The organism is Micromonospora sp. NPDC047730, from assembly GCF_043204765.1.
In the GTDB taxonomy this organism is placed as follows: Bacteria; Actinomycetota; Actinomycetes; order Mycobacteriales; family Micromonosporaceae; genus Micromonospora.
Genome location: NZ_JBIDCU010000005.1, coordinates 1 through 56,938, shown reverse-complemented (window position 1 = coordinate 56,938; position 56,938 = coordinate 1). Strand labels below are relative to the sequence as shown.

The following is a 56,938-nucleotide window of genomic DNA, read 5'->3' as shown; positions in this document are numbered from 1 at the left end:
CCACTACGACACGGTGGAGGCGTTCCCGGCGGCGAGCCTGGTCGACGTCCGGCTGGAGACCGGCCGCACCCACCAGATCCGGGTGCACTTCTCCACCCTGCGGCACCCGTGCGTGGGCGACCTCACCTACGGGGCGGACCCCACCCTCTCCGCCCGGTTGGGTCTGGCCCGGCAGTGGCTGCACGCCCGCTCGTTGAGCTTCCTGCACCCCCGCACGGGGGACGAGGTGCGCTTCGTCAGCGACTACCCTGACGACCTGGGCCGGGCGCTCGAGATCCTCCGCGACTGAGCGTCGCCCCACCGCCAGACGATCCGACGAGGGGGATCCGCACCCGTGCGCGCCGGCGACCCGCTGCGGCGATGGGACCAGCCACCGCTGTCCCGGCTGGCCGGCGCCGTGACCCGGCCCGGCGACGGCCCGGCCCGGCCGCGGGTGCTCACCGTGATCGCGCTGCTCTCCTGCGCCGCCGTGCTGCTCGCCGCCGGGTGGGCCGGCGACGACCGCCCGACCGGTGACCGCACCGGCGGCGAGGTGACCCGGGTCGGGGTGGCCCACGGCGACTCGATCCCCGGCTACGTCCGCGCCGCCGCCGCCGACCTGGCCGCGCTGCCGCCCGCCGCCCCGGCGGCCGGCGACGGGACGTACGCCCTGGTCTCCCTCTCGTCCTACCTGACCCCGCAGGGGGCGGCGGCGGTCCTCGGCGACGTGCCGGTCGCCGCCGTCCTCGGGCGGGTGCCGCTCGCCGACCGGCAGACCGAGATCGTCCGCATCCCCGCGCAGCGGGTGCCCGACGACGTGGTCGCCGGGATGGTCGACGTCGCCGCCCGCAAGGAGCGGGAGGCCGCCGACTACCGCGCCCGGTCCGGCGCGCTGACCGACGGCGGGCAGGCAGAGCGCGAGCTGCGGCAGGTGTACGACAGCGGCGCCGAGGTGTCGGCGGCGGAGGCGGCCGCGTACCGCTCCGGCTGCGCCTGCCTCTACGCCGCGGTGGTCCGCGCCGAGCCGGTGGCCCTGCGCCGCCTGGCCGCCCGGCCCGGGGTGCGGGCGGTCGACCCGGCGCCCGAGGTCACCCGGCTCGACCGGACCGTCTTCACGCCGCCGCTGCCCGAGCAACGAGAGGTCGCGCACCCGCCGGCCGACGCCGGCCTCGTCGCGCGAGCTGCCACGGGGAAAGGCGACCGGGGCACGCCCCCGACCCCGCCGGTGGGCGAAACGTCGGAACCCGCACCCGAGGTGACGGATTCGTCACCGGTCCGGACCGGCCCGGCATCCGGCGGAATCCCACCGCCGACCCCGCCCACCTCGGCAGACGCCGCCGCCGGCGGCACCGGGGCACCGGCCGGGTGACGGTGGGCAGGACCGAAGGTGCGCGGACGGGTGTGGTCCGAATAGGGTTTCGTTCGTAGCCTGTCAGGCGGACGTCGATGGTGCTGGGAGGGCGAGCCGTGGAGGGCAGCGAGACCGGCTGGGCACGGCCGGCCGAACCAGCACCGCGGTGGCGGGCGCTGCTCGACCGGGCCCGGCACGGCGGTCGACCGGCCGAGCCGGCCGAGACCGACCGGCGCGAGGCGCCGCCGGCCCCGCCCGAGCCGCTGCCGCGCCGGTCGTCGGGGAACGGCTACGCCGCGCGGGTGCCGGCCATCGGGCGGGCCCCCGAGCCGCCGCACGGCGCGGAGCCCGGCCCGCCGGGGTACGGCACGGAGTACGGCCACCCGGCCGACGCCGGATACGGCCGCCCGGCCGACGCGGGGTACGGCCACTCGGCCGACGCCGGGTACGGCCACTCGGCCGACGCGGGGTATGGCCGCCCCGCCGAGGCGGGGTACGGCCACTCGGCCGACGCGGGGTACCGGGCCGAGGCCACCTACCGGGTCGAGCCGGCCTACCGGGTAGACCCGGCCGAGCCGGCCTACCGGGTGGACCCGGGCTATCCGGCCGAGCCGGACCACCGCGAGCCGCCGGCCCACCGGCCCGAGCCCTCCCACGTCGTGCCGACGCAGCGGCGCGGGCACGAGCCGGTCGAGTCGCGCTACGCGCTGCTGGACAACGGCTACCGGCACGAACCGCCCCCGGCCGAGTCCCGGTACGCCCCCCTGCTCGACGGCGGCTACCGCCCCGAGCCCACCTACCAGCCGCCGCCCCCGGCAGCGCCGCCCGCCCCGCCCCCGGTCGCCGAGCGGGGCTACCCGGCCCGCGTCGAGTGGCGCCCGCGCGGGGCGGAGAGCGAGCTGGAGCGCGCCGCCGGGGTGCTCCGCCGGGACCTGGGCACCCCGCGGGTGCTCGCGTTCGCCAACCCCAAGGGCGGCGTGCACAAGACCACCGCCACCGTGCTGGCCGCGGCGACCGTCGGCAGCGTACGCGGCCGGGGCGTGCTGGCCTGGGACGACAACGAGCTGCGCGGCACCCTCGGGCTGCGCGCCGGCAGCGCCCGGCACGCCCGCACCATCCGGCACCTGGTCGGCGACCTCGCGCACATCGAGATCAAGGAGGGCGCGGAGCTGCTGGCGCACCTGGACGACTACCTGCGGCACGCCTCCGACGGCTCGTACGACGTGCTGGCCGGCGAGGAGAGCCCCCGGTTCGCCCAGCGGCTCGACCAGTTCACCGTCCGGCGGGTGCTGGAGCTGCTGCGGCGCACCCACGACGTGATCTGCGTGGACACCGGCAACAACGTGGAGAGCGCCAACTGGCGTACGGTCATGCAGGCGGCCGACCAACTCGTGGTGACCACGGTGCCGCGCGAGGACGCCGCGTTCAGCGCCGACTGGATGCTGGACCTGCTGCACGAGGTGGGCATGGGCGAGCTGGCCGACAACGCGGTCACCCTGATCTCCTGCCCCACGCCGGGCCGCTCCCCGTTGCAGGACGACCTGGAGCGCCACTTCGCCACCCGCACCCGCGCCGTCGCCGTCGTGCCGTACGACCCGGCGCTGGAGACCGGCTCCTCGATCGAGTACCAGCAGCTCCAGCAGGAGACCCGGCAGGCGTGGCTGAAGGCCGCCGCGGTGATGCTGGAACCGTTCGCCCGGTGAGCGGGTGTGCCGCCACCGGCCACCCGCGCCGCAGCCCGGCCTGAGAGGATCACGGGGTGAGCGCGGACACCCCCGAACCCGACCGGCCCGGCCGCCGGCCCGACGAGCCGGGCGCCCCGGCACCGGCAGCCCCGGCGGAGCGCGCCGCCCCGGCCGGGGATGCCCCCGCCGGCCCGTACGGCGCCCGGGAGGTCGACCAGCAGGTCGCGTGGGAGGCCGGCCCGTACGCCCCGCCGACGGCGGGCGCCGTGAGCCCGTACGACGGCCCCGGCGCGTTTCCCTACGGCGACCCGGGCGCCGCCTACGGAGTCGGCCAACCGGTCCCGCCCGCCGAGCCCGAACTGCCGCGTCGCCGGGCGGTGCGGCTCGCGGCGGGCGCGGGGCTCGCGCTGACCGTCCTGGGGGTGCCGCTCGGGCTGCTCTGGGCCGCGCTCGCCCCGGACACCCCGGTGCTCAAGGTCCCCGACGGCGCGATCTACGCCGAGCCGCAGCCGGAGCAGCCGGTCGCCGCCGACGGCTGGTTCAGCCTGCTCGGGCTGGGCTTCGGGGTGCTCGCCGCGCTCGCGCTGTGGTTCGTGCTGCGCCGCGTGCGGGGGCCCGTCGGCCTGCTCGCCGCCGTGCTCGGCGCGTTCGGCGCGGCGCTGGTCGCCTGGCAGGTGGGCCGGCGGATCGGGCTGGCCGGCTACCAGCGGCTGCTGGAGACCGCCCCGGACGGCCGGGCCTTCAGCAAGCCGGCGGACCTGCGAGCCGGCGGGATCGACCTGATCTTCGGCGTGCTGCCGGTGCCGCACGGCAACCTGCTGCTGCCCGCCTTCGGCGCGGCCGTGACGTACACCCTGCTGGCGGGCTGGTCCCGCTGGCCGTCGCTGCGCCCGGAGCCCGAGCCCGGCGCGCCCGGGGTCAGTTGGGAGTCGGCGGGGAGGCCAGCTCCGCCAGCGGCACCGGAACCGCCCGCACCTGGCGCAGCAGCGCCGCCTCACGGTTGAGCAGCCGCAGCTCGGCGCGGAGCCGGGCGGCGGTGTCGTCGATGGCGAGCAGCCGCTGGCGGTCGGCCACCGTCAGCGCCGCCGTCGCGGCGACCAGGTGGGAGAGCACCGTCGGGTCCTCCGGCAACTGCTCGGACAGCTCCTCCGGGTCGGCCCGGATCAGCCCCAGGTACTGCCGGAAGACCGAGATCACCCGGGCGGCGAGCAGGTCGGCGACCTCGTCCGGCCCGTCCGGCTCCGGCAGCCACTGCACCTCCGCGGTGAGGTAGGGCGCGGCCTCGCGGTCGACGTCGGTGACGCGGAACCTGCGCCGGCCCACCGTGACGATGTCGAAGCCCCCGTCGGGGCGCTCGGTGACCTGCCGCAGCTCGGCCGTGCAGCCCACCTCGTGCAGGGTGACGTCGCCGCCGCCGGGCACCGGCCGGCCGTCCGGGGCGGTGGGGGCGACCTCCCAACCGGCCTGGATGGCCACCACGCCGAACTCGCGTGGGGCGCCCTCGGGGAGCCCGACCAGGTGCCGGACCAGGGCGCGGTAACGCTCCTCGAATATGTGCAGTGGCAGCACCAGACCGGGGAAGAGGACCGTCCCGAGCGGAAATACCGGCAGCCGCGCAGTCACGCGTCGAGGGTAGCCCGATCCCGGCGCGGCGGCGTGTCCCGGCTCACCGTCCCGGCGTACGGGCGGCAGCGGTCGGTGTCCGGGCCGGCCGCCTAGACTCGCAAGGGTGTTGAACCGGATCGACCTGCGCGGCGGCGTCCGCGACCCGCGCCGCCTGCTGCCCCGTGCCCAGCTCGACGTCTCCGTGGCCGTCGAGAGGATCCGCCCGCTCGTGGAGGCGGTCCGGGAGCATGGCTACCCGGCGATCCGGGAGGCCAGCGAGCGCTTCGACGGGGTCTCGCCCGAGGTGCTGCGGGTGCCCGTCGAGGCGATCGCCGAGGCGGAGGGGACCCTCGACCCCGGGGTGCGTGCCGCGCTCCTGGAGTCGATCACGCGGGCCCGCAAGGTGCACGCCGACCAGCGGCGCACCGACCACACCACCCAGGTGGTGCCGGGCGGCACGGTGACCGAGCGCTGGGTGCCGGTCGAACGGGTCGGCCTCTACGTCCCCGGCGGCCTGGCGATGTACCCGTCGACCGTGGTGATGAACGTGGTGCCGGCCCAGGCGGCCGGGGTCCGCTCCCTGGTCGTGGTCAGCCCGCCGCAGAAGGACAACGGCGGCCTGCCCGATCCCCGGGTGCTCGCCGCGTGCGCCCTGCTCGGCGTCGACGAGGTCTACGCCGTCGGCGGCGCCCAGGCCGTCGCGATGCTCGCGTACGGGGCGGCCGTCGACGCCGGGGGCAGCGCGCACTGCGACCCCGTCGACATGATCACCGGCCCGGGCAACATCTGGGTGACCGCCGCCAAGCGGCTGCTGCGCGGCGTCGTCGGCATCGACGCCGAGGCCGGCCCGACCGAGATCGCCATCCTGGCCGACGACACCGCCGACCCGGCGCACGTCGCGGCCGACCTGATCAGCCAGGCCGAGCACGACCCCCTCGCCGCCAGCGTGCTGGTCACCCCGTCGGTCGCGCTGGTCGACGCGGTCGAGCGGGAGCTGGCCCGGCAGGTGCCGGCCACCAAGCACGCCGAGCGGGTCACCACCGCGCTGACCGGCGAGCAGAGCGGCGTCGTCCTGGTCGACGACCTCGACGCCGGGCTGCGGGTGGTCGACGCGTACGCGGCCGAGCACCTGGAGATCCAGACTCGGGACGCCCGCGAGTGGGCGCTGCGCGTGCGCAACGCCGGGGCGATCTTCGTCGGCGCCTGGTCGCCGGTGTCGCTCGGCGACTACTGCGCCGGCTCCAACCACGTGCTGCCCACCGGCGGCTGCGCCCGGCACTCCTCCGGGCTCTCCGTGCAGTCCTTCCTGCGCGGCGTCCACCTCGTGGAGTATTCGCAGGAGGCGCTGCGCGAGGTGGCCCCGCACGTGGTCACCCTCGCCGGAGTGGAGGACCTGCCCGCGCACGGGCAGGCGGTCAGCGTGCGCTTCCCGGGGACGGCGTCGTGAGCGGGCTCGACGACCTGCCGATCCGGGACGACCTGCGCGGGCTCACGCCGTACGGGGCGCCGCAGCTCGACGTCGCGGTGCGGCTGAACACCAACGAGAACTCCTACCCGGTGCCCGAGCCGGTGGTGGACGCCATCGGCAAGGCCCTCGCGGCGGAGCTGCGCGACCTCAACCGCTACCCGGACCGCGACGCCGTGGCGCTGCGCGCCGACCTCGCCGGCTACCTGGGCCACGGGCTCACCGTCGAGCAGGTGTGGGCGGCCAACGGCTCCAACGAGATCCAGCAGCAGCTGCTCCAGGCGTTCGGCGGGCCGGGGCGCACCGCGCTCGGCTTCACCCCGGCGTACTCGATGCACCCGCTGCTGGCGCTCGGCACCGGCACGCGGTGGGTGCCGGCCCGGCGCGGCGTCGACTTCGGGCTGACCGCCGACGAGGCGGTCGCCCAGGTCCGCGCGCACGCCCCGGACGTGGTCTTCCTCTGCTCGCCGAACAACCCGACCGGCACGGCGCTCGACCCGGCCGTGGTCGCCGCCGTGCTGGACGTCGCGCCCGGCATGGTCGTCGTCGACGAGGCGTACGCCGAGTTCGCCCGCCCCGGCACGGTCAGCGCGCTGGCGGTGCTGCCCGGGCACCCGCGGCTGGTGGTGACCCGGACGATGAGCAAGGCGTTCGGGTTCGCCGGCGGCCGGCTGGGCTACCTGGCCGCCGACCCGGCGGTGGTGGCGGCGGTGCAGCTGGTCCGGCTGCCGTACCACCTCTCGGCGCTGACCCAGGCCGCGGCCCGGGCGGCGCTGGCACACCGCGACGCCCTGCTCGGCACGGTGGCCGCGATCATGCAGCAGCGCGACCGGATCGTGGCGGAGCTGCGCGGCCGGGGGCTGCGGGTCGCGGACAGCGACGCCAACTTCGTGCTGTTCGAGGTCGGGGGCGACCAGGCCGTCGCCTGGCGCACCCTGCTCGACGCCGGCGTGCTGGTCCGCGACGTCGGCCTGCCCGGCTGGCTGCGGGTCACCGCCGGCACCCCCGCCGAGACCGACGCCTTCCTCGCCGCCATGGAGAAGATCTAGTGGGAGCGCGAGGAACGAGCTCGCCAGCCCCGCAGTCGCGACCGAAAGGCAAGCAATGAGCCGGACCGCCCGGGTGGAGCGGATCACCAAGGAGACCAAGGTCCTCGTCGAGATCGACCTCGACGGCACCGGCCGGGCCGAGATCGGCACCGGGGTCGGCTTCTACGACCACATGCTGCACCAGATCGCCCGGCACGGCGGCTTCGACCTGACGGTGCGCACCGTCGGCGACCTGGAGATCGACGCCCACCACACGATGGAGGACACCGCGCTCGCCCTGGGCGCCGCGTTCGACCAGGCGCTGGGCGACAAGGCCGGCATCCGGCGGTACGGCTCCGCCACCGTCCCGATGGACGAGGTCCTCGTCCGGGCCGCGGTCGACCTCTCCGGCCGCCCGTACGTGGTGCACGACGAGCCGGCGCTCGCGCCGTACATCGGGCCGGTCTACCCGACCAGCATGACCCGGCACATCTGGGAGTCCTTCGGCCAGGCGGCCCGGATCACCCTGCACGTGGACGTGCTGCGAGCGGCCCGCCCCGGCGGGCACCCGGACGCCCACCACGTGGTGGAGGCGCAGTTCAAGGCCGTCTCGCGCGCGCTGCGCGAGGCCACCGCGATCGACCCGCGCGCCGCGGGCGCGATCCCCAGCACGAAGGGTGCTCTCTGATGGGCGCGAGGAGGGCGGCACGGCGGAGTCCCGCAGCCGCGGACGGAGGGCGGAGCTGATGGGCGGGGTCCTGCCGACGCTGCTGCTGATCCTGGCCGGTGTGCTGGTGGGCGGCACCTGGTCGCTGCACAAGCAGGGCGCACCACGTGGCGCGGTGGTCGTGACCGCGCTGCTCGCCGTGCTGGCCACGGCCGGCGGCGTGCTCTGGCTGCTGCCCGGGGACGGCTCGTGAGCCGGCGGCTCGGTGGCGGCATGAGCGAGCGTCAGCGAGCGAGTCATCAGTGCGGCGCCGTGGTGCCTCGTGCCGCCACCGAGCGAAGCGAGGTGGCGGCATGAGCAACGTGGTGGTGCTCGACTACGGGTCGGGCAACCTGCGCTCGGCGGAGCGGGCCCTGGCCCGCGCCGGCGCGGACGTGACGGTGACCGACGACCTGACCGCCGCCGCCGAGGCGGACGGCCTGGTGGTGCCGGGCGTGGGCGCGTTCGCCGCCTGCATGGCCGGCATCGAGGCGCTCGGCGCCGGGCCGGTGATCGCGGAGCGCGTCGCCGCCGGGCGTCCGGTGCTGGGCATCTGCGTCGGCATGCAGGTGCTCTTCGAGCACGGCGACGAGCACGGCGTGGTGACGAAGGGCCTCGGGCTGCTCCCCGGCGGGGTGACGAGGCTGGCCGCCGACCGCCTGCCGCACATGGGCTGGAACACGGTGTCGGCGCCGGCCGGGTCGGTGCTCTTCGCCGGGCTGCCCGCCGACAGCCGGTTCTACTTCGTGCACTCGTACGCCGTCGGCGACCCGGGGGCGCTGGCCGCCGCCGGCGCCACGGTCACCACCGCCCACCACGAGACGGACTTCGTGGCGGCCGTGGAGCGGGGTGCGCTGTGCGCGGCGCAGTTCCACCCGGAGAAGTCCGCCGACACCGGTGCCGCGCTGCTGGGCAACTGGCTCGCCACGCTGTCGACCGGTGACTGAGCGCCCGTCCGCCTCCGTCCGCCGGCGGGGCACGCCGTGAGCAAGGAGCGGGCCCGTCGCCGGGCGGCCCGGGAGGCCGAGGCGGCCCGGGAACGGGTCGTCCGGGAACGGCGGGCGGCCCGGCGGGAGCGCCGGCGGGCGCTGGTCCGCCGGATCACGCCCGCGCTGCGGCGGCGGCGTACCGGCCGGCTGCCCCGGCACAGCCGCGGCGAGCGGGCCGCGATCGTGCTGCTGACCCTGGCGGCGATGGTCCTGATCTGGTCGCTCGTGGACGACCTGGCGCTGCGGATCGCGCTGGTCGTGCTGTTGCTGCTCGTACTGCCGGCGATCGTGGTGATCGCCCTGGACCGTCGCACCTGACCCGAGGAGAAGAATCGTGAGCCTCACCCTGTTGCCCGCCGTGGACGTCGCCGACGGCCAGGCCGTCCGGCTCGTGCAGGGCGCCGCCGGCAGCGAGACGACGTACGGCGACCCACTGGAGGCCGCGCTGGCCTGGCAGCGGGACGGTGCCGAGTGGATCCACCTGGTCGATCTCGACGCGGCGTTCGGGCGGGGTTCCAACGCGCACCTGCTGGCCGAGGTGGTGCGCCAGCTCGACGTGAAGGTGGAGCTTTCCGGCGGCATCCGGGACGACGAGTCGTTGCAGGCCGCGCTCGGTACCGGCGCGGCCCGGGTGAACATCGGCACCGCGGCCCTGGAGGACCCGGTCTGGTGCGACCGGATCTGCGGCGAGTACGGCGACCGGGTGGCGATCGGGCTCGACGTGCGGGGCCGTACCCTCTCCGCCCGGGGCTGGACCCGCGACGGCGGCGACCTCTACGAGGTGCTGGAGCGGCTGGACAAGGCCGGCGCGGCGCGGTACGTGGTCACCGACATCACCAAGGACGGCACCATGCGCGGGCCGAACCTGGACCTGCTGCGCGAGGTCTGCGCGCGCACGGACGCCCCGGTGATCGCCTCCGGTGGCGTCTCCACCCTGGACGACCTGCGGGCGCTGGCCACCCTGGAGCCGATCGGCGTGGAGGGCGTGATCGCCGGCAAGGCGCTCTACGCGGGCGCGTTCACCGTCGCGCAGGCGTTGGACACCCTGGCCGCGGCGTGACCGCCACCCGGCTCGGCTCCGGCGGCCCCTGGGAGGCCGTGTACGGCTACTCCCGGGTGGTCCGGGCCGGCGACCTGGCCTGGACCGCCGGGTGCACCTCCACCGTGGACGGCGTGGTCACCCACGTCGGGGACGCGGCGGCGCAGACCGCGCAGGCCCTGCGGATCGCCCTGGACGCGCTCGCCGAGGTCGGCGCGGCGCCCGGCGACGTGGTCCGCACCCGGATGTACGTCACCGACCGCGCGTACGCCGACGAGGTGGGCCGAGCCCACAACGCGGTCTTCGGAGCGGTCCGCCCGGCCGCCACGATGGTGGTGGTCGCCGGCCTGCTGGATCCGGACCACCTCGTCGAGGTGGAGGTGGAGGCGTACCTCGGCGACCGCTGAGCGCCGCCGCGGCATCCCGCTCCGGACGGCCGGGCGCGACCCGCCGTCCGGTCCTCGACCGACCCGGCCCGCCGGTGCCAGACTGACCCGGTGAACGGGGCGGCCGTCGGTCGGGACGCGGTAATCGACCGCGCCTGGCGGGCCCTGGACGAGGGCCGGTCGGTGCTGGTGGAGGGCCCCGCCGGGATCGGCAAGACGGTCGTGCACCGGGCGCTGCTGGCCGCGGCCGGCCGGGCCGGCTGGCTGGTGCTGGCCTGCGCGCCGACGGAGACGGAGGCGGCGCTGCCGTTCGCGGCGCTCGCCGACCTGCTGGCCCCGCTCGCCGCCCGGGTGCCCGAGCTGCCCGCGCCGCAGCGCGCGGCGCTGGGCGGGGTGCTGCTCGCCGGCGACGAGGTGGCGCAGCCGGTCGACGAGCGGACGGTGGGCGCGGCCACCCGGTCGCTGCTGGACGCCGCCGCCGACCCGGCCGCGCCCCGGCTGCTGCTGGCCGTCGACGACGCCCCGTGGCTCGACCCGCCGAGCGAGCGCGCGCTGCGGTTCGCGGTGCGCCGGCTGGTGCCCCGGGTCGCCGTCCTGGTCACCGCCCGCGCCGCACCCGCCGGGACGGAGCCGGCCCCGCTCGGGCTCGACCGCGGCGCCGGACTCGACCGGGTGGCCCTCGGCCCGCTCGGCGTGGGGGCGCTGCACCACGTGCTGCGCACCGAGACCGGGACGGCGCTGCCCCGGCCCCTGCTGGTGCGGATCGCCGAGACGGCCGGGGGTAATCCGCTGCTCGCCATCGAGTTGGCCCGGGCGGTCCTCCGGATGCCGCAGCTGCCGGCGCCCGGTGCCGACCTGCCGGCCGCGCCGTCGCTGCGGCAGCTCGTCGCCGAGCGGGTGGCCGCCCTGCCGCCGGACACCCGGCACGCGATCCGGCTGGTCGCCCTCTCCGGCCTGCCCACCGTGGCGGGGCTGGCCCGGGCCGGGGTCCCGCCGGCCGCCCTCGACCCGGCCGAGGAGGCCGGCCTGGTCGCGGTGCGCGGGGAGGAGGTCGTGTTCACCCACCCCGTCTACGCGGCCGCCGTCCGCGACGACGTGCCGCCGGGGGTGCGCCGCCGGTCGCACCGGCTGCTGGCCGACACCGCGACCGACCCGGACGAGCGGGCCCGGCAGCTGGCCCGGTGCGTCGCCGGCCCCGACCCGGCGGCGGCGGCCGAGATCGCGGCGGCCGCCGCGCGCCAGCGCAGCCGGGGGGCGCCGGAGACGGCGGCCGGGCTGTACGACAGCGCGGCCCGGCTCGCCCCGCCGGGCGCGCCCGGCGGGCACACGCGGTGGCGACTGGCCGCCGCGGAGTGCCGGTTCGACAGCGGCGACTACCCGGCCGCGAAGGCGGCTGCCGACCGCGCGGCCGAGGAGCTGACCGGGCCGGCGCGCGCCGAGGCGCTGCTGCTGCGGGCGGTCGTCGCGTGGAGTTCCGACGAGCCGCCGGAGGTGGTTCGGGCGGCGGCCGACCGGGCGCTCGACGCCGCCCCGGCCGGCTCGTCGCTGGCGGGGCGGATCCACGCGCATCTCAGCCTGTTCCGGGACGCGCCGGACCCGGCCCGGCGGCACGCGGAGGCGGCGGTCGCCCTGCTGGCCGACCGCCCGGCCGACCGCCCGGTGCACGCCGCGGCGCTGCTGCTGCTCTTCTTCAACGAGGTGCGCGCCGGGCTGCCGGCCCGCGTCGACCTGCTGGACCGGGGGCTGGCGCTGGAGGGGGAGGAACCGTCCTGGCTGGCGGGCATCGTGCCGGCTGCCTGGTGGAAGGCGGTGGACGAGCACGGGCGGGCCCGCGACCGGCTGCACCGGATGCTGGCGCGGGCCGCCGCCCGCGGCGACGAGCCCTCCCAGCACGAGCTCCTCTGCCACCTGGGGGAGACCGAGCTGCTCGCCGGGCGGTATCCGGCCGCCGCGGCGCACATCGCCGCCGCCCGCGAACTGGGCGAGCAGTACGGCGGCGACTCGGCCGGCGAACGCTGGCTGGACGGGCTGCTCCGCGCGTACCGGGGCGAGCTGGCCGAGGCCGCCCGCGTCGCCGAGGACGGGCTGCGCCGGGCCGCAGAGCTGGACGACCGTTGGCGGCGGCGGATCTACGCCCAGCTGGCCGGCTTCGCCGCGCTGACCGGTGGCCGGCTGCCGGCGGCCGCCCGGCACTACGGCGAGCTGGCCGCGACCGTCGACGAACTGGGCCTGGTCGAGCCGATCGCCCAGCGCTTCGAGCCGGACTGGCTGGAGGCCTGCGTCGGCGCGGGTGACCTGGCCACCGCCGAGGCGGTGCTGGACCGGCTGGCCGCCCGGCACCGGCGGCTGCCGCGGCCGTGGACCAGGCTGGGCCTGGCCCGTAGTCGGGCCCTGCTCGCCGGCGCGCGGGGCCGGGACCCGTCGGACGCCCTGGCGGAGCTGGCCGCCGCCCGGGCCGCGGTGCCCGCCGACGTGCTGCCCCTGGACCGGGCCCGTTGCCTGCTGGTGGCCGGGGTCGCGTACCGGCGGGTGCGGCGCCGCCGCGAGGCGCGGGAGGCGCTGGTCGCGGCGGCTGCCGAGTTCGAGGCCCTCGGGGCGGTCGCCCTGGCGGCCCGGGCCCGCGCGGAGGCGGGCCGCACCGGGGGCCGCCCGCCCGCGCCCCGCCAGCTCACCGGCACGGAACGCGAGGTGGCCCGGCTCGCTGCCGCCGGCCGCACCAACCGCGTCATCGCCGACACGCTGTTCATCAGCCCGAAGACGGTCGAGGCCAACCTCGCGCGGATCTATCGCAAGCTCGGGGTCGCCAGCCGTGCCGAACTCGGTGCCGCGATGGCCCGCGCGGCCGACGGCGAAGGGTAGGGAAACACCCGATTACCCCGGCGTCGGGCGGGCCTAGCGTCGACGCATGGCCACTCGACTCTTCGTCCTCGAACGCTACGACCGCGTTCCGGGGGAGTGCGCCGACGTGCCGGTCGGCGCGCTGAGCACCGGCGTCACCCGGCTGCGGGGCGCGCTGCGGATCCCGGCCGACGACGTGGCGCTGGCGCTGGTCGAGGGGCCCGACGCGGAGACGGTGACGGCGGTGGCCGCTGCCGCCGGCTGGCGCGTCGACCGGCTGGCCCCGGCCGAGTGGATCACCGCGCCGGCCGCCCCGGCGCCGGGGAGCGGAGGAGACCGACCGTGACCGGCTCCGACCGTCATGAGGAGGTACGTCGAGGTGAAGCAGATCCGTCATCACCGGCGGTCCGTGTTGCTGCTGGCCGGGCTGCTCGCAACGGCCGGGCCGGTGGCCGGCTGCGGGGGTACGGAGGAGACCCCGCCCGTCGCCGGTGTCGAGGCGACCCGGGAGGCGGTGGTCACCGGGACCACGGCCGCCGAGCCCTCCCCGACGCCGGCGGCGTCGGCCCCGGACCCGTGCGCGCTCGTGTCCCGGCGGGAGGCCGAACAGCTCGCCGGCACCCCGCTGGAGGAGGGCCAGCCGGTGCGCGAGACCTGCACCTACACCGGGCCGACCAGCGGGCCGACGGCCCAGGTGGAGATCTTCGTGGGCGAGGGCGCGAGGAAGTTCCTGGACATCGAGCGGGACCTCGGCCACGAGCTGCGGCCGCTGGCCGGGGTCGGCGACGAGGCGTACGCGAGCCACGAGGCCGTCTTCGTGCACCGGTCGGGGGTCTGGGCGTCGGTGCGCCTGGTGCGGCTCAACGACCCGGCGGAGAACCGCGCGCCGCTGGAGCGGGTGGCCCGCACCGTGGCGGGACGGCTCTGAGCGGGTGGGCGGATGCTCGTCCGGGCGTGCGGACGGGCACCTCCGGACGCCTCCGCTGGGGCAGGGAACCCGTGTCTGCGGCGGTGGTCGGCCTCACAGGGCCGGTCAGCGCCGTCACCGGGAAGGATAGGCTCGCGGCATGACGGTGGCGGTACGCGTGATCCCGTGTCTGGACGTGGACGCCGGGCGGGTGGTCAAGGGGGTCAACTTCCTCGACCTGCGCGACGCCGGCGACCCGGTGGAGCTGGCCGCGGCGTACGACCGGGCCGGCGCGGACGAGCTGACCTTCCTCGACGTCACCGCCTCCTCCAGCGACCGCGGCACCATGCTCGACGTGGTCCGCCGCACCGCGGAGTCGGTCTTCATCCCGCTGACCGTCGGCGGCGGCATCCGGCAGGTCGCCGACGTCGACACCCTGCTGCGGGCCGGCGCGGACAAGGTCGGGGTGAACACCGCCGCGATCGCCCGCCCCGAGCTGATCGCCGAGATCGCCGACCGGTTCGGCAGGCAGGTGCTGGTGCTCTCGCTCGACGTGCGGCGCGCGCCGGCCGGCACCACGCCCAGCGGCTTCGAGGTGACCACCCACGGCGGCCGGCGCGGCACGGGGCTGGACGCGGTCGGGTGGGCCCGGCGGGGCGCCGAGCTGGGCGCGGGGGAGATCCTGCTCAACTCGATGGACGCCGACGGCACCAAGGCCGGCTTCGACCTCGAACTCATCGGCGCGGTGCGCCGGGTGGTCGACGTGCCGGTGGTGGCCAGCGGTGGCGCGGGCGAGGTGGCGCACTTCGCGCCGGCGGTCGGCGCCGGCGCGGACGCGGTGCTCGCCGCCAGCGTCTTCCACTTCGGGGAGCTGACCGTCGCCGAGGTCAAGGACGCGCTGCGCGGAGCAGGCCACCCCGTCCGCTGACCGAAGGCCTGGGGCGTCGGCCGGGGTCAGTCCGGGCGGGACCGGTTCTCCGGGGAGCGCCGGGGTGCCGGGATCGACCGCACCACGTATTCCTGCACGGCTGCGGCGTGCTCCTCCTCGTCGAGGTGCCACTCGGCGCTGACCGGGGTGTGGCGCCGGCTGAGCACGCCCTGCACCGTGTCCACCGTCGTGGCCAGCCCGGCGCTCGGTCGGGTGCGCCAGAGCCGCTCACCGTCGGCGGTGATCCGGAACCAGCCGTCGGCGACGCTGACCAGCCCGGCCCCGACGAGCCGGCGGACCGCCACCTCCACCTCGTGCCGCTCGGGGATCGCCTGGTTGAGGTGGTCGGCGGTGGAGAGCACGTCGGCGAGGCGCACGCCCTCGGGCCGGCGGCTGGACGCCGCCCGGCGGTGCCGGCCGGCACCGCTGGCGATCACCAGCGAGACGAAGATCCAGGCGTCGGTCCAGCGCCAACCGTTCTCCCCCATGCCAGGATTCTGCCGGGCGTGGCGGCCGAAGGGAACACCGACGCCGCGCCGGCGTCCCGGAACAGGGGTTCGTGGCCGTCTGCGCTGCGGTGGGACCGGTCAGGTCGCGGGGAGCGGTTCGACGCGGCCCGGGGCGACCTCCGCCGGCTCGGGGACGGTGAACAGCGGCAGGAAGACCTGGGTCAGCGGGCCGATGGCGAGGGCGTAGGCGACCGTGCCGACGCCGACCGTCCCGCCGAGCAGCCAGCCGAGCGCCAGCACCGTGACCTCGATGACGGTGCGGACCAGCCGGATCGACCGGCCGGGCCGCCGGGCGACGTAGCCGGTCATCAGGCCGTCGCGGGGGCCGGGGCCGAGGCGGGCGCCGATGTAGAGGCCGGTGGCCGCGCCGTTGGCCACGATGCCGGCCGCCAGCAGCCCGATCCGTACGCCGAGTGGCCCGCCGGCCGGCAGCAGGGCCAGCGTCGCGTCAACCACCAGCCCGATCACCAGGACGTTGCTCACCGTGCCGAGGCCGGGGCGCTGGCGCAGCGGGATCCAGAGCAGCAGCACCAACGCGCCCACCGCGATGGTGACCGTGCCGAAGGAGAGGCCGGTCAGCTCGGCCAGGCCCTGGTGGAACACGTCCCACGGGTCGAGGCCCAGCCCGGAGTTGATCATGAGGGCCATGCTCACGCCGTAGAGGACGAGCCCCGCGTAGAGCTGGGTCAGCCGCCGCGCGGGACGATGCCGGAGATTGCCAATCGCTGCCACTCATGCCACTCTAGGGTCCAATTGGCGGGATGGAAGAGCCAATATCGGAGGGGTGGCCATGACGAGTCAGGTTCGGGGTGCTCAATTGGCTCGGCTTCTCGGCCAGTGGCATGCACTTCCGGGCCGCCGTCGCAGCCCCGACTACGCCGCCCTGGCCGGTGCCGTGCGGGGCCTGCTCGCCGACGGCCGGCTGCCGCTGGGCGTCCGGCTGCCGGCAGAGCGGGAGCTCGCCGAGGCTCTGAAGATCAGCCGGACCACCGTCACCGCCGCGTACCGGGAGCTGCGGGAGAGCGGCCACCTGGCCAGCCGGCGCGGTGCCGGCAGCTGGACCATGCTCCCGGGCACCCACCGGGTGGCGAGCACCGGCCTGTGGACCCCGCTGGACGACCGGGACATGATCGACCTCGGGGTGGCCGCGCTCGCCGCCCCGCCGGAGTTGCTGCCGGCCGCCCGGGCCGCCGCCGAGGACCTGCCGCGCTACCTGGGCGGCGCCGGCTACCACCCGACCGGGATCATCGAGCTGCGCGAGGCGGTGGCCCGGGCGTACACCGAGCGTGGCCTGCCCACCTCGCCCGACCAGATCATGGTCACCAACGGCACCCAGCACGCGCTGGACCTGGTGCTGCGCCTGTCGCTCGCGCCGGGCGGCAACGTGCTGGTCGAGGCGCCCAGCTACCCCAACGCGCTGGCCGCGCTGGCCGCCCGGCGAGCCCGGATCACCACCCACGGCCTCGCCGTCGACGAGCCCGGGTGGGACGCCGACCTGCTGCTCGGCAGCCTCCGCCAGGCCCGGCCCAAGCTGGCGTACCTGATCCCGGACTTCCAGAACCCGACCGGCCACCTGATGCCGGCGTCGCTGCGCGAGCGGGTGGTCGGCACCGCGCACGCCGTCGGCACCGACCTGGTCGTCGACGAGTCCTTCGTCGACCTGCCCCTGGACGGGACGGTGCTGCCCCCGCCGACCGCCAGCTTCGACCGGCACTCCCGGGTGGTCACCATCGGCGGGATGAGCAAGCCCTTCTGGGGCGGCCTGCGGATCGGCTGGGTCCGCGCCTCGGCCCCGCAGGTGCAGCGGCTGGCCGCCACCCGGGTCGGCGTCGACATGGCCAGCCCGGTGCTGGACCAGCTGGTCGCGGTCCACCTGCTCGCCGACGCCCCGGCGATCGTCGCCGCGCGCCGGGCGCAGCTCACCGCCCAGCGCGACGCGCTGCTGGCGGCGCTGGCCGAGCGCCTGCCCGAGTGGCGGGTCACCGTGCCGCACGGCGGCGTGACCCTGTGGGCCGAACTCGACGGCCCGATCTCCAGCGCGCTCGCCCGGGCCAGCGAGGAGGTCGGCGTACGGCTGGCACCCGGCCCCCGGTTCGGCCTGGACGGCACGCTGGAGCGCTTCCTACGGCTGCCGTTCACCCTGCCCGCCGCCGACCTCGTCGAGGCGGTCGGGCGGATCGCCGCCGTCCGGTACGACCTGGACCGCGGCGGCCGGCCGCAGTGGCGGGAGCCGGCCGTCATCGCCTGACCCCGGGACGCCGGGACACCCCACCGCGGGCGGCTGCCAGACTGTGCGCCGTGGCGACTGGTAGTACGACGCGGCGCGCGCCGCGCATGCGGGTCATGCGGGAGGGGTCCACCGTGACCCCGCTCGAACTCTTCTTCGATCTGGTCTTCGTCTACGCGCTCACCCAGGTGACCGCCCTGATGGCCGACGACCTCACCGGGCGTGGGTTGCTGCGTGGCCTGCTGGTGCTGGCCCTGCTCTGGTGGTGCTGGTGCTGCTACGCGTGGCTCGGCAACACGGTCCGGGCCGACGAGGGCGTGGTCCGGGTGGCCCTGTTCGCGGTCATGGCCGCCATGTTCGTGGTCGCGGTGACCATCCCGGAGGCCTTCGACGACCTGCCCGGCGGGCTCTCCGGGCCGGTGGTCTTCGCCGCGTGCTACCTCGTCGTGCGGGTGCTGCACCTGGTGATCTACTGGCACGCCGCGCGCGGCGACGAGGGGCTGCGCCGGCAGTTGCTGCGGGCGGTGCTGCCCATGCTGGGCGGGGCGCTGCTGCTCTTCTCCGCCGCGTTGCTGCCGCAGCAGCTCGCCGACGACCCGGCCCGGGCCTCCACCATCCGTACGGCGCTGTGGGTGCTCGCGCTGGCCGTGGACTACGGCGGGATCATGGCCATCGGCGCGGATGGCTGGCGGATCTTCTCGGCCGCGCACTGGACCGAGCGGCACGGGCTGATCATCATCGTGGCGCTGGGGGAGTCGCTGGTGGCCATCGGCGTCGGCGTCACGCACCTGCCGATCTCCTGGCCGATCATCGTCGCCTCCGTGCTGGCCATCACCGTGACGGCCGCGTTGTGGTGGGCGTACTTCGACGTGGTGGCCATCGCGGCGGAGCAGGTGCTGCACCGGGCCGAGGGCGCGGCCCGCGCCGCGCTGGGCCGGGACTCGTACACGTACCTGCACCTGCCGATGGTGGTCGGCATCATCCTGCTCGCGCTCGGCTTCAAGAAGGTCCTGTCGTACGTGGGCGACGGCAGCGCGCACGACCTCACCGACCCGCTGCACGGCCTGGGCCTCTACGCCCTCTACGGCGGGGTGGTGCTCTACCTGCTCGGGCACCTGGGCTTCCGGCTGCGCAACATGGGCTCGGTGAACTGGCCACGGGCGGTGACGGTGGTTCTCCTGGTCGCTCTCGTGCCGCTGGCCGACCGGCTGCCGGCGCTGGCCGCGCTCGCGGTGCTCGCCGTCGTCTGCGTCGGCATGGTGGCGGCCGAGGTGTGGCTCTTCGGCGAGGACCGGCGAGCCCTGCGGGACGCGTCGTTGACCGCGCACGGCGCCGGGCCCGAGCCCGGCCGCTGACCCCTCAGAGGCAGAGCAGACGAGGTGGCGGGGCCGCCACCTGTGACGGTCGGCGGCCCGCGCCTGGCCGGGCGGGCCGCCGACGCGGCGTGCTCAGAGTTCGGCGAGCGTGCCGGCGTACATCTTCTCGATCTCGGCGGCGAAGTTGCTCTCCACCCCACTGCGCTTGATCTTGAGTGACGGGGTGATCTCGCCGTCCTCGATGGTCAGGTCGCGTGGCAGGATGGCGACCTTCTTGATCGTCTCCCAGCGGTTGAGCTTGGTGTTGAGCTCCGCGACGTACCCCTCGACCATGGCCTGCGCCTCGGGCGAGGCGACGATCTCGGCGTAGTCGCGGCCCTCCAGCGAGGTGCCGGCGGCCCAGCCCCTGATCGCGTCCGGGTCCAGCGTGACCAGCATCGTGCAGTAGTTGCGGGCCTGGCCGATCACCACCGCCTGGGACGTGTACGGGCAGGTCGCCTTGAACATCCCCTCGATGTGCGAGGGCGCGATGTACTTGCCGCCCGAGGTCTTGACCAGGTCCTTCTTCCGGTCGGTGATCTTCAGGTAGCCCTCGGCGTCCAGCGTGCCGATGTCACCGGTGCGGAAGTAGCCGTCCTCGGTGAACGCGGCGGCGGTCTCCTCGGGCAGGTTGTGGTAGCCGCGCATGACCGGCCGGCCGCGGACGAGGATCTCGCCGTCGGTGTCGATCCGGCACTCCAGATCGCCCAACGCCTTGCCGACGGTGCCGATCCGCAGCCCGTCCGGCGGGTTGACGAAGTTGCCGGCGCTGGTCTCGGTGAGGCCGTAGCCCTCGGAGATCGGCAGGTTGGCGGCGGCGAAGAAGGTGGCGATCTCCGCGCTGAGCGGTGCGGCGCCCGAGACGAGCACCCGGATCCGGCCGCCGAGGCGGGCCTGGAGCTTGCTGAACACCAGCTTCTCGGCCACCGCGTACTTCAGCCTCAGCCCCGTCGGGACCGGCCTGCCGGCCTGCTCCAGGGCGACCCTCTCCTTGCCGACCCGCACGCCCCAGGCGAAGATCTTCGCCTTCGCGCCGCCGGCGTCCTGGGCCGTGGTGACCGCCTTGTTGTAGACCTTCTCGAAGACCCGCGGCGCGCCGCACATCAGCGTCGGCTTCACCACCCCGAGCAGCTCGACCAGCTTGTCCACCCGCCCGTCGACGTACGTCGGCAGGCCCACGTGGATCACCCCGCAGAGCAGCGTCTTGCCGAACGAGTGGGACAGCGGGAGCCAGAGGTACTGCAGGTCGTCGTCGCGGAGCAGCCCCAGCTCGGCCTGCGCCACGCCCTCCCAGCACCAGCCGCCGTGCAGCAGCTCGACGCCCTTCGGGCGCCCGGTGGTGCCGGAGGTGTAGATCAGGGTGGCCAGGTGGTCGGGGCCGATCCCGGCGACCAGCATCTCGATCAGGTCGGGCTCGGCGGCCAGCGCCCGGGCACCCTGCTCCTCCAACTCGGCGAGGGTGAGCTGCGGGACGGCGGCGGACGGGTCGGCCGCGCCGTCGAAGAGCACCACGTGGGTCAGGGCCGGCAGGTCGGCTCCGGCGATCTTGGCGGCTTGGGCCGGGTTCTCGGCGAACAGCACCCGGGAGCCCGAGTCGGCGATGATGTAGGTCGCGTCCTCCGGCTCGGTGGTGGGGTAGACGGTGGTGGTCGCGCCCCCGGCACACATGATGCCGAGGTCGGCGAGCACCCATTCGAGCCGGGTGTTGGCCAGAATCGCCACCGGATCCTCCTGGCCGACGCCGAGCCCGTGCAGCCCGGCGGCGACCGCCTTGGCGCGGCGGGCCACCTGCGCCCAGGTCAACCAGACCGGCCCCGAGTCTTCGGAGGCCGGGTGGGCAAAGGCGTCGCGGTCGGGGGACGCCGCCACGCGCTTGAGGAACATGTCCGGGATGGAGCGGTACGGTACATCGAGAGCCATCGCTGTAGCCGCCTTCGGGGGTGGAGGCGTGACGGTCGTCACGTCAGTATTCGTTACCGAAGAGTATTGCCTGCACCCCGGGCGTCGGCCAGCCCCGGTCGATCACGGCTGGGCCACGTCCCCGGGACCTGGGGCGCCCTCAGGCGTACCGGGCGGCCCGCAGCGACCAGTCGTAGGTGGCCCGGATCCAGTTGCGGCGGGCGAACACCGCCGGTCGCAGGCCCTCGTCGCCGGCGGCCAGCAGCGCCGACTCCGTCGCCAGGTAGGCCGCCAGGGACTCGTTGAACCGGTCGGCCGCCGCCCGCAGGGCCGACGGCTCGTCGCCGCCGGTCCGCCCGGCGGCGATGACGGCCACCAGGTTGTGGCCGTCCGGCTGGGCGAGGTTCTCCTTGCCGTACGAGAAGACGTCGTTGCACCAGCAGACCAGGTCGGCGGCGAGCAGGTCGAGCGTGACCAGCGCGGGCTCGGCGCGTTCGGCCGCCCCCGGCCGACCGCCGGCGGCCAGTTCGGTGAGGGTGAAGCTGGGGTGGACCGCGCCGGTGTGCCGGCGCATCTGGACGTACTCCGCCAGCTCCGGCACCCGGCCGTGCTCGCGGTTCGCGGCCTCCCAGAGCAGCGCCAGCAGGTACTCCCGCACCTGGCTGGTGAAGCGCAGCAGCACTGCCGGCGTCCCGGCGGCGCGCACGCGCCGGCACAGGTCGGCCAGCGCGTCGCCCAGCGGGCCGGCGGCGCCGGCGGGTGCCACCGGGTCGCCGTGCCGGTCCAGCACGTCCAGCATGGCGGCAACCGTCGGCGCCAGCCGGGTGGGGCCGTCGCCGAGGCCGTCCTCGTCGCAGGCGTCGTCCATCACGAACAGCCAGGAGATCAGGTCGGCGAGCAGGCGCAGCCGGTCGACGGGCCCCTCCGGGCAGGCCCGACCGGCGAGGCCGGCGGCGTCGGCCCGGCGCAGCCGGTGCAGCCGGTGCCCGTTAGCGATCAGGCCGTGGCCGAGCACCCACTCGGTGCTCTCCTGTGCCACCTGGTCGGTGGCGTCGTGCCGGCGCGCGGGAAAAGGGGGTTCCCGCAGCGCCGAGAGCGCGAAGGTCCGCATGGCGCCCCCTGTCGCGCCGCCCCCGGGCGGGACGGCGCGGGACAGCGTACGGGAGAGGGGATCGGCGGCGGTCGTTGGGTAGAGGCAGCCTGCCGGAGAGATCGTGACCATTTCCGTACAGTCCGTTACATGCCCAGGTGGGCGTTGCGCAGCCGGTCGGCCAGCGCCGTCGGCCCGTCGACCTGCACCCGGGCCACCCGCTGCCGGCCGGAGAGGAACAGGACCAGCTCGCCGGGCGCCCCGACCACGCGGACGGGCTCGCCGCCCCGGCCGACGGAGAGCGCGCCGTAGCCCGGCGCCTGCACGAAGACGTCGGCCGGGAACCGACGCAGTGCCAGCCGGGCCAGCCCGGCGGCGCGCGTCCACAGTGCGGCCTGGAGCCGGGCCGCCAGGTCGCGCGGAAGCCAGCCCGGGCGGGCGCGGCGCACGTCCTCGTGGTGGATGAAGAACTCCATCGTGTTGGCCAGCTCGTCGGTCACCGGGTTGCTGACCGGGCTCCACACCGGTGGCCGGCGCACCTGCTCGACCAGGCGGGGCCAGGGGCGCGCCGCGATGCGCCGGCGCACCCGCTCGGCGTACCCACGCAGGGGTCGCAGCAGGATGCCGCCGGCGGCGTCCGGGCGGCGCTCACGCAGCACCAGGTGGGCGGCGAGGTCGCGGGTCGTCCATCCCTCGTTGACCGTCGGGGCGTCCGGTCCCAGCGTGAGCATCAGGTCGGCGAGCGCCTCGCGCTCCGATCGGGCGTACCGCGGCATGGCATCGATCGTAGGCGCGGACGCCCGGGTCGGCGCGCCGGCGCGGCGGGTCGGCCGTGACGGCGGACATAGCGGCCCGGGGCGGCGGAGCCGGCCCCGACCGGTAAGGATGAGGGAGATAATTGCGGCTTACGGCGGGGGAGAGCGTGGCGAGCAGGACAAGTCGGGACGTGCTCGGTCGGGGGTTGGCCGTCCTCGGGGTGGCCATCCGGGAGCAGCCGCGGATCTTCGCGGTCGCGGTGACCGGCAGCGTGCTCTTCGGCGCCATGACGGTGGCCAGCGCATACGTGGTGGGCGCGGTGGTCGGCGACGTGGTGGTCCCGGCGATCGAGCGCGGCTCGGTCGGGGTCGGGGCGCTCGCCCTGGCGGCCGTCGCGCTGTTCGGCATCAGCGTGCTGCGGGTGGCCGGCATCTTCGGCCGCCGGCTCGGCGCGGGTTACATGCAGTACCGCCTCCAGGCCGCCTACCGGCGCCGGGTCACCCGGCGCTACCTGGAGCTGCCGCTGTCCTGGCACCACCGCAACGCCACCGGCACCCTGCTGTCCAACGCCAACTCCGACGTGGAGGCCGCCTGGCACCCGATCGCCCCGCTGCCGTTCGCGGTCGGCACCCTGGTGATGCTGGTCGGCGCGGTGGCCTCGCTCTTCGCCACCGACTGGGCGCTGGCCCTGGTCGGCCTGGCGGTCTTCCCGGCGCTCTTCGCGCTCAACGTCGCCTACTCCCGCCGGATGGCCCCCCGCCAGGCGCGGGCGCAGCGGCTGCGCGCCGAGGTCAGCGGCATCGCCCACGAGAGCTTCGACGGCGCCCTGGTGGTCAAGACGATGGGCCGGGAGGCCCAGGAGACGGACCGGTTCGCCGCCCGCGCGGGCGAGCTGCGCGACGCGCTGGTGTCGGTGGGGCGGCTGCGCGGCGTCTTCGACCCCGTGCTGGAGACCCTGCCCAGCCTCGGCACCCTCGCGGTGCTGGTGGTCGGCACGTTCCGGCTGCGGCAGGGCGCGATCAGCGTCGCCGAGCTGGTCAGCGTCGCCTTCCTCTTCACCGTGCTGGCCTTCCCCGTCCGGGCCATCGGCTGGGTGCTGGCCGAGCTGCCGCGCAGCGTCGCCGGCTGGGACCGGGTCCGCCGGGTCCTCGACGCCACCGGCGAGATGCCGTACGGCGACACGACGCTCGACCCGGCCGACCCCCGCCCCGCCACCCTCACCTTCGCCGGCGTCCGGTTCGGCTACGAGCCCGCCGAGGCGCACCTGCCCGGCACGGAGGTGCTCGGCGAGGTCTCCTTCACCGTGCCCGCGGGGAAGACCGTCGCCCTGGTCGGGCCGACCGGCGCCGGCAAGTCCACGATCGCCTCGCTGGCCGTGCGGCTGGTCGACCCCGGGGCCGGCACGGTCGCCCTGGACGGGGTGGACGTGCGCCGGCTCACCGCCGCCTCGCTGGCCCGCACCGCCGCGCTGGTCGCCCAGGTGCCGTTCGTCTTCGACGACACGGTGCGGGCCAACATCACCCTGGACCGGCCGGGCATCGGCGACGACGACGTCTGGGCCGCGTTGCGGCTTGCCGAGGCGGACGGCTTCGTCGCCGCACTGCCCGACGGTCTCGACACGAAGGTCGGCGAGCGGGGCACCTCGCTCTCCGGCGGCCAGCGGCAGCGGCTCACCCTGGCCCGCGCGCTCGCGGGCCGGCCACGCCTGCTCGTCCTCGACGACGCGACCAGCGCCGTCGACCCCCGCGTGGAGGCGGCCATCCTGGCCGGGCTGCGGTCCTCCGCCGGGGAGCCCGGCGCGCCGGCCGCGTCGATCCTGGTGGTCGCCTACCGGCGGGCCACCATCGCGCTGGCCGACGAGGTGGTCTACCTGGAGCAGGGCCGGGTGGTCGCCCGTGGCACCCACGCCGAGCTGCTCGCCACCGTGCCCGGCTACGCCGACCTGGTCACCGCCTACGAGCAGGCCGAGGTCGACCACGCCAAGGACGAGACGTACGACGAGGTCGCCCCGCTGAGCTCGGGCCTGGAGATCGAGGTGGACCGGTGAGTGGTAAGGCGCAGGGGGCGACCGAGGCCGAGACGGCCGAGGCGACCGAGACGACCTGGCAGACGCTGCGGCGAGGCCTGGCGCTCTCCCCGGAGCTGCGGGTCGGCCTCGCCGGCACGCTCGGCCTGGCCCTGGCCTACATGGTCGGCCGGGCGGCCGTGCCGGTGGCCGTGCAGCAGGGCATCGACAACGGCATCGTCGGCGGCCTCGACCTGACCGTGGTCTGGACGGTGGTCGCCGCCACCGCCGCCGTGCTGGTGGTGACCACGGTCTGCGGCTACCTGATGATGCGCCGGCTGTTCACGGTCAGCGAGACCGCGCTGGCCAACGTGCGGGTGCGGGCGTTCCGGCACGTGCACGACCTGTCCATGCTGCACCAGCAGTCCGAGCGGCGCGGTTCGCTGGTGTCGCGGGTGACCAGCGACGTCGACCAGATCACCCAGTTCCTCCAGTGGGGCGGCGTGATCCTGGTGATCAACCTCGGCCAGTTGGTGGTCACCACGCTGGTGATGCTGGCGTACTCCTGGCAGCTGACCCTGCTCGTCTACGCCGCCTTCCTGCCCGCCGTGCTCGTGATCCGGGTGCTCCAGCGCCGCCTCGCCGGGGCGTACGGGGTGGTCCGGCAGCGCACGGGAGCGCTGCTCGGCGCGATCGGGGAGAGCGTGGTCGGCGCGCCGGTCATCCGGGCGTACGGGATCGCCGGGCGCACCGCCCGCCGGCTCGACGGGGCGATCGACGGCCAGCGGCGGGCGCAGCAGCGGGCGATCAGGATCAGCATCCTGGGTAGCTCCGTCGGTGAGCTGGCGGCCGGGCTGGCCCTCGCGGGCGTGGTGGTGCTCGGGGTGACCCTGGGCGCCGACCGCACCCTGAGCGTCGGCGAGGTGACCGCCTTCCTCTTCCTGGTCACCCTCTTCATCCAGCCGGTGCAGATCGCCACGGAGGTGCTCAACGAGGCGCAGAACGCCATCGCCGGCTGGCGCCGGGTGCTGGACGTGCTGGACGTCGCGCCGGACGTCGCCGACCCCGGCGAGCAGGGGCGCGAGCTGCCGCCCGGCCCACTGGACATCCGCTTCGCGGGGGTGGAATTCGCCTACCCGGGCGGCCCGCCCGTGCTGCACGGGATCGACGTGGAGATCCCGGCGAAGAGCCGGGTGGCGGTGGTCGGCGAGACCGGCAGTGGCAAGACCACGTTCGCCAAGCTGCTGACCCGGCTCATGGACCCGACCGCCGGCCGGGTGCTGCTTTCCGGGTTGCCGCTGGAGCAGGTCCGGTTCGCCTCGCTGCGGTCGCGGGTGGTGATGGTGCCGCAGGACGGCTTCCTCTTCGACGCCACGGTGGCGGAGAACGTCCGCTTCGCCCGCCCCGAGCTGACCGACGAGCAGCTCGCCGCTGCCTTCACGGAGTTGGGCCTGGCCGACTGGCTGGAGGGGCTGCCGGCGGGCCTGCGCACCCCGGTGGGGGAGCGGGGCGAGGCGCTGAGCGTGGGGGAGCGGCAGTTGGTCGCGCTGGCCCGCGCGTACGTGGCCGACCCGGACCTGCTGGTGTTGGACGAGGCGACCAGCGCGGTGGACCCGGCCACCGAGGTGCGGCTGCAACGCACCCTGGACGCGGTGACGCGGGGGCGGACGACGCTCGCCATCGCGCACCGGCTCTCCACGGCGCAGTCCGCAGACGAGGTGATCGTGGTGGACCGGGGCCGGATCGTGCAGCGCGGCCCGCACGACGAGCTGGTCCGCGACCCGGAGTCGGTCTACGGCCTGCTCTACGCCTCCTGGCTGGAGCAGACCCGCTGACCCGGTCCCGCTGGACGTCTCCGATCCGGTGCTCTAGTCTCCGGGTTAGGTAAGCCTAACCAAAGGAGGTCGTGTCATGCGGCCCAGCCCGGCGGAGATCGTCCGTACCCTCGTCGCGGGCCGGTTGCCCGGCATCGCCCACGTCGCGCACCGGCCCGGCCCGCACCAGGTCCGGCACGTGACCGACCCGGACGGGCGGGTGCTGCTGCTGGTGCCGGTGGTCAGCGACCTCGCCGCCGCACTGCGGCCCGCCGACGGCGAGTCCGACGTGGCGCTGGTGCTGGACGTGCTCGACCTGCCGCCCGCCGCGGGCGCGCCGAGCCTCGGCCGGGCCTGGGTCTCCGGCTGGGCGACCCGTCTGGAGGGCGCGGAGGAACGCCGGGCCGCGCTGGACTTCGCGGCGGTCGAGCCGACCGGCGACCTGCTCGACGTCGGCACCCGGTTCCGGCTGCACCGCTTCGAGGTGGCCGAGGCCCGCTGGGAACGCGCCGACTCCGTGCGCCGGATCGACCCCACGGCGTACGCCGAGGCGGAGCCGGACCCCCTGCACGCGGTCGAGGCCGGGCTGCTGGCCGACCTCGCCGAGCACCACGCGGCCGAGGTGGCCGCCTACCTGCGGCGGCAGCTCGGCCTGGCCGACAGCGGCCCGGACGCCGCGCCCCGGGTGGTCCGGATCGACCGGTACGGCCTGCTGGCGGACCACGGTCGGCCCGGCGCCCGCCGGCGGGCCCGCCTGGCGTTCCCGCGCCCGCTCGACGGCGAGGAGGAGCTGGCCCGCCTCCTGCACCCGATGCTCTGCCGCCACGCCGCCTCCCGGCACGCCGACCACGCCTGATCCCGCCGCGTACCGGGTCCCGGCGAGCAGACCTGAGCCCGCCGCGTCGCCGCGGTCCCGCCGGCCGCGGCTGGCCGGCCGCCGGGTGCCGCTCGGCCGGCCAGGGGTGCCGGCGCGGGTCAGGCGGCGAAGACCTCGGCGAGGTCGCCGGTCAGGTAGCGCTGCACCGTCGGGCCGACCGCCGCGACGAGCGTCTCCGGGGCCGCCGAGGCGACCGGCTCCAGCCGGACCACGTGCCGCATCATGGCCAGCCCGAGCATCTGGCTGGCCACCAGCGAGCCCCGCAGCGGCAGCTCGGCCGGGTCGGCGTCGAGCTGGTCGAGGACCTTGCGGAGCACCTGGCTGACCAGGAACTCGCGCAGCAGGCGGGCGGTCCACTCGTTGCTCACCGCCGAGCGCAGCAGGGCCACCCCGGCGGTGCCGGCCGGGGAGTCCCAGACGCCGAGGAACGTGCGGACCAGCCGCTCCCCGAGGCCGTCCCGGTCCCCGGCGAGCACCTTCGGCAGCAGCTCGCCGGGGTCGACCGGCGCGTGCATCGCGGCCAGGAAGAGCTGGTCCTTGCTGCCGAAGTAGTGGTGCACCAGCGCCGGGTCCACCTGCGCGGCGGCGGCGATGGCCCGGATCGAGGCCCCGTCGAAGCCCCGCTCGGCGAAGGCGGCGCGGGCGGCCCCGAGGATCGCCTCCCGGGTGTCCGGGTTGCCGGGTCGCCGTCCGGTCCGCCGCGCCATCGCCGCCCTTCGCTCGTCGTCGTCCGCCGCCGGTCCCACCTCGTGGCGGGTGCCGGTGGCATCAGTGGCTGCGCCGCCGCAGGGTGGCCGCGGCGAGCACCAGCGCCAGCACCGCCGCGCCGGCGACGACCGCCATGTCCCGCCACATGGTGCCGGTCGGCTCGGCGTTCGCGCCCACCTCCTGCAGCGCCTCGACTGCGTACGACAGCGGCAGCACGTCACTGACCGCCTGCAACCAGCCGGCCATCTCGCCCCGGGGCACGAACAGCCCGCAGAGCAGCAACTGGGGCACCACCACGACCGGCATGAACTGTACGGCCTGGAACTCGGTGCGGGCGAAGGCGCTGCAGAAGAGCCCGAGCGCGACCGCGAGCACCGCGTTCAGCGCGGCGATCATGATCACCAGGCCGCTGCTGCCGGCGGTGTCCAGGTCGAAGACCCCGTACGCCACGGCGGACGCGATGACGGCCTGGACGACCGCGGCCAGCCCGAACGCGATGCCGTAGCCGAAGAGCAGGTCGAGCTTGCCCAGCGGGGTGGTGAGCAGCCGCTCCAGGGTGCCGGTGGTGCGCTCGCGCAGCATCGCGATGCTGGTCACCAGGAACATGATCACGAAGGGGAAGAAGCCGAGCATCACCAGGGCGACCCGGTCGAACGTCGACGGCTGCCCCGGCGGTGCGGGCTGGTCGACGTACATGAAGTAGACCAGGGCGAGCAGCGCCGACGGCACCACCACGAGCAGCGCCACGGTGCGCCGGTCGTGCCGTAGCTGGCGCAGGATGCGGCCGGTGGTGGCGGCCAGGATCCGCGGGTTCACGACGCCGCCCGCCCGGCGCCGCCCGCCGGGCCCGCCTCGCCCGCCCTGATCAGCCGCAGGAACGCCTCGTCCAGGTCGTCGACGCCGGCGGCGGCGCGCACCGCGTCCGGGGTGTCGTCGGCGATCAGCCGCCCCTCGCGGATCAGTAGCAGCCGGTCGCAGCGGGCCGCCTCGTCCATCACGTGGCTGGAGACCAGCAGGGTGGTGCCGGCGGCGGCCATGGCGTGGAACCGGGCCCAGAGGTCGGCCCGCAGGACCGGGTCCTGGCCGACCGTCGGCTCGTCGAGGACGACCAGCTCCGGCTCCCCGACCAGCGCGCAGGCCAGGGACGCGCGGCTGCGCTGCCCGCCGGAGAGGCTGCCGACGAGCTGGCCGGCCGCCCCGGCGAGCCCGACGTCGGCGACCGCCCGGTCGGCGTCGGCCCGGCCCCGGCCGTGCAGGGCGGCGAAGTAGCGGGCGTTCTCCCGCACGGTGAGGTCGGCGTAGACGCTGGGCGCCTGGGTGAGGTAGCCGACCCGGCGGCGTAGCTCCGGCGTTCCGGCGGGGAGCCCGAGCACGGTGACGGAGCCGGCGCCGACCACCTGCACCCCGACGACCGCGCGCATCAGCGTCGTCTTGCCGCTGCCGCTCGGCCCGAGCAGCCCGGTGACCCGGCCGCGCGCCACGGACGCGCTGATGCCGTGCAGCACCCGTTGCCCGCCCCGGTCGACGACCAGGTCACGGACGGCGATCGCCTCGTCCATCGCTCACCTCCCCGGAAACTCAACGGCCGTTGAACTCGACGCTAGTGGAGATTTCTTCCGGGGCGCAACGGTTGACTTCGTGTGCACTCGAACTGGAAGCCTGGAGGCGTGGACATCAGCACGCGGGAGACGACCCTCACCGTCGGCGAGGCGGCCGAGCGGGTCGGCCTGACCACCTACACGCTGCGCTGGTACGAGCAGGAGGGGCTGGTCGCCCCGGTCGGGCGGGACTCGGCCGGGCGCCGCCGCTACACCGAACGGGACGTGGACTGGCTGTTCCTGCTCACCCGGCTGCGCCGTACGGGCATGCCCGTACGGGACATGCGCCGCTACGCCGAGCTGGCCCGGCAGGGCGACGCCACCCTGGCCGCCCGGCGGGCGCTGTTCGAGGCGCACCGCGCCCGCGTGCTGAGCCGGATGGCCGAGCTGGAGGAGGATCTGAAGGTGCTCAACTACAAGATCGACAACTACCGCCGGGCGGAGGGGTGCCGATGATCCGCCGTCGGCTGGGCGCGGCCGGGCCGGAGGTCTCCGCGATCGGGCTGGGCTGCATGGGGATGAGCTTCGCCTACGGCGGCGCCGACGACGCCGAGTCGACCCGGACCCTGCACCGGGCGCTCGACCTGGGCGTGAACCACCTGGACACCGCCGACATGTACGGCCGGGGCCGCAACGAGGAACTGCTCTCCCCGGTGGTGCGGGCGCGCCGCGACGAGGTCTTCCTGGCCACCAAGTTCGGCAACCGGGTTCGCGGCGACGGCCCCGGCGCCACCGGCAGCCCCGGTGCGTACGTGGACAGCAGCCCGGCCTGGGCGCGTGCGGCGTGCGACGCCTCGCTGCGCCGGCTCGGGGTGGACGCCATCGACCTGTGGTACCTGCACCGGCGCGACCCGGCCACCCCGATCGAGGACACGGTCGGCGCGATGGCCGAGCAGGTCGCCGCCGGCAAGGTGCGGCTCATCGGCCTCTCCGAGGTCAGCCCGGCGACCCTGCGTGCGGCGCACGCGGTGCACCCGGTGACCGCCGTGCAGATGGAGTACTCGCTGTTCAGCCGGGACGTCGAGGGCGAGATGCTGGCCACCTGCCGGGAGCTGGGGGTGGCGCTGGTCGCGTACTCGCCGGTGGGGCGGGGGCTGCTGACCGGGGCGATCACCAGCCGGGAGCAGCTCGCCGCCGACGACTGGCGCACGACGGCGCCGCGCTTCGCCGAGGGCAACCTCGACGCCAACCTGAAGCTGGTCGACGAGGTGAGGGCGGTGGCCGACGAGATCGGCTGCACCCCGGCCCAGGCCGCCCTGGCCTGGCTGCTCGCCCAGGGCGAGGACGTCTTCCCGATCCCGGGCACCCGGCGGGCGCACCGGCTGGCGGAGAACGCGGCGGCGGCCGACATCCGGCTCACCCCGAGGCAGCGGTCCCGGCTGGGCGAGGCGGTGCCGCCGGGCGCGGCGGCCGGCGAACGGTACCCCGAGGCGTCGATGAGGTTCGTCGGGCATTAGCCTTCGGACCGGACACCGGGTCCGCCATCGGGCATTGCGCACCGATCGGGCGTACGGCACGATGGCGCCGTGGGTCACGCTCCGTCACCGGACGAGGGGTTCCTCCGCGACTGGACCGCCCGGCTGCGGGCCGGCGCCGAGCAGCCCGTCGTCGGCATCATGCTGCGCGGCAGCCACGCCCGGCGGGCCGCCACCGCGCACAGCGACGTCGACGTCGACGTGCTGCTCGGTGGCGCCCCGTACGCGGCCCGCCGGGCGTACCTGGCGGAGCACGCCGGGCGGCTGACCCACGTCTCCGTGGCCGCCCGCGACGTGCGCTCCTGGCTGAGCCGGCTCGGCGAGCCGGCCGACTGGGCGTTCGGGCTGCCGGTGACGGCGCCGGCCCGGCTGCTCTGGGCGGATCCGCACTGGCGGGTCCGGATCGACCTGCCGGTGCTCTGCCAGCCGGCCGGCGAGCCGCAGTTGGAGGAGCTGATCGCCACTCTCGGCAAGGTGGCGGGCGCGCGGGACGCCGACGACCACCTCGGCGTCCGGTTGGCCGCCGCCGACCTGGCCCGGCTCTGCCCGTCCGTGCTGCGGCCGGCCAACCCGACGGTCCGGGTGGCGTCCCGCCGGGAGGCCTTCGCCGCCGCCCTCGACCTGCCGGTGGCGCCGCCGAACTACCGGGAGGACATGCTGCTCTGCCTCGGGCTGCGCCCCGGCTCGGTCGGGCAGGTCTGCGCCGCCGCGGCCCGCCTGGTCGCCGGCGCCCTGCCGCTGATCCGCCCGTACGCCGCCGAGATCGCCGAGGTCGCCGGCGCGGACCTGGCCGACGCCCTGGTCGACGGCCGGCTGGACCGCTACGTCGACCAGCTGACCCGGCCCGCCGGCCGGCCGCCGCGCCCCCGGCGGGAGCCGTCGCCGGTGCCCGCCCCGCGTGCGGGACAATGGGTCACTGTGCCCGTACCTGACGCGCCGGTGACCGGCGCCCACCCCACCCCGCAGGAGCCCGCGGCCGGCGGCCCGGCCCGTGCGTCCCGGCTCGACCCGGCCATCGCCGCCCGGCTGCGCCGCACCACCGACGGCCTGGTGGCCGCGGTGGTCCGCCAGCACGACTCCGGCGAGGTGCTGATGGTCGCCTGGATGGACGACGAGGCGCTGCACCGCACCCTGACCACCGGCCGGGCCACCTACTGGTCGCGCAGCCGCCAGGAGTACTGGGTCAAGGGCGCCACCTCCGGGCACCACCAGTACGTCCGCTCGGTCGCCCTGGACTGCGACGGCGACGCGCTGCTGGTCGACGTCGACCAGGTCGGCGCGGCCTGCCACACCGGGCACCGCACCTGCTTCTTCACGGAGCTGCCGGTCAGCGGGGAAGAAGCGGGGGCCCGGTGACGGCGCAGCGCGCGACGCCCGGCGGCGGGTCCCGGACCGACGGCGCGGTCAGCCCGGACGTGGCCTCCTTCACCGAGCTGGCCACCCGCTGGCGCGTCGTCCCGGTCACCCGGCGGCTGCTCGCCGACGCGGAGACGCCGGTCGGCGTCTACCGCAAGCTGGCCGGTGGTCCGGGAACGTTCCTGCTGGAGTCCGCCGAGCAGGGCGTCGGCTCGGCCGGGCTGGCCTGGTCGCGGTACTCGTTCATCGGCGTACGCAGCAGCGCCACGCTGACCGAGCGGGACGGCGTGGCGACGTGGACGGGGCAGCCGCCGGCCGGCGTGCCCACCTCCGGCGACCCGGTCCGGGTGCTGCGCGAGACCGTCGACGCCCTCGCCGGCCCGGCCTGGGACGCGGCCAGCGGCATGCCGCCGCTGACCGGGGGCATGGTCGGCTACCTCGGCTACGAGCTGATCCGCCGGTTCGAGCGGCTGCCCGAGCTGACCGAGGACGACCTGGGCCTGCCCGAGCTGGGCATGATGCTCGCCGCCGACCTGGTGGTGCTGGACCACTACGACGGCTCGGCGATCCTGGTCGCCAACGCGATCCTGCCGCCGCTGGACGAGCCGGACCGCGAGGCCCGGGTCGCGGCCGCGTACCACCACGCGGTCGGCCGGCTCGACGCGATGACCACCGCCCTGTCCCGGCCCATCCCGCCGATGGTGTCCACCGTCGACCGGCCACCCGCCGGGGAGGTGCGCAGCCGCACGCCCGAGGGCGGTTACCCGAAGGCGGTGGAGGCGGCGAAGGAGGCGATCCGGGCCGGCGAGTGCTTCCAGATCGTGCTGGCCCAGCGGTTCGAGCGGCAGACGCACGCCGACCCGCTGGACGTCTACCGGGTGCTGCGCACGACCAATCCCAGCCCCTACATGTACCTGCTGCGCTTCGACGGCTTCGACATCGTCGGTTCCTCCCCGGAGGCGCACCTGAAGGTGACCGCCGACGCGGAGGGGCGGCGGCGGGCGCTGCTGCACCCGATCGCCGGCACCCGGCCGCGCGGCGCCACCCCGGAGGCCGACGCCCGGCTCGCCGCGGAGCTGCTCACCGACCCCAAGGAGCGGGCCGAGCACGTGATGCTGGTCGACCTGGGCCGCAACGACCTGGGCCGGGTGTGCCGTCCGGGCACCGTGGAGGTGCCGGAGTTCGCCACCATCGAGCGCTACAGCCACGTCATGCACATCGTCTCGACCGTCGTCGGCACGCTGCGGGACGACCGCACGGCCTTCGACGCGCTCGCCGCGACCTTCCCCGCCGGCACGCTCTCCGGCGCGCCGAAGGTGCGGGCGATGGAGATCATCGAGGAGTTGGAGCCCGTCCGCCGCGGCCTCTACGGCGGCACCGTCGGCTACTTCGGCTTCGGTGGGGACCTGGACATGGCGATCGCCATCCGCACCGCGCTGATGCGCGACGGCCGGGCGTACGTGCAGGCCGGGGCGGGGGTGGTGGCCGACTCGGACCCGGCCGCCGAGGACCAGGAGACCCGGAACAAGGCCGCGGCGGTGCTCGCCGCGATCGCCGCCGCCGAGACCCTCCGGCCCGCCCGATGACGGCGGCGCAGCCGCGCGGCCACGAGTCGGGGACGGCCGCGGCGGCCGAGGCCGAGGAGCGCGCGCGGGCCGTCGCGGGCCGGCGCGAGCTGACGTACGCGGTGCTGCTCTGCGTGGCCGGCGCGGGCCTCGCGTTCTGGGCGTCGACCCGCACCTGGGCGGTCGAACTGACCGCCCGGCCCACCCCGCTGCCGCCGATACGCGACGCGCGCACGGGCGCGGGCCTGCTGCCGTGGCTGCCGGCGCTGGCCCTGGTGGGGCTGGCTGGGGGCGGCGCGGTGCTCGCCACCCGGGGCCGGTCGCGGCGGCTGCTGGGCGCGCTGCTCTGCGGGCTCGGCGCGGCGGTGGCGGCCGGCGGCGGCTACGGCCTGGTCGCCGGGTTCGACGGTGAGGTCAGCCGGCACTGGCCGGCGCTCTGCCTGGTCGGCGGGGTGCTCGCCGCGGCGGGCGGGTTGCTGACGGCGCTGCGGGGCCGGCGGTGGCCGGCGATGGGCGCCCGCTACGAGCGGCCGGCCCGGGGCGGCGGCGTGCCGGCCGCCCGGGGCGAGGACGGCCGCGTCACCGGCCGGCGCACGACGGAGGCGTGGGACGCGCTGGACCGCGGCGAGGATCCGACGGTCAGCTGACGGGCTGGCGGTCGCGGGCGGCGGCCCGGGCGGCCGTCAGCTCCGCCACCAGGCGGTCCAGCTCGGCCCGCTGTTCGGCGCGGGCCCGGTCGGCGCAGACGGCCTCCCAGGCGTTGCCGCGCGCGGTCCGCATCCGGGCCTCGCCGACCACCGCGCGCTCCAGGGTGTGGACCACGCCGGCGGCGAGCGACGCGACGGTACGCGAGATGGTCGTCAGTCCGATGGTCTGGTTGGGCTCGACAGTGCTCATGATCACCCCGCACGGAGATCGTTGGTGTCGGTGGGGCAGGCGCGACATCGAGTCTGCCCGAGAGAGATGCTGGCTGGCTCACGTTTCGCCGTGGCGACCGACACGTCAACTCTCCGTCCGGGCCCGCGACCAGGGAAAGGGCCGTTCGCCCTTGAGCTAGGTCACAGGGGCCGGCGTCCCGCCGTGGCCGCGCCGGGCGGCCGGTCGCGGGAGTGGACAGGATCGGGCCGAATGCCTCGCGCGGCGGGGCGACGAGACGGGGCGGCGGTCGTCGATGGGCGCGGTCGCCCTGAGTGACGTCCCGTTCACCGGAAGTCGGCCATTATGCCGCAGCCCATCTCGTGAGGCACGCCATACCCCCGGCACCCGTCGCCAGGTGGCGCCCCCTAGCATCGGCCCATGACACCCGGAGAGGGGAGTCCGTTGGTGACTGCTGAGCATGCGCACGCGGAGGGGGACGAGGCCGGTCCGGCGGCGTCCCTAGGCGTGCTCGACGAGATCCTGGCCGGCGTGCGTGAGGACGTGGCCCGGCGACAGGAGCAGGTTCCGCTGGAGCGGATCCGCGAACTGGCCGCCGCCGCGCCGCCGCCGCTGGACGCGTACGCGGCCCTGCGCAAGCCGGGCGTCGCGGTGATCGCCGAGGTGAAGCGCTCCTCGCCGTCCAAGGGGCGGCTGGCGGAGATCGCCGACCCGGCCGACCTGGCCGGTGACTACGCCGCCGGCGGCGCGCGGGCGATCAGCGTGCTCACCGAGGGGCGCTGGTTCGGCGGCTCGCTCGACGACCTGGCCGCCGTCCGTGCCGCCGTCAACATCCCGGTGCTGCGCAAGGACTTCGTGGTCTCCAGCTACCAGGTACACGAGGCCCGGGCGCACGGCGCCGACCTGGTGCTGCTGATCGTCGCCGCCCTGGAGCAGAACGCCCTCGTCGGCCTGCTGGAGCGGATCGAGTCGCTCGGCATGACCGCGCTCGTCGAGGTGCACGACGAGGAGGAGGCCGACCGGGCGCTGGAGGCCGGCGCCCAGGTCATCGGGGTCAACGCCCGCAACCTGCGTACCCTTGAGGTCGACCGCTCGGTGTTCGAGCGGATCGCGCCCGGCCTGCCCAGCAGCGTCGTCAAGATCGCCGAGTCGGGGGTGCGTGGTCCGCACGACCTCATCCGGTACGCCTCGGCGGGCGCCGACGCGGTCCTGGTCGGCGAGGGTCTGGTCACCCAGAAGAGCCCCCGCGAGGCGGTGGCCGAGCTGGTCAACGCCGGCAACCACCCGGCCACGCCCCGCCCGGTGCGCTGATCCCGCGCCGGTTCGCCAGCACCGAGAGGAGAATCCATGAGCGCCGAAGCGCTGGCCGCCCCGGCCGGTCCGCAGCCCGACTCCGCCGGTCACTTCGGCCGGTTCGGCGGCCGGTTCGTACCGGAGGCGCTGGTCGCGGCGCTCGACGAGCTGGACGCCGCGCACCGCACGGCGATGGCCGACGAGTCGTTCCGGGCGGAGTTCGCCGCCCTGCTGCGCGACTACGCCGGCACGCCCTCGCTGCTCTACACGGCCCAGCGGTTCTCCGCCAAGGCCGGCGCGCGGGTGCTGCTCAAGCGGGAGGACCTCAACCACACCGGGGCGCACAAGGTGCGCAACGTGCTCGGCCAGGCGCTGCTGACCAAGCGGATGGGCAAGACCCGGGTGATCGCGGAGACCGGCGCCGGCCAGCACGGCGTGGCCACGGCCACCGCCGCCGCCCTGTTCGACCTCGACTGTGTGGTCTACATGGGCCAGGTCGACACCGAGCGGCAGGCGCTCAACGTGGCGCGGATGCGCATGCTCGGCGCCACCGTCGTCCCGGTCACCAACGGCTCGCGCACCCTCAAGGACGCGATGAACGAGGCGATGCGGGACTGGGTCGCCAACGTCGACGACACCCACTACCTGATCGGCACCGCCGCCGGGCCGCACCCGTTCCCGGCGATGGTCCGCGACTTCGTCCGCGGCATCGGCGACGAGGCGCGCCAGCAGTGCCTCGACCTGACCGGCGCCCTGCCGGACGCGGTCACCGCCTGCGTCGGCGGCGGCTCCAACGCGCTGGGCATCTTCCATGCCTTCGTCGGCGACCCCGACGTGCGGCTCTACGGCTTCGAGGCCGGCGGCGACGGGGTGGAGACCGGGCGGCACGCGGCCAGCATCACCGGCGGCTCCGCCGGCGTGCTGCACGGCACCCGCACGTACGTCCTCCAGGACGCCGACGGCCAGACCTGCGAGTCGCACTCGATCTCCGCCGGGCTGGACTACCCCGGTGTCGGGCCGGAGCACGCCTGGCTGCACGACACCGGCCGGGCCAGCTACGTGCCCGTCACCGACGACGAGGCGATGGCCGCGTTCGAGCTGCTCTGCCGGACGGAGGGCATCATCCCGGCGATCGAGAGCGCGCACGCGCTCGCCGGCACCCTCAAGATCGCCCCGAAGCTCGCCGCCGAGCTGGGCCGGGAGCCCACCGTCGTGGTCAACCTCTCCGGCCGGGGCGACAAGGACGTCCACACGGCCGGCAACTACTTCGGCATCCTCGACAAGGAGCAGTGAGAACGTGAGCCGGATCGGGGTGGCGTTCGACAAGGCGCGCGCCGACGGGCGGGCGGTGCTGGTCGGCTGCATGCCGGCCGGGTTCCCGACCGTCGAGGGCAGCATCGCCGCGATGACCGCGATGGTCGAGGCCGGCGTCGACGTGATCGAGGTGGAGATCCCGTACTCCGACCCGGTGATGGACGGCCCGGTGATCCAGAAGGCCAGCGACATCGCCCTCGCCGGCGGCGTACGCACCGCCGACACGCTGCGCATCATCGAGGCGGTCGCGGCCACCGGGGCGCCCGTGGTCACCATGACCTACTGGAACCCGGTCGAGCGCTACGGCGTGGACGCCTTCGCCCGGGACCTCGCCTCGGCCGGGGGCACCGGTCTGGTCACCCCGGACCTGATCCCCGAGGAGGCCGGCGAGTGGCTCGCCGCCTCGGACGCGTACGGGCTGGACCGTACCTTCCTGGTGTCGCCCTCCTCGACGGACGCGCGACTGGCGATGACCGCGGCGCACTGTCGGGGCTTCGTCTACGCCACCGCGATCATGGGTGTCACCGGCGCCCGGGCGAAGACCTCCGACGCGGCGCCGGTCCTGGTCTCCCGGCTGCGGGAGGTCACCGACCTGCCGGTCGGCGTCGGGCTGGGCGTCGGCACGGGCGCACAGGCCGGCACGGTCGCCGGGTACGCCGACGGCGTCATCGTCGGCAGCGCCCTGATCCGCTGCCTGCTCGACGCCCCGGACGAGGCGTCCGGCCTGGCCGCCCTCCGCACCCTCAGCGCCGAACTCGCCCAAGGCGTCCGCACCCCCACCCCCTGACCCACCCTCCTCCCTCCCTCGCCCTGCCGTCCGCCGCCCGCGATCTTGCACTTTGTGCCCGCGTAATGCACGGGATGCCCTCTTTTGTCGGGGCGGAAAGTGCAAGATCGCGAGAGTTGGGCGGGAGCGTGGGGATGCGGGGGCGCGTGGGGAGTTAGTGGCGGGTTGCCGTGGGTGGATTGGCCCGCTGGCCCGGCGGGTGTCCGGCCGGGGGCGTGATCGCGCTCGGAGTGGTGTCCCTTTCGGCCGCAGTGTCCGGTGCGGGGCTGTCCGGTGCGGGGGTGGACGGCGCGGCGGTGTGCAGGACGCCGGAGCGGCCCGCCAGCGCGTCGGCGAGCGCGGTCCGGGTGGTCGGCGTGAGCGCCTCCGGCAGAGCCGCGGGGTCGTGCCAGGACGCCCGGCAGCCGCCCATCGGCTCGCCGGTCGGCCTCGGCCCCCGGACGCGCGCCCGGAAGACGTGCACCAGGACGTCGGGCAGCGGCCCGGCGTGACCGGCCGACGACGCGACCCGGCCCGCCGACGAGGCCGGGGCGGCGGGGCTCGTCGGCGCCGGGGCGCACGCGCCGGCCAGGTGGTAGAGGCCGACCAGGTCCACGACCTCGACCTCCCAGCCCGTCTCGGCCCGGATGTCGCGCATCGCGGCGTGCAGGGGGCTCTCCGCCGGGCGCAGCCGGCCGCCCGGGAGCCCGTAGCGTCGCTCGCCCCGGCCCTGGCGGCAGAGCAGCACCCGGCCGGCGTCGTCGGTGACGACCGCCGTGACCGCCCAGGTGAGCGCGCCCATGGACAAAGAGCCTACGGGGGCGCAAACCAGAAGTCACCGGGATCGGGCGACGGTGGACCGGGGTGCCGCCGGAGGGGCCCACGGCGGTAGCGTGTGCATCCGTGACTCTCGCCTCGCTGTCCCCCCAGGCGGCCCTGCCCAGCCCCAGCACCGCCGTGTGGCAGCTCGGACCGCTGCCGGTCCGGGCGTACGCGCTGTGCATCATCGTCGGCATCGTGGTGGCCTGCTGGGTCACCGAACGGCGGCTGCGCCAGCGCGGCGTGGCCCCCGGCGCGGTCCTGGACATCGCGGTCTGGGCGGTGCCGGCCGGCATCATCGGCGCCCGGATCTACCACGTGATCACCTCGCCGGAGAAGTACTTCGGCACCGGCGGCGACCCGCTGAAGGCGTTCGCCATCTGGGAGGGCGGTCTCGGCATCTGGGGCGCGGTGGCCGGCGGCGCGGTCGGCGCCTGGATCGCCGCCCGCCAGCTCGGCATCCCGTTCGCGGTGGTCGCCGACGCGCTGGCCCCCGGCCTGCCGCTGGCCCAGGCGATCGGCCGGCTCGGCAACTGGTTCAACAACGAGCTGTACGGCGGCCGGACCACCCTCCCGTGGGGCCTGGAGATCCACCGGATGGACCCGGACAACCCCGGCCAGGCGCTGCGGGACGACGCCGGCCGGCCGATCCTCGAGCCGGGGCTCTACCACCCGACGTTCGCGTACGAGCTGCTGTGGAACCTCGGCGTCGCCGCGCTGGTCTTCGTCCTCGACCGCAAGCTGCGCCTCGGCCGCGGGCGGGCGTTCGCCCTCTACGTGATGGGCTACACCGCCGGGCGGTTCTGGATCGAGCTGATGCGCACCGACGAGGCGAACACCATCCTCGGCGTACGCCTGAACGTCTGGACCGCCGGCCTGGTGTTCCTCGGCGCCCTGGTCTACTTCCTGCGGGTGCGCGGGCCCCGCGAGTACCTCGTTCCGGTCGGCGCCGCCGCGACGCCGCCCGTGCCCGCCGACTCCGACGTCTCGCAGGTCGACCTCTCCGCCGCCGAGGCGGGGGCGAAGCCGGCCGCGCCGGAGGGCTACCGGGTGGTCGGCGAGGAGCAGTACCGGCGCTGGCGGGAGACCGGCGAGTTGCCCGCCACGACCGGCGGGGAGACGGCGACCGGCAAGGACGCCGCGAGCGCCGGCGACGGGTCCGCCGAGCCGGACGGTGACGAGGAGAGCTCGGAGGACCGGGCGGGGGCTGCCGGCTCCCGGCCCGCCGACCGCGACAGCTGAGGGGGAGCACCACATGCGTAGCGCGGTGGTGGTGGGGGCCGGCATCGGTGGCCTCGCGGTCGCCGGCGCGCTGGCGCGCTCCGGGTGGCGGGTCACCCTGCTGGAGCGCGCCGACCGGGTCCGCCCCGAGCCGACCGCCGTGGCGCTCTGGCCCAACGGCGTACGCGCGCTGCGCGCCCTCGGTCTCGGCGCCGGCCTGGAGGCGATCGCCACGCCGCTGCCCGACGGCGGGGTACGCCGCCCGGACGGCCACTGGCTGGTGCAGCCCCGGCCGACCCCCGCCGACCGGATGCCGGTGGTGGTGCACCGGGAGGACCTGCACGACGCGCTGATCGCCGGGCTGGGCGACGAGGTCGAGCTGCGCACCGGGGTGACGGTGCGGACGGTCCGCGCCGAGCCCGGCCAACGCCCGTCGGTCGGCGACGGCCGGCACACCGTCGAGGCGGACCTGGTGGTCGCCGCGGACGGCACCGACAGCGAGATCCGCCGGCAGCTCGCCCCGGAGTCCGGGGTGGTCAGCTCCGGCTGCGCCGCGTGGCGGGCGGTGATCCCCTGGTACCGCGCCCCGAAGCTGCCCGCCGACCGGCCCGTCGGCGGCGAGGTGCTCGGCGCCGGGTACCGGTTCGTGTCCGCCTCGCTGGGCGAGCGCGGATCCTCCGGCGCCTCCAGCCGGGGCGGCATCTACTGGGTGGCCACGGCCGCCGGGGCGCCCCGCCCGGAGCCGCCGGAGACCCAGCTGGCCCTGCTGCGCCGCTGGTACGCGGGCTGGCCCGCGCCGATCGCCGAGCTGCTCGACGCCACCGACCCGGCGGACCTGGTGCAGCAGGAGATCCGCGAGCTGCGACCGCTGCCCAGGTCGTACGGTTTCCCGGCCGGCCCGGGCGGGGTGGTGCTGCTCGGCGACGCCGCGCACGCCATGCCGCCGCACCTCGGTCAGGGCGCCTGCCTCGCCTTCGAGGACGCGGCGACCCTCGCCTCGCTGCTGCGCGAGTCCCGACTGCCCGACGCCGTGGTCGCGTACGACCGGGTGCGCCGCCCCCGCGCGGCGACGGTGGTCCGGCAGACCCGCCGGATGTCGGCGGTGCTGAAGGCCCGGGGCCCGCTGGCGCTGCGCGCCCGCGACGCCGCCCTCGGCACGATCACGCCCCGCCTCCTCTCCACTGCCGCCACCACGGCCGCCCAGTGGCGGCCCCCGACCTGACCCGCTCACCCCACCCCGCCGGGGCGGGCGTCAGGGGGTGACGGGGGCGGGCTCGGCGATGCAGGCGGTGCCGACGCGGCGGAAGCCGACGCGGAGGTAGACCCGGGCGATGTCCTCGCTGCCGGCGGAGAGGAAGACCAGGTCGGTGCCGGCGGCGAGCAGCGCGCGGGCCAGCGCGGCCGTGACCGCCGCGCCCAGGCCGCGGCGGCGGGCGGCCGGCAGGGTGGCGATCCCGGCGATCTCGGCCACGTCGTCGACCCGCATCGCCATGCCGCTGGCCAGCGCGCCGTCGGCGGGCGTGCCGACCAGCGCCGACAGTCGCCGACCGTCGGCGATCCGGGCCCGCTCCTCGTCCAGCGCCGCCTCGTCCAACCCGGCCACGGCGGCGTCCCGCTGCGCGGGGCCGGCCTCGCCGCGGTCGGTGCCGGGCGCGGCGAACCCGACGGCGGCGACCGCTCGCTGCGCGGCCACGTCCGCCGCGAAGCCGGGTCCCGCCGGATCGAGCAGCCGCACCGGCACGTCAGTGAGGGTGCCCGGGTCGGGCAGGGCGCCCGGGTCGAGCACCATCAGCGGAGCCTCCAGCACGGACAGGCCCGCCGACCGGGCCACCGCGAGCAGGTCCGGGGTCGTCTCGTGCACCCACTCGAGGGCCTCGGGCAGGCCGAGTTCGCGCTGCCGTTCGCGCACCGCCGCGACGTCGGCCAGCGACGGCGGCTCGGTGGCGTCGAGCCGGGGCCGCGCGTAGAACGGCCAGCCGGCCCCGTTCCGGACGAACAGCACGAGTGCGCCGTGCTCCTCCGTCCGGGCGACGTCCCGGGGCACCGCGTCGTAGAAGCGTTCCAACCGGTCGAACAGGTCCTTCGGCAGGCGATCCACCGGGCGAGACTACACGTCCCACACTCTGGAAGGTGTGATCAATCTGCACTGGCCTTGCGCGCCGGACCCTAACGTAGACTCAATAGACCCCTGAGGGCCGACGTCGTCCCGATCCAGATCCATCCTGAGTGACGACAGGAGGCCCGGTGGCCTTTCCGTACCCTCACCGCAGCCCCCAGCAGGCCCCGCACCTCGGCCCGGGAGCGCCCGCGGCCGGGCTCTACGACCCCGCCCAGGAGCACGACGCCTGCGGTGTGGCCTTCGTGGCGGACCTGCACGGACGGCGCTCGCACGCGGTCGTGGTCAACGGCCTCGACGCGCTCTGCCGACTGGACCACCGGGGAGCCCGTGGCGCGGAACCGAACACCGGCGACGGCGCGGGGATCATGATCCAGGTGCCGGACGCGTTCCTGCGCGCGGTGGTCGACTTCCCGCTGCCGCCCGCCGGAGCGTACGCCACCGGCCTGGTGTTCCTCCCCGACGACGACGCCGCCGAGGCCCGCGCCCGCCGCGTGGTGGAGAAGTACGCGCTGGTCGAGGGGGCCGACCTGCTCGGCTGGCGGGACGTGCCGGTCGACCCGCGCGGCCTCGGCGAGACCGCCCTCGCGGCGATGCCCCGGGTCCGGCAGCTGTTCCTCGCCGCGCACCGGCTCACCGACTCGCCCGCCGGGCCGGCCGGGTCGCCGCTGGGCGGCATCGAGCTGGAGCGGGTGGCGTTCTGCGTGCGCAAGCAGGCCGAGCGGGAGAGCGCCGAGCGGGGAGTGCCGGCGTACTTCCCGTCGCTGTCCGCGCGGACCATGGTCTGGAAGGGCATGCTCACCCCCGACCAGCTCCCCGCGTTCTACCCGGAGCTGACCGACGAGCGGGTGGAGAGCGCGATCGCGCTGGTGCACTCCCGGTTCTCCACCAACACGTTCCCGTCCTGGCCGCTGGCGCACCCGTACCGGCTCATCGCGCACAACGGCGAGATCAACACCATCCGGGGCAACCGGAACTGGATGCAGGCCCGCGAGGCGCTGCTGCGGAGCCCGAACCTCCCCGGCAACGTCCGCCGGGTCTTCCCGGTCTGCACCCCCGCCGCCTCCGACTCGGCGAACTTCGACGAGGTCCTCGAACTGCTGCACCTGGCCGGGCGGAGCCTGCCGCACGCGGTGCTGATGATGATCCCCGAGGCGTGGGAGAACGACCCGGACATGGCCCCCGACAAGCGGGCCTTCTACCGCTTCCACGCGAGCCTCATGGAGCCGTGGGACGGGCCGGCCTCGGTCGCCTTCACCGACGGCGAGATCGTCGGCGCCGTGCTCGACCGCAACGGGTTGCGCCCGGGCCGCTGGTGGCGGACGGACGACGGCCTGGTGGTGCTCGGCAGCGAGGCCGGCGTGCTCGACCTCGACCCCGCCCGGGTGGTCGCCAAGGGCCGCCTCCAGCCGGGGAAGATGTTCCTGGTCGACACCGTCGCCGGGCGGATCGTGCACGACGACGAGATCAAGGCGGAGCTGGCCGCCGCGCAGCCGTACGCCGAGTGGCTGCACGCCGGCCTGATCGAGCTGACCGACCTGCCCCCGCGCGAGCACATCGTCTACACCCACGACTCGGTGCGCCGCCGGCAGCAGACCTTCGGCTACACCGAGGAGGAGCTGAAGATCCTGCTCGCGCCGATGGCGCGGACGGGCGCCGAGCCGCTCGGCTCGATGGGCACCGACACCCCGATCGCCCCGCTGTCCACCCGGCCGCGGCTGCTCTACGACTACTTCCACCAGCTCTTCGCGCAGGTCACCAACCCGCCGCTGGACGCCATCCGCGAGGAGCTGGTGACCAGCCTGGCGTCGACGATCGGCCCGGAGGGCAACCTGCTCGACCCGGGCCCGGCGAGCTGCCGGCAGATCGTGCTGCCGTACCCGGTGATCGACAACGACGAGCTGGCCAAGATCCTCTCCATCGACGAGGACGGCGACCTGCCGGGCTTCAAGGCCGTCCGGGTCTCCGGGCTCTACCGCGTCCGGGAGGGCGGCGCGGGGATCAAGGCCCGGCTGACCGAGATCTGTCGGCACGTCTCCGAGGCGATCGAGGACGGCGTACGCATCCTGGTGCTGTCGGACCGGGACTCCAACGCCGACCTCGCCCCGATCCCGTCGCTGCTGCTCACCGCCGCCGTGCACCAGCACCTGGTCCGCGAGCAGACCCGCACCCAGGTGGCGCTGGTCGTCGAGTCCGGCGACTGCCGCGAGGTGCACCACGCGGCCGTGCTGATCGGCTACGGCGCGGCGGCGGTCAACCCGTACCTGGCCTTCGAGTCGGTGGAGGACATGATCTCCACCGGCGCGCTCGTCGGCGTCGAGCCGGTGAAGGCGGTTCGCAACTACGTCAAGGGCCTCGGCAAGGGTGTCCTGAAGATCATGTCCAAGATGGGCATCTCGACGGTGTCGTCGTACTGCGGGGCGCAGGTCTTCGAGGCCGTCGGGCTGGACTCCCGGCTGGTCGACCGCTACTTCCGTGGCACCCCGAGCAAGATCGGCGGGATCGGGCTGGACGGCATCCACGCCGAGGTCGCCGCCCGGCACGCCGTGGCCTGGCCGGAGCCGGGCGCCGAGTCCTCCGGGCGGCTGGCGGTGGGCGGCGAGTACCAGTGGCGCCGCGAGGGTGAGCTGCACCTGTTCAACCCGGAGACGGTCTTCCTGCTCCAGCACGCCACCCGCAGCCGCCAGTACGACGTCTTCCGCCAGTACACGGCGAAGGTCGACGAGCTGGCCGCGAAGGCCGGCTCGCTGCGCGGGCTGTTCACCCTGCGTACCGGCGTGCGGCCGGCGGTGCCCCTCGACGAGGTCGAGCCGGCCACCGAGATCGTCAAGCGGTTCGCCACCGGCGCCATGTCGTACGGGTCGATCTCGGCGGAGGCGCACGAGACCCTCGCGATCGCCATGAACCGCCTCGGCGGCAAGTCCAACACCGGCGAGGGCGGCGAGGACGTCGAGCGGCTGCACGACCCGGCCCGCCGCTCCGCCGTGAAGCAGATCGCCAGCGGCCGGTTCGGGGTGACCAGCGAATACCTGGTCAACGCCGACGACCTCCAGATCAAGATGGCCCAGGGCGCCAAGCCCGGCGAGGGCGGGCAGCTGCCCGGCAACAAGGTCTGGCCGTGGATCGCCCGCACCCGGCACGCCACGCCGGGCGTCGGCCTGATCTCCCCGCCGCCGCACCACGACATCTACTCCATCGAGGACCTCGCCCAGCTCGTCCACGACCTGAAGTGCGTCAACCCGTCCGCGCGGGTGCACGTCAAGCTCGTCAGCGAGGTCGGCGTCGGCACCGTGGCGGCGGGCGTGGCGAAGCTCAAGGCCGACGTCATCCTGATCTCCGGCCACGACGGCGGCACCGGCGCGTCCCCGCTGAACTCGCTCAAGCACGCCGGCACCCCATGGGAGCTGGGGTTGGCCGAGGCGCAGCAGACGCTGCTGCTCAACAAGCTGCGCGACCGGGTCACCGTGCAGGTCGACGGGCAGCTCAAGACCGGCCGGGACGTGCTGGTCGCGGCGCTGCTCGGCGCCGAGGAGTTCGGCTTCGCCACCGCCCCGCTGATCGTCGAGGGCTGCGTGATGATGCGGGTGTGCCACCTGGACACCTGCCCGGTAGGCATCGCCACCCAGAACCCGGTGCTGCGGGAACGCTTCAACGGCAGGCCGGAGTTCGTGGAGAACTTCTTCCTCTTCCTCGCCGAGGAGGTCCGCGGCTACCTGGCCGAGCTGGGCTTCCGCTCGATCGAGGAGGCCATCGGGCACGCCGAGCTGCTCGACGTCGCCCCGGCGATCGCGCACTGGAAGGCCGGCGGGCTCGACCTGACCCCCGTGCTGCACCTGCCGGAGCTGCCGGCCGGCGCCGCCCGCCGGGGCGTCCGCGCCCAGGACCACGGCCTGGACCTGGCGCTGGACAACGAGCTGATCGCCCTCGCCGGCCCGGCGTTGCGCGACGGCACGCCCGTACGGGTCGAGGTGGCGGTGCGCAACGAGCACCGCAGCGTCGGCGCGATGCTGGGCGGCGAGGTGACCCGCCGCTTCGGCGGAGCCGGCCTGCCCGCCGACACGGTCGAGTTCACGCTGCGCGGCACCGCCGGGCAGTCGTTCGGCGCGTTCCTGCCGCGCGGGGTCACCCTGCGGCTGCACGGCGACGCCAACGACTACGTCGGCAAGGGCCTCTCCGGCGGCCGGCTCATCGTGCGGCCGGACGTCGCCGCCCCCTTCGTCGACGGCGACGCCGCGCCGGGGGAGCGGGCCGAGGACCAGACCATCGCCGGCAACACCATCCTCTACGGCGCCACCGCGGGCGAACTCTTCCTGCGCGGGCGGGTGGGGGAGCGGTTCGCGGTGCGCAACTCCGGCGCGCTGGCCGTCGTCGAGGGCGTCGGCGACCACGGCTGCGAGTACATGACCGGCGGGACCGTGGTGGTGCTGGGGCCGACCGGCCGCAACTTCGCCGCCGGCATGTCCGGCGGGACCGCGTTCGTGTACCGGCTGGACCGTCGCCGGGTCAACGCGGAGCTGGTCGACCTGGCCCCGCTGTCCGAGGAGGAGCAGGCCGTGCTGCACGAGCTGGTGCAGCGGCACTTCGCCGAGACCGACTCGGCGGTCGCCGAGGAGCTGCTCAAGCGCTGGCCGGAGGCGGTGGCGGAGTTCACCGCGGTGGTGCCCCGGGACTACCGCCGGGTGCTGGAGATCATGCGGGCCGCCGAAGCCGCCGGCCGCGACGTCGACGACGCGGTGATGAGCGCGCTCTCCGCGCCCGCCGCGAAGTCCATGCCGACCACGCCCGCCCCGCGGGCGGCGGTCCAGGAGGTGGCCCGTGCCTGACCCGAACGGTTTCCTGCGCTACGACCGGCGGCTGCCGGCGCGCCGCCCGGTGCCGGTGCGGATCAGCGACTGGCGGGAGGTCTACCCGCCGGCCGGCGAGGAGCTGATCCGCGAGCAGGCCACCCGCTGCATGGACTGCGGCATCCCGTTCTGCCACGACGGCTGCCCGCTGGGCAACCGCATCCCCGACTGGAACGACCTGGTCCGCGCGGGCGGCTGGGACGCGGCGGTGGAGTCGCTGCACGCCACCAACAACTTCCCGGAGTTCACCGGCCGGCTCTGCCCGGCGCCCTGCGAGGCGGCCTGCGTGCTCGGCATCGGCGGCGGCCAGCCGGTCACCATCAAGCAGGTCGAGGTGGAGATCGCCGACGCGGCCGTCGCGCGGGGCGGCCTGCTGCCACGCCCGGTGCCCGCGCCGACCGGCCGCTCGGTCGCCGTGGTCGGTTCCGGGCCCGCCGGCCTCGCCGCCGCGCAGCAGCTCGCCCGCGCAGGTCACGCCGTGACGGTGTACGAGCGCGACGACGCGATCGGTGGCCTGCTCCGGTACGGCATCCCCGACTTCAAGCTGGAGAAGGCCCACATCGACCGGCGGCTGGCCCAGCTCGCCGCCGAGGGCGTGCGCTTCCGCACCGGGGTGAACGTCGGCGTCGACGTCACCGCCGAGCAGGTGCGCGCCGAGCACGACGCGGTGCTGCTCGCCTGCGGCGCGTTGCAGGGCCGGGACACCCCGGAGACCCCGGGCCGGCACCTGCGCGGCGTGCACCAGGCGATGGAGCACCTCGTCGCGGCCAACCGGGTGGTCGCCGCGGCGGCCGGCGGCCGGCCCGACACCGCCGTGCTGCCCGACGGCACGCCCATCGACGCGGCCGGGAAGCACGTGGTGATCATCGGTGGCGGCGACACGGCGGCGGACTGCCTCGGCGTGGCGCACCGGCAGGGCACGGCCGGCGTACACCAGCTCGACCTCTACCCGCAGCCGCCGCAGGCCCGCGACGAGGCCCGGGACCCGTGGCCGACCTGGCCGTGGCTCCTGCGCAGCTACCCGGCGCACGAGGAGGGCGGCGAGCGGGTCTTCGCCGTCGCGGTGCAGGAGTTCGTCGACGACGGCACCGGGCAGGTGCGGGCGGTGCGGATCGCCGAGGTGAGCGTGGAGAAGCGGGACGGGCGGCGGATCGTCACCCCGCTGCCCGGCTCGGAGCGGGAGCTGCCGGCCGACCTGGTGCTGTTGGCCATCGGTTTCGAGGGCACCGAGGAGCAGCCGCTGCTCGACCAGTTCGGGGTCGTCCGCAACGCGCGCGGGGCGGTCGACGCCCGGCCGGACTGGCAGACCGCCGTCGATGGCGTCTTCGTCGCCGGTGACATGCACCGGGGCGCCTCGCTGATCGTCTGGGCGATCGCCGAGGGGCGGGCGGCGGCCGCCGCGATCCACGCGTACCTCGGCGGGGTCGGAACGCTCCCGGCCCCGGTGGACCCGGCCCGGCAGCCGCTCGCGGCCCGCTGACCACCCGCTCGGACCCGACGTGGTCCCGGCCTGCGCCTGGCAGGCCGGGGCCACATTGCGTGAGCCGCCTCACGAAAGACGGCAAATCGGTTTAATTGCCGCCAGACTTGGCGGCTGCCGCGCACCGCACCCGGGTTCGGCACCGTCATGTCGCCGTCCCACGGGGGAATCAGTCGTGTTCGCCGCGCTGCGCCACCGGAACTACCGGATCTGGGCCGCCGCCGGGTTCGTGTCCGTCGTCGGGACCTGGATGCAGGTCCTGGGCGTGAACTGGTACGTGCTCGCCGAGACCGGCTCGGCGACGTCGATGGGCTTCACCGTCCTGCTCCAGGCCCTTCCCACCCTGCTGCTCAGCGTCTGGGGCGGGGCGCTGGCCGACCGGCTGCGCGCGAAGCCGCTGCTGATCATCGCCCAGGCGCTCCACGCGGCCCTGGCGGCCGGGCTGGCGCTGGTCGCCGTCACCGGCGTGGGCGGCCTCCCGGCGATCTACGCGATCTCGCTGGTGACCGGCGCGGTCTCGGCCATCGAGGGTCCGGTGATGGGCCGCTGGTGCTCGACCCTGGTGGACCGGGAGAGCCTCGGCAACGCCCTGGCGCTCGGCTCGCTGACCAACTCGGCCGGCCGCATCCTCGGTATGAGCGCCGGCGCCGTCCTGGTCGCCGCCGTCGGCCCCGCGCTGCTCTTCGCGGTCAACGCCGCCAGCTTCGTCGCGGTGGTGGTGGCCCTGTTCGCCGTACGCGAGCGGGAGCTGCACGCGGGGGAGCCGGCGCCGGCCGACGCGGAGCAGGCGGACGGCGGCATCGTCGCCGGCTTCCGCTATCTGCTGCGCCAGCCGGTGGTGCTCGTCGCGCTCGCCCTGTCGTTCGTGCTCGGCAGCCTCGGCCGCAACTACCAGGTGACCATGGCGGCCATGAGCGACGGACCACTGGGCGGCGGTGCCTCCGGCTACGGGTTCCTCTCCACCGTCTTCGCGATCGGCACGGTGCTCGGCGCCCTCGTCGCGGCCCGGCGGCGTGAGCTGGGCTACGGGATCCTGCTCGCGGCCGGCCTGCTGGCCAGCGTGCTGCAGATCGTCGCCGGCCTGGCCCCGGGCACCCTGAGCTTCGCGGCGGTGATCCTGCCGGTCGCCGCCGCGGCCGTGGTCATCGACACCACCGTCGGCGCCCGGGCCCAGCTCGACACCGACTACGCGATGCGGGGCCGGGTGCTGGCCGCGCTGGCGGTCACCGGCTCCGTCTCCGCCGCGGTCGGCGCGCCGCTGCTCGGCTGGCTCTCCGAGCACGCGGGCCCCCGGCAGACCCTCGTGCTGGCCGGGACGGTGACGGCGATCGCCACCGTGGTGGCGGGGATCGGGCTCGACCGACTGCGTGGGCGCCCGCTGCGCCGGCGGGTCGCCCTGGCGCTGGCCGTGCCGGCGGTACGGCGTCCGGTGCGTCGGGTCGCCTCGACGGCGGCCCGCGTCGTCCGGCCGGCGTCGAGCGCGGTGCGGTCCGTCCGGCCCGTCCGGGCCGTCGCCCGGATCGTCCGACCGGCGGGAAGCGACGTGCCGGCCGGCCGCCCCGTGCTGCCCCGGCCGGCCACCGGTCGACCCCGGGCGGGCCGGGAGGCGCACGAATGCGCAGCCTGCGCACCGCGCCGTGGCCGCCGCCGCTCCCACCTGACCGGCACGGCACGCCCGCTCGACCAGCCGGCCGAATGCCCCCGCTCCGGCTGACCCACTGCCCCACCTGTCCACGGTGCAAGGAAGGCCGACGCGCCCGCCTCGCCACTGTCCGGGTGTCGCCCGTGTCCGTTAGGGTCCTTGAGGACCAGGCGGGGCGACGGCGACGGGAGCAGAGGGTGGGCAGGCTCGCGTCGGCGTACGGGCAGGCGGTCGCGGCGCACCGCGCGGCCCGGTCCCACCTCGACACCGCCCGTCGGGCGCTCGCCGGCCACGCCGCCCCGGCCGTCCCGAACGGCGCGGGCGCGCTCGTCGCCCGGCTCGCCGAACTCGGCGGCGCGCTCGCCACCCCGACCCCCGGGGCCACCCCGGTCGCCGTCGCGCCCGTCCCGGTGCGCGTCGGTGAGGCGTCCACTCCCGACGGCGCCTTCCCCGTCCTCGTGCCGCTGGGCGGCGGCCACCACCTCGCGGTCGACGCGGACGCCCGCGACCCCCGGGTGGCCGGCCTGCTGCGGGCGCTCGTGCTGCGGCTGCTCGCCACGGCGCCGCCCGGCGGGGTCCGGGTCGCCGGGATCGACACCGCCGCGCTGGGCGCCACCTTCGGGCCGCTGCGCCCGCTGGTCGACGCTGGCGTGCTCGACCCGCCCGCCACCGGCGAGGCCGAGGTGGCCGCCCTGCTCGACGCCGCGGAACGGCACGCCCGCGCCGCCCGGCACGCCGACCGCCCCGACCAGGAGTTGCTGCTGGTCGTCGCCGCGTCGACGCCGCCGCCCCGCGAGGCGGCCCGGCTCGCCGCGCTCACCCACGCCGGGCCGGCCGCCGCCGTCTGTGTCCTGGTCGCCGGCCAGCCGTCCGCCGCGTCCGCCGACCCGCCGCCGCAGCTCGGCGCCACCACCACGGTCCGGCTGACCGAGCGGTACGCCCACGTCGGCGACCCGCCCGGCGCCCCGTTCAGCGTCGACGGCACCGGCCTGGCGGCCCCCGTGCTGCTCGACGGCGACCCGCCGGCCGCGTCGGTGGCGGCCCTCGCCGCCCATCTCGGCGCCGCCGCCCGGCGCGGCGACGCGGTGGGCTTCGCCGAGCTGCTGCCCGAGCGGCGGTGGGCCGAGTCGGCGGGCAACGGGCTGCGCACCGTGGTCGGCCGCGCCGGCCGGGACCGGGTCACCGTCGCCTTCGACGACGCCACCCCGCACTGGCTCGTCGGTGGGCGCACCGGCGCCGGTAAGACCGTCTTCCTGCTCGACGTGCTCTACGGGCTCGCCGCCCGCTACTCGCCCGCCGAGCTGCAGCTCTACCTGCTCGACTTCAAGGAGGGGGTGAGCTTCACCGAGTTCGTCCCCACCCCCCGCGACCCGTCCTGGCTGCCGCACGCCCGGGCCGTCGGCATCGAGTCCGACCGGGAATACGGCGTTGCCGTCCTGCGGGAGCTGCGCCGCGAGCTGTCGCGGCGGGCCGCCGCGCTCAAGCGGCACGGCGTCACCAAGCTCGCCGACCTGCCCCGTGACACGCCGGTGCCCCGGATCGTGGCGGTGGTCGACGAGTTCCACGTGCTGCTCGCCGGTAACGACGCGCTGGCCCGCGAGTCGGTCGACCTGCTGGAGGAGTTGGCCCGCAAGGGCCGCTCGTACGGCGTGCACCTGGTCCTGGCGAGCCAGAGCATGACCGGCGTCGAGGCGCTCTACGGGCGGGCCGAGGCGATCTTCGGTCAGTTCGCGCTCCGGGTGGCGCTGCCCGGCGGCGGCGGGGTGCTCGACCCGCTGAACGAGGCCGCCCACACCCTGCCCGTCGGTTCGGCCGTGCTCAACACCGCCGCCGGGGCGGTCGGCGCCGACATCGTCGTCCGCTTCCCCGACGCCCACGCCGCCGCGGCCGAGCTGGCCGCGCTGCGGCACGAGCTGTGGCAGGCGCGGCCGGCGGGCGCGCGCCCCCCGTCGGTGTTCAGGGGGTACGAGACCGCGCGCGTCGAGGACGACCCGACCTTCGCCGGGCTGCGCCCGGGCGGGCGCCGCCCGCTCGCCCTGGTCGGCCGGACCGTCGACGTGGACGGCACCTCCGCGCTGTTCATGGTGGACGCCACCCCCGGCCGGCACCTGGCCGTGGTGGGCACCTCCGCCACGGGCGCCGAGGTGCTGCGGGCGGCCACCCTGAGCCTCGCCCGCCAGCACGCCCCGGGCGACGCCCGGTTCCTCCTCGCCCCGCTGGTCGCCGCCGCCGAGCCCGCCGCCGACGACACCACCGCCACCCTGGTCGCCGCCGGTCACGCCGTCGACCGCCTCGACACCGCCGGCCTGCGCCGGCACGTCGCCACCCTCGCCGCCGGGCTGTCGGCCCCCACCGCGGCGTCCGGCCCGACCACCCCGGCCCGGCCGGAGGGCAGTGCCGCGCCGGACACCGGCCGCACCTACCTCGTCGTGTTCGGGATGGACGCCGCCAGCGCCGCGCTCGCCGCCACCGACCCGGAGACGTTCCGCTCCGGCCACGACGACCTGGGGGCGCTGCTGCGCCAGGGCCCCGCGCGGGGCGTGCACCTGCTCGGCTGGTGGCGCGGGCTGCGCCGGCTCGCCGACGACCTCGGCGGCGCGCACAACCGCGACGACGTCGCCTGCCTGGTGGCGCTGAACGTGCCCGGCACCGAGCTCGGGCTGCACCTCGGGGTGCACGACCTCGCGTACGCGCCCCGGCCCGACCGGGCGCTGCTGGTCGACCGGCACGACCAGCGCACCCGGCTCATCGTGCCGTTCGCCCGCGACGGGCACGGCCCGGACGGGGAGGACTGAGGCGGTGTCCGACTACTCCGAGTACGCGGCGCTGGCCCGCCAGCTCGCCGAGCGGCGCCGGGCCGGTGAGCGCGGCGCTGCCGCCGAGGCCGAGCGCCGGCGCAACCTGCACGCCGCCGCGGAGTACCTCCAGCACCGGCTGACCGCCCAGGGGCAGCGCCTCGACCAGCTCGGCCAGGCCATCGGCATCCCGGCCTCCGGCGTGCCCACCGGCCCCGCTTCCACCCCGGCCGCCACCGCACCCGCGGGCCCTGTCACCGCGCCGGCCGGCGACGGGGCGTCGGGTGGCGCACCGGCCGGCGGCGCCGGACCGGAGGCGGGGGAGCCCGCCGGCGCAGCCGGCGCCCCGGGGCGGCCGGTGGTCGGGGCGTATCCCCAGGTCGGGGTGGGGGAGACGAAGCTCGCGCTGCCGCCGGGGGCGGCCCCGGCGGCGGGTGGGGTGCCGGGCCCGCGCCCGGCGGAGGCCGACCCGACCACGGAGCTGGAGCTGGCCCGGCGCTACGCCGACGAGTCCGACCGGCACGGGCAGCAGGCCGAGTTGCTCGCGCAACGCCCCGCGCTGCTGCCGACCTGGTCGCCGGTGGCCCGGGCGCTCGCCGTCTACGCCGGCTGCGCGGCCGTGGCGGCGGTGCTGATGGTGGTGATGGTGCTCGCCTCCGGCGTCGGCCTGGTCGACGGGTTCACCCTGGGCGCCTGGATTTGCGCCGGCCTGCCCGCGCTGTCGTTCTTCGCCGGCTACCTGGTGCTCGGGCGCTGGGGGCGGCCGGCCCTGGTCGTCGGCACCCCGCCCCGCTACGTGCACCTGGGCTTCCTGATCTGCTTCGTCGCCGTGCCGGTCGCCTACGTCGCCTATCTGCTGCTGTTCCGCCTCCTCCGCTGACCGGCCGTCGCTCCGCCGCCAGGCGCCCGGCCGTCGCCAGCGCGCCCGGCCCTCGGGACCGGTGGAACACGGTGGACGTCACCGGCGCCCGGAGACGGCCGTGGTGTTCCACCGGTGGTTCCGTTACGGCGCGACGTCGGAAGGCACCGGCTCGACCACGACGACGGGAATCTCCCGGTCGGTCCCCTGCTGGTAGCGGGCGTAGGTCGGGAAGACGCCGGTCATCACCTGCCACAACCGGGGCCGCTCCTCGGCGGTGGCGGTCCGCGCCCGGCCCCGGAACCGTTCGGCCCCGACCTGCACCTGCACCTCGGGGTCGGCGCAGAGGTTGAGGTACCAGGCCGGGTGTCGCGCCGCACCGCCGTTCGACGCCACCAGCAGGTACCGGTCGCCGTCCCGGCCGTAGATGAGCGCCGTCCGTCGCAGCTTGCCCGTCCGGCGCCCCCGGGTGGTGATCAGCAGGGCGTCGTATCCGTGGAACCTGCCGCCGTCGGCGCCGTCGGTGGCCAGGTAACGCTCCACGTGGCTGGCCACCCAGCCGACCGGACTGTCCTCAATGGTCTCCGCCATCAGAGCAGCGTAGCCGCCTCAGCGGTAGTCGTCGGCGCGTCGGACGGCGCCGAAGCGCGGGAAGATCCGCTCGACGGTGAACTCGTGCTCGTCGGCGGCGAAGCCGGACATCGCGTCGGCCACGAACTCCAACTCGTAGCCGTGGTCGCTGGCCGCGCGGGCCGTCGACTCGACGCCCATCGTGGTCACCAGCCCGGCCAGCACCACGGTGTCGACCCCGCGCCGGCGCAGCTGCTCGTGCAGGTCGGTGCCGTGGAACGCGCCGACGGTGCGCTTGACGACCACGACGTCCCCCGGCTCGACCAGCCCCTCGGCGAAGTCGCTGCCCGGCGGTTGCTCGGTCACCCCGGGCCGCTCGACCCGGACCTGGACCACCGGCCGGCCCTGGGCACGGAACACGGCGGCGAGCCGGCGGCAGCGGTCGAGGACATCCTCGCCACGGTGCGGGGCCAACTCCAGCGCGATGATCCGGGGCATCAGGTCGATGAGCACGAGGGCGGTCGTCACGCGGATGATCATAAAGGCGAGCGGTGCGGATCAGGGGTCGGTGAGCAGCAGCCAGTCGTCGTCGAGCCGTGCGACGGTCGTGCCCTCGGGCCAGACGTGCGGGCCGGCCGTCGCCGCCCGCGCCTGGTCGACCAGGGGAGGCCGGGCGAACGTCGCGCCGTCGAAGGTCGCCGAATCGTGGAAGCGGGCCCGGCCGAAGTTCGCGGCGCCGTCGAAGCGGGCCCGCTCGAACCAGGTCTGGCCGCCGAACTCGGTCCAGCGGAACAGGGCCAGGTCGGCGAAGCGGGCGTGCCGGAATCCGGCGTAGCCGCCGAACGCGGCGTGGTCCATCGAGAGCCCGCGGAGGAAGACCGCCTCGCGGAACGTCGCGCTTCTGGTGAAGCGGGTCCCGTCGAAGCTCGCCGTCCGTCCGACCGTGGTGCCCCGGAGGTACGCCCGCGTGACGGTGGCGTGCCGGCACGACAGGCCGCCGCCGAGGTCGGCGCGGTCGAAGCTGAGGCGGCCGTCGATCCGGGCGTCGTCCAGGACGATCTCGGCGTCGCCGCGCAGGTCGTCGCAGCGTAGGTCGGCGAAGGTGGCGCCGAGGGACAGCCGGCCGCGTACGGTCGCGCCGGCGAGGCTGGTGGTGCCGGCGCAGACCGCGCCGGTGAGGTCCGCGTCGACCAGGGTGCAGCCGGCGGCGTCGAAGCCGTCGAGGCGGGCGCCGGTCAGGTCCAGCGTGACGCCGGGCCAGAAGGCGTCGTCGTCGGCGCGCAGGTGCCGGGTCAACACCCGCTGCGCGGTGCGGCGCACCTCCGCCTCGCCCGCGTCGTCGTCGGCCGCCGGCATCCGCAGGTACGCGCAGAGCACCGCCACGATCGTCGGCCGCTGTGCGGGATTGTCCTGCCCGAGCCGTTCCAGGGCGTGCAGGCCGCCCAGGCGTACCGCCGCCTTGTCGTCGCCGAGTAGTTCGACCGCACGGGTGTAGAGCTCGGTCAGCCGGCGCTCGGCGGCGTCGTGTTCGGCTGCCTCGGCCTGCCGGTCCTGGTGCCGCTGCCCGGCCTCGGCGACCGACTCCGCGTGCGTCTGCGTCCGGTCCCGGTGCGCCTGCTCCTGCGCGGCGACGGCCTCCTGGTGCCGCTGGGCGCGCTCGCTGATCCATTGCCGGCGGGCGGCGAGGAGCAGCGCCAACCCGCCGCCGGTGCCGGCCACCACGGTCAGCCCGGTGCGGATGGCGTCGATGCGCAACGTGGCGCGGGTGTCCGGCTGGGCGGCCCGGTCGGCCTCGTTGAGCAGCCAGTCCAGGACCAGCCAGCCCAGCAGCGCGGCGGCCAGCAGCCCGACGAGCACGAGCCACCAGGGCATCACCCGCAGCGGCTTCTCGTCGGTCGGTGTCTGGCGCACGGGCCCCAGCATGCCACCGGCGCCGGGCCCGCGTGTGCACCGTCCCTCGTGGACGGCGGGCCACCGCGTCGCCGGCGCTCGAAGAACCACGCGAATTGCCGGTTTGCGCTCCCGGCGCGACAAGGGTTACCGGCCCGTAACGGTCTTATTGACGACCGCGAATCACGACCTTCATCATCGTCCCACGATCGATCGGCCCCGTTACCTTTTTGATCGTCCCCAGCCGGGGACTGCTCGGTCGCCCGGCTCGGTATGACTTACTGCCCCTGTCGTGCGGATGATCCGGGGGGTG

General features: G+C 75.8%; 51 protein-coding genes and 1 pseudogene (1 of these 52 cut by a window edge). 37 read left to right on the top strand and 15 right to left on the bottom strand.

The genetic code is table 11. The features are described from left to right. The 4 genes from ACGF5G_RS14325 to ACGF5G_RS14310 all read left to right on the top strand — a co-directional run. Positions 1 to 289, top strand: the 3' portion of a protein-coding gene (locus ACGF5G_RS14325; protein ID WP_357456620.1) for an RluA family pseudouridine synthase. 656 nt of this gene lie to the left of the window's left edge; 289 of the gene's 945 nt are visible here — the last part of the coding sequence; its start codon lies beyond the left edge, outside the window; the stop codon is at positions 287 to 289. Positions 290 to 334: 45 nt separating this feature from the next. Beyond that, positions 335 to 1,348 carry a hypothetical protein gene (locus tag ACGF5G_RS14320; protein ID WP_393262731.1) on the top strand — a complete coding sequence of 338 codons (1,014 nt, stop codon included), beginning with the start codon at positions 335 to 337 and terminating at the stop codon, positions 1,346 to 1,348. 77 nt (positions 1,349 to 1,425) lie between these two features. Continuing rightward, complete coding sequence (locus tag ACGF5G_RS14315; RefSeq protein WP_393262729.1) at positions 1,426 to 3,033, top strand: AAA family ATPase; 1,608 nt, start codon at positions 1,426 to 1,428, stop codon at positions 3,031 to 3,033. 56 nt (positions 3,034 to 3,089) lie between these two features. Continuing rightward, positions 3,090 to 4,019 (top strand): DUF2567 domain-containing protein, encoded by a 930-nt coding sequence (locus tag ACGF5G_RS14310; protein WP_393262726.1) that lies wholly within the window; start codon positions 3,090 to 3,092, stop codon positions 4,017 to 4,019. Here ACGF5G_RS14310 and ACGF5G_RS14305 read toward each other — a convergent pair. Beyond that, positions 3,934 to 4,638: an LON peptidase substrate-binding domain-containing protein gene (locus ACGF5G_RS14305; protein ID WP_393262723.1), complete on the bottom strand. Its 705-nt coding sequence runs from the start codon at positions 4,636 to 4,638 to the stop codon at positions 3,934 to 3,936. The two genes, ACGF5G_RS14310 and ACGF5G_RS14305, sit on opposite strands and share 86 nt — an antisense overlap. A 106-nt stretch (positions 4,639 to 4,744) precedes the next feature. Here ACGF5G_RS14305 and hisD point away from each other — a divergent pair, with 106 nt between their 5' ends. The 12 genes from hisD (at position 4,745) to hisF (ending at position 14,906) form a co-directional block, all read left to right on the top strand. Further along, positions 4,745 to 6,067, top strand: a complete 1,323-nt coding sequence (gene hisD / locus ACGF5G_RS14300; protein ID WP_393262721.1) for a histidinol dehydrogenase — start codon at positions 4,745 to 4,747, stop codon at positions 6,065 to 6,067. Then, complete coding sequence (locus ACGF5G_RS14295; RefSeq protein WP_393262718.1) at positions 6,064 to 7,134, top strand: histidinol-phosphate transaminase; 1,071 nt, start codon at positions 6,064 to 6,066, stop codon at positions 7,132 to 7,134. Before hisD ends, ACGF5G_RS14295 begins: the two co-directional genes overlap by 4 nt. A gap of 55 nt (positions 7,135 to 7,189) precedes the next feature. Then, entirely contained in the window at positions 7,190 to 7,801 is a 612-nt protein-coding gene (gene hisB, locus ACGF5G_RS14290; RefSeq protein WP_088999256.1) for an imidazoleglycerol-phosphate dehydratase HisB, read from the top strand. Between the two features lie 58 nt (positions 7,802 to 7,859). Continuing rightward, a complete protein-coding gene (locus tag ACGF5G_RS14285) occupies positions 7,860 to 8,033 on the top strand; it encodes a hypothetical protein (protein WP_350709335.1) in 174 nt (57 codons plus the stop codon). A gap of 100 nt (positions 8,034 to 8,133) precedes the next feature. Next, a complete protein-coding gene (gene hisH, locus ACGF5G_RS14280; protein ID WP_357456637.1) occupies positions 8,134 to 8,766 on the top strand; it encodes an imidazole glycerol phosphate synthase subunit HisH in 633 nt (210 codons plus the stop codon). 36 nt (positions 8,767 to 8,802) lie between these two features. Further along, entirely contained in the window at positions 8,803 to 9,126 is a 324-nt protein-coding gene (locus ACGF5G_RS14275; RefSeq protein ID WP_357693329.1) for a hypothetical protein, read from the top strand. Between the two features lie 16 nt (positions 9,127 to 9,142). After that, entirely contained in the window at positions 9,143 to 9,868 is a 726-nt protein-coding gene (gene priA / locus ACGF5G_RS14270; protein WP_350709329.1) for a bifunctional 1-(5-phosphoribosyl)-5-((5-phosphoribosylamino)methylideneamino)imidazole-4-carboxamide isomerase/phosphoribosylanthranilate isomerase PriA, read from the top strand. Beyond that, positions 9,865 to 10,254 carry a RidA family protein gene (locus tag ACGF5G_RS14265; protein ID WP_357693332.1) on the top strand — a complete coding sequence of 130 codons (390 nt, stop codon included), beginning with the start codon at positions 9,865 to 9,867 and terminating at the stop codon, positions 10,252 to 10,254. Before priA ends, ACGF5G_RS14265 begins: the two co-directional genes overlap by 4 nt. Before the next feature lie 90 nt (positions 10,255 to 10,344). Beyond that, positions 10,345 to 13,092, top strand: coding sequence for an AAA family ATPase (locus tag ACGF5G_RS14260; protein WP_393262714.1), 2,748 nt, complete (start codon positions 10,345 to 10,347; stop codon positions 13,090 to 13,092). A gap of 46 nt (positions 13,093 to 13,138) precedes the next feature. Next, positions 13,139 to 13,417 (top strand): hypothetical protein, encoded by a 279-nt coding sequence (locus ACGF5G_RS14255; RefSeq protein ID WP_393262712.1) that lies wholly within the window; start codon positions 13,139 to 13,141, stop codon positions 13,415 to 13,417. A 33-nt stretch (positions 13,418 to 13,450) separates the two neighbouring features. After that, positions 13,451 to 13,999, top strand: a complete 549-nt coding sequence (locus tag ACGF5G_RS14250) for a hypothetical protein (RefSeq protein ID WP_393262710.1) — start codon at positions 13,451 to 13,453, stop codon at positions 13,997 to 13,999. A gap of 139 nt (positions 14,000 to 14,138) precedes the next feature. After that, positions 14,139 to 14,906 (top strand): imidazole glycerol phosphate synthase subunit HisF, encoded by a 768-nt coding sequence (gene hisF, locus ACGF5G_RS14245; protein WP_393262708.1) that lies wholly within the window; start codon positions 14,139 to 14,141, stop codon positions 14,904 to 14,906. A gap of 26 nt (positions 14,907 to 14,932) precedes the next feature. Here hisF and ACGF5G_RS14240 read toward each other — a convergent pair whose 3' ends face one another. Together ACGF5G_RS14240 and ACGF5G_RS14235 are read right to left on the bottom strand one after the other, a co-directional pair. Then, on the bottom strand, positions 14,933 to 15,394 hold the full coding sequence (locus ACGF5G_RS14240; RefSeq protein WP_393262706.1) for a hypothetical protein: 462 nt from the start codon (positions 15,392 to 15,394) through the stop codon (positions 14,933 to 14,935). Positions 15,395 to 15,493: 99 nt separating this feature from the next. After that, a complete protein-coding gene (locus tag ACGF5G_RS14235) occupies positions 15,494 to 16,147 on the bottom strand; it encodes a YitT family protein (protein WP_393262703.1) in 654 nt (217 codons plus the stop codon). Positions 16,148 to 16,205: 58 nt separating this feature from the next. Between ACGF5G_RS14235 and ACGF5G_RS14230 the strand changes: the two genes are divergently transcribed. Together ACGF5G_RS14230 and ACGF5G_RS14225 are read left to right on the top strand one after the other, a co-directional pair. Then, positions 16,206 to 17,663 (top strand): PLP-dependent aminotransferase family protein, encoded by a 1,458-nt coding sequence (locus ACGF5G_RS14230; RefSeq protein ID WP_393262701.1) that lies wholly within the window; start codon positions 16,206 to 16,208, stop codon positions 17,661 to 17,663. A gap of 50 nt (positions 17,664 to 17,713) precedes the next feature. Next, on the top strand, positions 17,714 to 18,997 hold the full coding sequence (locus tag ACGF5G_RS14225) for a low temperature requirement protein A (RefSeq protein WP_393262699.1): 1,284 nt from the start codon (positions 17,714 to 17,716) through the stop codon (positions 18,995 to 18,997). Between the two features lie 93 nt (positions 18,998 to 19,090). Here ACGF5G_RS14225 and ACGF5G_RS14220 read toward each other — a convergent pair whose 3' ends face one another. The 3 genes from ACGF5G_RS14220 to ACGF5G_RS14210 all read right to left on the bottom strand — a co-directional run bounded on the left by ACGF5G_RS14220 (position 19,091) and on the right by ACGF5G_RS14210 (position 22,762). Next, a complete protein-coding gene (locus ACGF5G_RS14220) occupies positions 19,091 to 20,917 on the bottom strand; it encodes an AMP-dependent synthetase/ligase (protein WP_393262698.1) in 1,827 nt (608 codons plus the stop codon). 139 nt (positions 20,918 to 21,056) lie between these two features. After that, positions 21,057 to 22,007 (bottom strand): terpene synthase, encoded by a 951-nt coding sequence (locus tag ACGF5G_RS14215; RefSeq protein WP_393262695.1) that lies wholly within the window; start codon positions 22,005 to 22,007, stop codon positions 21,057 to 21,059. Positions 22,008 to 22,132: 125 nt separating this feature from the next. Next, positions 22,133 to 22,762, bottom strand: a complete 630-nt coding sequence (locus tag ACGF5G_RS14210; protein WP_357701640.1) for a TIGR03085 family metal-binding protein — start codon at positions 22,760 to 22,762, stop codon at positions 22,133 to 22,135. Between the two features lie 146 nt (positions 22,763 to 22,908). On the opposite strand from ACGF5G_RS14210, the gene ACGF5G_RS14205 reads away from it, so the two are divergent. From ACGF5G_RS14205 to ACGF5G_RS14195, 3 genes are all read left to right on the top strand, one after another. Further along, positions 22,909 to 24,789: an ABC transporter ATP-binding protein gene (locus tag ACGF5G_RS14205; RefSeq protein ID WP_393262693.1), complete on the top strand. Its 1,881-nt coding sequence runs from the start codon at positions 22,909 to 22,911 to the stop codon at positions 24,787 to 24,789. Beyond that, positions 24,786 to 26,582, top strand: a complete 1,797-nt coding sequence (locus tag ACGF5G_RS14200) for an ABC transporter ATP-binding protein (protein WP_393262691.1) — start codon at positions 24,786 to 24,788, stop codon at positions 26,580 to 26,582. Before ACGF5G_RS14205 ends, ACGF5G_RS14200 begins: the two co-directional genes overlap by 4 nt. 76 nt (positions 26,583 to 26,658) lie before the next feature. Continuing rightward, a complete protein-coding gene (locus tag ACGF5G_RS14195) occupies positions 26,659 to 27,417 on the top strand; it encodes a DUF2470 domain-containing protein (protein ID WP_393262689.1) in 759 nt (252 codons plus the stop codon). Between the two features lie 119 nt (positions 27,418 to 27,536). Here the strand turns inward: ACGF5G_RS14195 and ACGF5G_RS14190 are convergent, their stop codons facing one another. From ACGF5G_RS14190 to ACGF5G_RS14180, 3 genes are all read right to left on the bottom strand, one after another. Beyond that, positions 27,537 to 28,145 carry a TetR family transcriptional regulator gene (locus tag ACGF5G_RS14190; protein ID WP_393262688.1) on the bottom strand — a complete coding sequence of 203 codons (609 nt, stop codon included), beginning with the start codon at positions 28,143 to 28,145 and terminating at the stop codon, positions 27,537 to 27,539. A gap of 61 nt (positions 28,146 to 28,206) precedes the next feature. Further along, positions 28,207 to 28,962, bottom strand: a complete 756-nt coding sequence (locus ACGF5G_RS14185) for an ABC transporter permease (RefSeq protein ID WP_393262687.1) — start codon at positions 28,960 to 28,962, stop codon at positions 28,207 to 28,209. Then, complete coding sequence (locus ACGF5G_RS14180) at positions 28,959 to 29,705, bottom strand: ABC transporter ATP-binding protein (RefSeq protein ID WP_393262685.1); 747 nt, start codon at positions 29,703 to 29,705, stop codon at positions 28,959 to 28,961. Before ACGF5G_RS14180 ends, ACGF5G_RS14185 begins: the two co-directional genes overlap by 4 nt. A gap of 108 nt (positions 29,706 to 29,813) precedes the next feature. On the opposite strand from ACGF5G_RS14180, the gene ACGF5G_RS14175 reads away from it, so the two are divergent. The 6 genes and pseudogenes from ACGF5G_RS14175 to ACGF5G_RS14150 all read left to right on the top strand — a co-directional run bounded on the left by ACGF5G_RS14175 (position 29,814) and on the right by ACGF5G_RS14150 (position 34,787). Next, entirely contained in the window at positions 29,814 to 30,200 is a 387-nt protein-coding gene (locus ACGF5G_RS14175; protein ID WP_393262683.1) for a MerR family transcriptional regulator, read from the top strand. Further along, positions 30,197 to 31,201 carry an aldo/keto reductase gene (locus ACGF5G_RS14170; protein WP_393262681.1) on the top strand — a complete coding sequence of 335 codons (1,005 nt, stop codon included), beginning with the start codon at positions 30,197 to 30,199 and terminating at the stop codon, positions 31,199 to 31,201. The genes ACGF5G_RS14175 and ACGF5G_RS14170 overlap by 4 nt, the downstream gene beginning before the upstream one ends. Before the next feature lie 159 nt (positions 31,202 to 31,360). Further along, a pseudogene (locus tag ACGF5G_RS14165) lies at positions 31,361 to 31,957 on the top strand (phosphoribosyl-AMP cyclohydrolase); the annotation flags it as partial. 180 nt (positions 31,958 to 32,137) lie between these two features. After that, positions 32,138 to 32,575, top strand: a complete 438-nt coding sequence (hisI, locus tag ACGF5G_RS14160; RefSeq protein ID WP_393263300.1) for a phosphoribosyl-AMP cyclohydrolase — start codon at positions 32,138 to 32,140, stop codon at positions 32,573 to 32,575. Beyond that, on the top strand, positions 32,572 to 34,161 hold the full coding sequence (locus ACGF5G_RS14155; RefSeq protein WP_393262678.1) for an anthranilate synthase component I: 1,590 nt from the start codon (positions 32,572 to 32,574) through the stop codon (positions 34,159 to 34,161). Before hisI ends, ACGF5G_RS14155 begins: the two co-directional genes overlap by 4 nt. After that, positions 34,158 to 34,787, top strand: a complete 630-nt coding sequence (locus ACGF5G_RS14150; RefSeq protein WP_393262676.1) for a Trp biosynthesis-associated membrane protein — start codon at positions 34,158 to 34,160, stop codon at positions 34,785 to 34,787. Before ACGF5G_RS14155 ends, ACGF5G_RS14150 begins: the two co-directional genes overlap by 4 nt. Here ACGF5G_RS14150 and ACGF5G_RS14145 read toward each other — a convergent pair. Next, complete coding sequence (locus tag ACGF5G_RS14145; protein WP_393262674.1) at positions 34,780 to 35,037, bottom strand: hypothetical protein; 258 nt, start codon at positions 35,035 to 35,037, stop codon at positions 34,780 to 34,782. The genes ACGF5G_RS14150 and ACGF5G_RS14145 overlap by 8 nt on opposite strands. Before the next feature lie 486 nt (positions 35,038 to 35,523). On the opposite strand from ACGF5G_RS14145, the gene trpC reads away from it, so the two are divergent. Genes trpC through trpA form a run of 3 tightly spaced genes read left to right on the top strand, consistent with a single transcriptional unit; the run spans position 35,524 to position 38,410 of the window. Continuing rightward, positions 35,524 to 36,327, top strand: a complete 804-nt coding sequence (trpC, locus tag ACGF5G_RS14140; protein WP_350681602.1) for an indole-3-glycerol phosphate synthase TrpC — start codon at positions 35,524 to 35,526, stop codon at positions 36,325 to 36,327. A gap of 36 nt (positions 36,328 to 36,363) precedes the next feature. Beyond that, on the top strand, positions 36,364 to 37,602 hold the full coding sequence (gene trpB, locus ACGF5G_RS14135) for a tryptophan synthase subunit beta (RefSeq protein ID WP_393262673.1): 1,239 nt from the start codon (positions 36,364 to 36,366) through the stop codon (positions 37,600 to 37,602). Between the two features lie 4 nt (positions 37,603 to 37,606). Continuing rightward, positions 37,607 to 38,410 carry a tryptophan synthase subunit alpha gene (gene trpA / locus ACGF5G_RS14130; RefSeq protein ID WP_393262670.1) on the top strand — a complete coding sequence of 268 codons (804 nt, stop codon included), beginning with the start codon at positions 37,607 to 37,609 and terminating at the stop codon, positions 38,408 to 38,410. Positions 38,411 to 38,564: 154 nt separating this feature from the next. On the opposite strand, the gene ACGF5G_RS14125 is transcribed toward trpA, so the two are convergent. Beyond that, positions 38,565 to 39,191 (bottom strand): NUDIX hydrolase, encoded by a 627-nt coding sequence (locus ACGF5G_RS14125; protein ID WP_393262667.1) that lies wholly within the window; start codon positions 39,189 to 39,191, stop codon positions 38,565 to 38,567. A gap of 101 nt (positions 39,192 to 39,292) precedes the next feature. Here ACGF5G_RS14125 and lgt point away from each other — a divergent pair, with 101 nt between their 5' ends. Beyond that, a complete protein-coding gene (lgt, locus tag ACGF5G_RS14120) occupies positions 39,293 to 40,450 on the top strand; it encodes a prolipoprotein diacylglyceryl transferase (RefSeq protein ID WP_393262664.1) in 1,158 nt (385 codons plus the stop codon). Between the two features lie 13 nt (positions 40,451 to 40,463). Beyond that, positions 40,464 to 41,651, top strand: a complete 1,188-nt coding sequence (locus ACGF5G_RS14115) for an FAD-dependent oxidoreductase (protein ID WP_393262661.1) — start codon at positions 40,464 to 40,466, stop codon at positions 41,649 to 41,651. Positions 41,652 to 41,681: 30 nt separating this feature from the next. Here the strand turns inward: ACGF5G_RS14115 and ACGF5G_RS14110 are convergent, their stop codons facing one another. Beyond that, positions 41,682 to 42,518, bottom strand: a complete 837-nt coding sequence (locus ACGF5G_RS14110) for a GNAT family N-acetyltransferase (protein WP_393263298.1) — start codon at positions 42,516 to 42,518, stop codon at positions 41,682 to 41,684. Positions 42,519 to 42,673: 155 nt separating this feature from the next. On the opposite strand from ACGF5G_RS14110, the gene gltB reads away from it, so the two are divergent. From gltB to ACGF5G_RS14085, 5 genes are all read left to right on the top strand, one after another. Then, a complete protein-coding gene (gene gltB, locus ACGF5G_RS14105) occupies positions 42,674 to 47,368 on the top strand; it encodes a glutamate synthase large subunit (RefSeq protein ID WP_393262658.1) in 4,695 nt (1,564 codons plus the stop codon). Further along, entirely contained in the window at positions 47,361 to 48,869 is a 1,509-nt protein-coding gene (locus tag ACGF5G_RS14100; RefSeq protein WP_393262655.1) for a glutamate synthase subunit beta, read from the top strand. The genes gltB and ACGF5G_RS14100 overlap by 8 nt, the downstream gene beginning before the upstream one ends. Positions 48,870 to 49,044: 175 nt before the next feature. After that, positions 49,045 to 50,583, top strand: a complete 1,539-nt coding sequence (locus ACGF5G_RS14095) for an MFS transporter (RefSeq protein ID WP_393262652.1) — start codon at positions 49,045 to 49,047, stop codon at positions 50,581 to 50,583. 125 nt (positions 50,584 to 50,708) lie between these two features. Beyond that, complete coding sequence (locus tag ACGF5G_RS14090; RefSeq protein WP_393262650.1) at positions 50,709 to 53,306, top strand: FtsK/SpoIIIE domain-containing protein; 2,598 nt, start codon at positions 50,709 to 50,711, stop codon at positions 53,304 to 53,306. Positions 53,307 to 53,310: 4 nt separating this feature from the next. Beyond that, a complete protein-coding gene (locus ACGF5G_RS14085; RefSeq protein ID WP_393262648.1) occupies positions 53,311 to 54,186 on the top strand; it encodes a hypothetical protein in 876 nt (291 codons plus the stop codon). Between the two features lie 123 nt (positions 54,187 to 54,309). On the opposite strand, the gene ACGF5G_RS14080 is transcribed toward ACGF5G_RS14085, so the two are convergent. From ACGF5G_RS14080 to ACGF5G_RS14070, 3 genes are read right to left on the bottom strand one after another with little or no spacing between them, the layout of a single operon-like run. Further along, positions 54,310 to 54,756, bottom strand: coding sequence for a nitroreductase family deazaflavin-dependent oxidoreductase (locus ACGF5G_RS14080; RefSeq protein ID WP_393262646.1), 447 nt, complete (start codon positions 54,754 to 54,756; stop codon positions 54,310 to 54,312). Between the two features lie 18 nt (positions 54,757 to 54,774). Further along, a complete protein-coding gene (locus ACGF5G_RS14075) occupies positions 54,775 to 55,263 on the bottom strand; it encodes an isochorismatase family protein (protein WP_393262643.1) in 489 nt (162 codons plus the stop codon). Positions 55,264 to 55,293: 30 nt separating this feature from the next. Beyond that, positions 55,294 to 56,646 carry a pentapeptide repeat-containing protein gene (locus ACGF5G_RS14070; RefSeq protein WP_393262640.1) on the bottom strand — a complete coding sequence of 451 codons (1,353 nt, stop codon included), beginning with the start codon at positions 56,644 to 56,646 and terminating at the stop codon, positions 55,294 to 55,296. Positions 56,647 to 56,938 lie beyond the last annotated feature (292 nt).

Excerpts from the sequence above, each read along its gene's own strand:
- ACGF5G_RS14315 (WP_393262729.1), top strand. The coding sequence starts at position 1,426 with ATGGTGCTGGGAGGGCGAGCCGTGGAGGGCAGCGAGACCGGCTGGGCA.
- hisB (WP_088999256.1), top strand. The coding sequence starts at position 7,190 with ATGAGCCGGACCGCCCGGGTGGAGCGGATCACCAAGGAGACCAAGGTC.
- ACGF5G_RS14285 (WP_350709335.1), top strand. The coding sequence starts at position 7,860 with ATGGGCGGGGTCCTGCCGACGCTGCTGCTGATCCTGGCCGGTGTGCTG.
- hisH (WP_357456637.1), top strand. The coding sequence starts at position 8,134 with ATGAGCAACGTGGTGGTGCTCGACTACGGGTCGGGCAACCTGCGCTCG.
- ACGF5G_RS14255 (WP_393262712.1), top strand. The coding sequence starts at position 13,139 with ATGGCCACTCGACTCTTCGTCCTCGAACGCTACGACCGCGTTCCGGGG.
- hisF (WP_393262708.1), top strand. The coding sequence starts at position 14,139 with ATGACGGTGGCGGTACGCGTGATCCCGTGTCTGGACGTGGACGCCGGG.
- ACGF5G_RS14240 (WP_393262706.1), bottom strand. The coding sequence starts at position 15,394 with ATGGGGGAGAACGGTTGGCGCTGGACCGACGCCTGGATCTTCGTCTCG.
- ACGF5G_RS14230 (WP_393262701.1), top strand. The coding sequence starts at position 16,206 with ATGACGAGTCAGGTTCGGGGTGCTCAATTGGCTCGGCTTCTCGGCCAG.
- ACGF5G_RS14220 (WP_393262698.1), bottom strand. The coding sequence starts at position 20,917 with ATGGCTCTCGATGTACCGTACCGCTCCATCCCGGACATGTTCCTCAAG.
- ACGF5G_RS14215 (WP_393262695.1), bottom strand. The coding sequence starts at position 22,007 with ATGCGGACCTTCGCGCTCTCGGCGCTGCGGGAACCCCCTTTTCCCGCG.
- ACGF5G_RS14210 (WP_357701640.1), bottom strand. The coding sequence starts at position 22,762 with ATGCCGCGGTACGCCCGATCGGAGCGCGAGGCGCTCGCCGACCTGATG.
- ACGF5G_RS14195 (WP_393262689.1), top strand. The coding sequence starts at position 26,659 with ATGCGGCCCAGCCCGGCGGAGATCGTCCGTACCCTCGTCGCGGGCCGG.
- ACGF5G_RS14190 (WP_393262688.1), bottom strand. The coding sequence starts at position 28,145 with ATGGCGCGGCGGACCGGACGGCGACCCGGCAACCCGGACACCCGGGAG.
- ACGF5G_RS14180 (WP_393262685.1), bottom strand. The coding sequence starts at position 29,705 with ATGGACGAGGCGATCGCCGTCCGTGACCTGGTCGTCGACCGGGGCGGG.
- ACGF5G_RS14170 (WP_393262681.1), top strand. The coding sequence starts at position 30,197 with ATGATCCGCCGTCGGCTGGGCGCGGCCGGGCCGGAGGTCTCCGCGATC.
- ACGF5G_RS14150 (WP_393262676.1), top strand. The coding sequence starts at position 34,158 with ATGACGGCGGCGCAGCCGCGCGGCCACGAGTCGGGGACGGCCGCGGCG.
- ACGF5G_RS14145 (WP_393262674.1), bottom strand. The coding sequence starts at position 35,037 with ATGAGCACTGTCGAGCCCAACCAGACCATCGGACTGACGACCATCTCG.
- trpB (WP_393262673.1), top strand. The coding sequence starts at position 36,364 with ATGAGCGCCGAAGCGCTGGCCGCCCCGGCCGGTCCGCAGCCCGACTCC.
- ACGF5G_RS14125 (WP_393262667.1), bottom strand. The coding sequence starts at position 39,191 with ATGGGCGCGCTCACCTGGGCGGTCACGGCGGTCGTCACCGACGACGCC.
- ACGF5G_RS14115 (WP_393262661.1), top strand. The coding sequence starts at position 40,464 with ATGCGTAGCGCGGTGGTGGTGGGGGCCGGCATCGGTGGCCTCGCGGTC.
- ACGF5G_RS14080 (WP_393262646.1), bottom strand. The coding sequence starts at position 54,756 with ATGGCGGAGACCATTGAGGACAGTCCGGTCGGCTGGGTGGCCAGCCAC.